Annotated in this window: 48 protein-coding genes and 1 pseudogene (1 of these 49 cut by a window edge); 30 read left to right on the forward strand and 19 right to left on the reverse strand. The window is 70.8% G+C overall.

From position 1 onward, the window contains the following. From FHW79_RS24630 to FHW79_RS24705, 16 genes are all read left to right on the forward strand, one after another. Positions 1-3048, forward strand: partial view of an ABC transporter substrate-binding protein gene (locus tag FHW79_RS24630; protein WP_183181334.1) — the 3' portion only. The gene continues 39 nt to the left of window position 1, outside the view; the window shows 3048 of its 3087 coding nt (coding positions 40-3087); its start codon lies off the left edge, out of view; it ends in the stop codon at positions 3046-3048. Between the two features lie 11 nt (positions 3049-3059). After that, positions 3060-3467: a hypothetical protein gene (locus FHW79_RS24635; RefSeq protein ID WP_183181387.1), complete on the forward strand. Its 408-nt coding sequence runs from the start codon at positions 3060-3062 to the stop codon at positions 3465-3467. Position 3468: 1 nt separating this feature from the next. Next, positions 3469-3933 carry a hypothetical protein gene (locus FHW79_RS24640; protein ID WP_183181335.1) on the forward strand — a complete coding sequence of 155 codons (465 nt, stop codon included), beginning with the start codon at positions 3469-3471 and terminating at the stop codon, positions 3931-3933. Beyond that, complete coding sequence (locus tag FHW79_RS24645; RefSeq protein ID WP_183181336.1) at positions 3930-4658, forward strand: hypothetical protein; 729 nt, start codon at positions 3930-3932, stop codon at positions 4656-4658. Before FHW79_RS24640 ends, FHW79_RS24645 begins: the two co-directional genes overlap by 4 nt. Next, a complete protein-coding gene (locus FHW79_RS24650) occupies positions 4646-7897 on the forward strand; it encodes a type VI secretion system protein (protein ID WP_247884588.1) in 3252 nt (1083 codons plus the stop codon). Before FHW79_RS24645 ends, FHW79_RS24650 begins: the two co-directional genes overlap by 13 nt. A 378-nt stretch (positions 7898-8275) precedes the next feature. Next, a complete protein-coding gene (locus tag FHW79_RS24655; RefSeq protein ID WP_183181337.1) occupies positions 8276-8791 on the forward strand; it encodes a DUF697 domain-containing protein in 516 nt (171 codons plus the stop codon). A gap of 42 nt (positions 8792-8833) precedes the next feature. Continuing rightward, complete coding sequence (locus FHW79_RS24660) at positions 8834-9004, forward strand: hypothetical protein (RefSeq protein WP_172428501.1); 171 nt, start codon at positions 8834-8836, stop codon at positions 9002-9004. Beyond that, positions 9001-9762, forward strand: coding sequence for a transporter substrate-binding domain-containing protein (locus tag FHW79_RS24665; protein ID WP_183181338.1), 762 nt, complete (start codon positions 9001-9003; stop codon positions 9760-9762). Before FHW79_RS24660 ends, FHW79_RS24665 begins: the two co-directional genes overlap by 4 nt. 9 nt (positions 9763-9771) lie before the next feature. Beyond that, positions 9772-11496, forward strand: coding sequence for an ATP-binding cassette domain-containing protein (locus FHW79_RS24670; protein ID WP_183181339.1), 1725 nt, complete (start codon positions 9772-9774; stop codon positions 11494-11496). 1 nt (position 11497) lies between these two features. Beyond that, positions 11498-12826 carry a prohibitin family protein gene (locus FHW79_RS24675; RefSeq protein WP_183181340.1) on the forward strand — a complete coding sequence of 443 codons (1329 nt, stop codon included), beginning with the start codon at positions 11498-11500 and terminating at the stop codon, positions 12824-12826. Between the two features lie 7 nt (positions 12827-12833). Continuing rightward, a complete protein-coding gene (locus tag FHW79_RS24680; protein WP_183181341.1) occupies positions 12834-14498 on the forward strand; it encodes an ATP-binding cassette domain-containing protein in 1665 nt (554 codons plus the stop codon). An 82-nt stretch (positions 14499-14580) separates the two neighbouring features. Further along, positions 14581-15747 carry an SDR family oxidoreductase gene (locus FHW79_RS24685; protein WP_183181342.1) on the forward strand — a complete coding sequence of 389 codons (1167 nt, stop codon included), beginning with the start codon at positions 14581-14583 and terminating at the stop codon, positions 15745-15747. Positions 15748-15767: 20 nt separating this feature from the next. After that, positions 15768-16181: an SET domain-containing protein gene (locus FHW79_RS24690; RefSeq protein WP_183181343.1), complete on the forward strand. Its 414-nt coding sequence runs from the start codon at positions 15768-15770 to the stop codon at positions 16179-16181. Then, positions 16178-16912, forward strand: coding sequence for a hypothetical protein (locus FHW79_RS24695; RefSeq protein ID WP_183181344.1), 735 nt, complete (start codon positions 16178-16180; stop codon positions 16910-16912). The genes FHW79_RS24690 and FHW79_RS24695 overlap by 4 nt, the downstream gene beginning before the upstream one ends. A 55-nt stretch (positions 16913-16967) precedes the next feature. After that, positions 16968-18140, forward strand: a complete 1173-nt coding sequence (locus FHW79_RS24700) for a porin (protein WP_183181345.1) — start codon at positions 16968-16970, stop codon at positions 18138-18140. A 140-nt stretch (positions 18141-18280) separates the two neighbouring features. Continuing rightward, positions 18281-18703 (forward strand): VOC family protein, encoded by a 423-nt coding sequence (locus FHW79_RS24705; protein WP_183181346.1) that lies wholly within the window; start codon positions 18281-18283, stop codon positions 18701-18703. 40 nt (positions 18704-18743) lie between these two features. On the opposite strand, the gene mnhG is transcribed toward FHW79_RS24705, so the two are convergent. From mnhG to FHW79_RS24750, 9 genes are all read right to left on the reverse strand, one after another. Further along, complete coding sequence (gene mnhG, locus FHW79_RS24710; protein WP_183181347.1) at positions 18744-19136, reverse strand: monovalent cation/H(+) antiporter subunit G; 393 nt, start codon at positions 19134-19136, stop codon at positions 18744-18746. Continuing rightward, positions 19133-19414, reverse strand: a complete 282-nt coding sequence (locus FHW79_RS24715) for a K+/H+ antiporter subunit F (protein WP_183181348.1) — start codon at positions 19412-19414, stop codon at positions 19133-19135. Before FHW79_RS24715 ends, mnhG begins: the two co-directional genes overlap by 4 nt. Beyond that, on the reverse strand, positions 19411-19899 hold the full coding sequence (locus FHW79_RS24720) for a Na+/H+ antiporter subunit E (RefSeq protein ID WP_183181349.1): 489 nt from the start codon (positions 19897-19899) through the stop codon (positions 19411-19413). Before FHW79_RS24720 ends, FHW79_RS24715 begins: the two co-directional genes overlap by 4 nt. Next, a complete protein-coding gene (locus FHW79_RS24725) occupies positions 19896-21515 on the reverse strand; it encodes a monovalent cation/H+ antiporter subunit D (protein ID WP_211108475.1) in 1620 nt (539 codons plus the stop codon). The genes FHW79_RS24720 and FHW79_RS24725 overlap by 4 nt, the downstream gene beginning before the upstream one ends. Before the next feature lie 23 nt (positions 21516-21538). Beyond that, the gene (locus FHW79_RS24730; RefSeq protein ID WP_145689519.1) at positions 21539-21883 is read right to left on the reverse strand and encodes a Na+/H+ antiporter subunit C; all 345 of its coding nucleotides are present in this window, start codon (positions 21881-21883) and stop codon (positions 21539-21541) included. Continuing rightward, positions 21883-24885: a monovalent cation/H+ antiporter subunit A gene (locus FHW79_RS24735; RefSeq protein ID WP_247884589.1), complete on the reverse strand. Its 3003-nt coding sequence runs from the start codon at positions 24883-24885 to the stop codon at positions 21883-21885. Before FHW79_RS24735 ends, FHW79_RS24730 begins: the two co-directional genes overlap by 1 nt. Before the next feature lie 103 nt (positions 24886-24988). Then, positions 24989-25477 carry a PTS sugar transporter subunit IIA gene (locus tag FHW79_RS24740; RefSeq protein ID WP_183181351.1) on the reverse strand — a complete coding sequence of 163 codons (489 nt, stop codon included), beginning with the start codon at positions 25475-25477 and terminating at the stop codon, positions 24989-24991. Positions 25478-25957: 480 nt separating this feature from the next. Continuing rightward, positions 25958-26902 carry a D-2-hydroxyacid dehydrogenase family protein gene (locus tag FHW79_RS24745; protein ID WP_183181352.1) on the reverse strand — a complete coding sequence of 315 codons (945 nt, stop codon included), beginning with the start codon at positions 26900-26902 and terminating at the stop codon, positions 25958-25960. Beyond that, positions 26902-27885, reverse strand: a complete 984-nt coding sequence (locus tag FHW79_RS24750) for a phosphoribosylaminoimidazolesuccinocarboxamide synthase (RefSeq protein WP_183181353.1) — start codon at positions 27883-27885, stop codon at positions 26902-26904. Before FHW79_RS24750 ends, FHW79_RS24745 begins: the two co-directional genes overlap by 1 nt. A gap of 96 nt (positions 27886-27981) precedes the next feature. Between FHW79_RS24750 and FHW79_RS24755 the strand changes: the two genes are divergently transcribed. Further along, positions 27982-28695 carry a 4'-phosphopantetheinyl transferase superfamily protein gene (locus FHW79_RS24755; protein WP_183181354.1) on the forward strand — a complete coding sequence of 238 codons (714 nt, stop codon included), beginning with the start codon at positions 27982-27984 and terminating at the stop codon, positions 28693-28695. Here FHW79_RS24755 and FHW79_RS24760 read toward each other — a convergent pair. Continuing rightward, positions 28685-30559: an FHA domain-containing protein gene (locus FHW79_RS24760; protein WP_183181355.1), complete on the reverse strand. Its 1875-nt coding sequence runs from the start codon at positions 30557-30559 to the stop codon at positions 28685-28687. The genes FHW79_RS24755 and FHW79_RS24760 overlap by 11 nt on opposite strands. 156 nt (positions 30560-30715) lie before the next feature. On the opposite strand from FHW79_RS24760, the gene dacB reads away from it, so the two are divergent. The 4 genes from dacB to FHW79_RS24780 all read left to right on the forward strand — a co-directional run bounded on the left by dacB (position 30716) and on the right by FHW79_RS24780 (position 34750). Then, positions 30716-32167 carry a D-alanyl-D-alanine carboxypeptidase/D-alanyl-D-alanine-endopeptidase gene (gene dacB, locus FHW79_RS24765; protein ID WP_183181356.1) on the forward strand — a complete coding sequence of 484 codons (1452 nt, stop codon included), beginning with the start codon at positions 30716-30718 and terminating at the stop codon, positions 32165-32167. A gap of 92 nt (positions 32168-32259) precedes the next feature. After that, on the forward strand, positions 32260-32892 hold the full coding sequence (locus FHW79_RS24770) for a chemotaxis protein (protein ID WP_183181357.1): 633 nt from the start codon (positions 32260-32262) through the stop codon (positions 32890-32892). A 5-nt stretch (positions 32893-32897) separates the two neighbouring features. Beyond that, positions 32898-33719 (forward strand): class I SAM-dependent methyltransferase, encoded by an 822-nt coding sequence (locus FHW79_RS24775; RefSeq protein ID WP_183181358.1) that lies wholly within the window; start codon positions 32898-32900, stop codon positions 33717-33719. After that, positions 33716-34750 carry an endonuclease/exonuclease/phosphatase family protein gene (locus FHW79_RS24780; RefSeq protein ID WP_183181359.1) on the forward strand — a complete coding sequence of 345 codons (1035 nt, stop codon included), beginning with the start codon at positions 33716-33718 and terminating at the stop codon, positions 34748-34750. Before FHW79_RS24775 ends, FHW79_RS24780 begins: the two co-directional genes overlap by 4 nt. Here the strand turns inward: FHW79_RS24780 and FHW79_RS24785 are convergent. The 3 genes and pseudogenes from FHW79_RS24785 to panD all read right to left on the reverse strand — a co-directional run. Continuing rightward, the gene (locus FHW79_RS24785; RefSeq protein WP_183181360.1) at positions 34705-35250 is read right to left on the reverse strand and encodes a hypothetical protein; all 546 of its coding nucleotides are present in this window, start codon (positions 35248-35250) and stop codon (positions 34705-34707) included. The genes FHW79_RS24780 and FHW79_RS24785 overlap by 46 nt on opposite strands. A gap of 70 nt (positions 35251-35320) precedes the next feature. Next, entirely contained in the window at positions 35321-35563 is a 243-nt protein-coding gene (locus FHW79_RS24790) for a hypothetical protein (protein ID WP_158282622.1), read from the reverse strand. Positions 35564-35816: 253 nt separating this feature from the next. Next, a pseudogene (panD, locus tag FHW79_RS24795) lies at positions 35817-36179 on the reverse strand (aspartate 1-decarboxylase); the annotation flags it as partial. Between the two features lie 320 nt (positions 36180-36499). On the opposite strand from panD, the gene FHW79_RS24800 reads away from it, so the two are divergent. The 8 genes from FHW79_RS24800 to FHW79_RS24835 all read left to right on the forward strand — a co-directional run bounded on the left by FHW79_RS24800 (position 36500) and on the right by FHW79_RS24835 (position 46695). Then, on the forward strand, positions 36500-37036 hold the full coding sequence (locus FHW79_RS24800; protein WP_348984266.1) for a chemotaxis protein CheW: 537 nt from the start codon (positions 36500-36502) through the stop codon (positions 37034-37036). Continuing rightward, positions 37033-38499, forward strand: a complete 1467-nt coding sequence (locus FHW79_RS33355) for a CheR family methyltransferase (protein ID WP_183181363.1) — start codon at positions 37033-37035, stop codon at positions 38497-38499. The genes FHW79_RS24800 and FHW79_RS33355 overlap by 4 nt, the downstream gene beginning before the upstream one ends. Next, entirely contained in the window at positions 38499-39125 is a 627-nt protein-coding gene (locus FHW79_RS24810; RefSeq protein WP_183181364.1) for a chemotaxis protein CheW, read from the forward strand. Before FHW79_RS33355 ends, FHW79_RS24810 begins: the two co-directional genes overlap by 1 nt. After that, on the forward strand, positions 39122-40798 hold the full coding sequence (locus FHW79_RS24815; protein WP_183181365.1) for a methyl-accepting chemotaxis protein: 1677 nt from the start codon (positions 39122-39124) through the stop codon (positions 40796-40798). Before FHW79_RS24810 ends, FHW79_RS24815 begins: the two co-directional genes overlap by 4 nt. Before the next feature lie 61 nt (positions 40799-40859). Further along, positions 40860-43115 (forward strand): response regulator, encoded by a 2256-nt coding sequence (locus FHW79_RS24820; RefSeq protein ID WP_183181366.1) that lies wholly within the window; start codon positions 40860-40862, stop codon positions 43113-43115. Beyond that, the gene (locus FHW79_RS24825; RefSeq protein ID WP_183181367.1) at positions 43112-44212 is read left to right on the forward strand and encodes a chemotaxis protein CheB; all 1101 of its coding nucleotides are present in this window, start codon (positions 43112-43114) and stop codon (positions 44210-44212) included. The genes FHW79_RS24820 and FHW79_RS24825 overlap by 4 nt, the downstream gene beginning before the upstream one ends. Beyond that, positions 44209-45009: a response regulator gene (locus FHW79_RS24830; RefSeq protein ID WP_183181368.1), complete on the forward strand. Its 801-nt coding sequence runs from the start codon at positions 44209-44211 to the stop codon at positions 45007-45009. Before FHW79_RS24825 ends, FHW79_RS24830 begins: the two co-directional genes overlap by 4 nt. A 90-nt stretch (positions 45010-45099) precedes the next feature. Beyond that, positions 45100-46695 (forward strand): ATP-binding protein, encoded by a 1596-nt coding sequence (locus FHW79_RS24835; protein ID WP_183181369.1) that lies wholly within the window; start codon positions 45100-45102, stop codon positions 46693-46695. Between the two features lie 33 nt (positions 46696-46728). On the opposite strand, the gene fdhD is transcribed toward FHW79_RS24835, so the two are convergent. The 4 genes from fdhD to fdnG form a co-directional block, all read right to left on the reverse strand. Further along, positions 46729-47547 carry a formate dehydrogenase accessory sulfurtransferase FdhD gene (gene fdhD / locus FHW79_RS24840; protein ID WP_183181370.1) on the reverse strand — a complete coding sequence of 273 codons (819 nt, stop codon included), beginning with the start codon at positions 47545-47547 and terminating at the stop codon, positions 46729-46731. Positions 47548-47613: 66 nt separating this feature from the next. Next, positions 47614-48246, reverse strand: a complete 633-nt coding sequence (locus FHW79_RS24845; RefSeq protein WP_145678824.1) for a formate dehydrogenase subunit gamma — start codon at positions 48244-48246, stop codon at positions 47614-47616. After that, positions 48243-49172, reverse strand: coding sequence for a formate dehydrogenase subunit beta (gene fdxH / locus FHW79_RS24850; RefSeq protein ID WP_183181371.1), 930 nt, complete (start codon positions 49170-49172; stop codon positions 48243-48245). Before fdxH ends, FHW79_RS24845 begins: the two co-directional genes overlap by 4 nt. 3 nt (positions 49173-49175) lie before the next feature. After that, positions 49176-52241 (reverse strand): formate dehydrogenase-N subunit alpha, encoded by a 3066-nt coding sequence (gene fdnG, locus FHW79_RS24855; RefSeq protein WP_183181384.1) that lies wholly within the window; start codon positions 52239-52241, stop codon positions 49176-49178. A 525-nt stretch (positions 52242-52766) separates the two neighbouring features. Here fdnG and fdhE point away from each other — a divergent pair. After that, entirely contained in the window at positions 52767-53666 is a 900-nt protein-coding gene (fdhE, locus tag FHW79_RS24860) for a formate dehydrogenase accessory protein FdhE (RefSeq protein WP_183181372.1), read from the forward strand. 21 nt (positions 53667-53687) lie between these two features. Here fdhE and FHW79_RS24865 read toward each other — a convergent pair whose 3' ends face one another. Continuing rightward, entirely contained in the window at positions 53688-55844 is a 2157-nt protein-coding gene (locus FHW79_RS24865; protein ID WP_348984269.1) for a cache domain-containing protein, read from the reverse strand. Further along, complete coding sequence (locus FHW79_RS24870; RefSeq protein ID WP_211108476.1) at positions 55841-57331, reverse strand: sigma-54 dependent transcriptional regulator; 1491 nt, start codon at positions 57329-57331, stop codon at positions 55841-55843. The genes FHW79_RS24865 and FHW79_RS24870 overlap by 4 nt, the downstream gene beginning before the upstream one ends. Positions 57332-57370: the final 39 nt, after the last annotated feature.

Genomic DNA, 57370 nt, shown 5'->3' on the forward strand with positions numbered 1-57370 from the left:
CGCTGGTCGCACCTGACCAAGAAGGCGCGCTTCGCGCTGATCCTGGCGGCGGCGATGCTCGTCACCGTGCTGGTCTCCCTGGTCGTCCGCGCCGGCTTCCTCGGCGACAGCGCGCGAGAGCCGCTGACCGTCGCCGTCGTCGGGCCGCTCAGCGGGCCGGACGCGGCGCTGGGGCTGGCCCTGCGCAAGGGGGCGGCGCTGCGCGCCGACACCATCAACGCGGCGGGCGGCATCGCCGGCCGTCCCGTGGTGGTCAAGCCCTTCGACGACGAGGGCGACAAGGGCAAGTCGCTGGAGATCGCCCGGCGCATCTCGAACGACCCGTCCGTCCTCGCGGTGATCGGCCACACGCCCGACGCCACCGACAGCGCGACGGCGATCTACGCCCAGCGGCAGATCCCGCTGATCGCCCCGCGCCCGCTGGTCCGCCCGGCCGACGCCGCGCCCAGCCCCTGGCTGTTCAGCATCACGCTGGACCGCACGCACGAGACGCGCTTCCTCGCCAACTACGTGCGCAACGTGGTCGGCGAACCGACCGTCGCCATCGTCCGCGAGGACAGCGAGCAGGCGGCTGGGCAGGCCGGCCAGTTCGACGCGATCCTCCAGCGCTTCGGCACCCGGCTGGTCGGCCAATGGACCTTCGCGCCGGGCCGCGGCGGTGCGTCCGCGCTGCCAGCGCTGGCCCAGGCGGTCAAGGAGAAGATGCCGACCGGCGCCATCATCGTCATCGGGTCAGCGGTGGACAGCGCGCGGGTGGTGGTGGCGCTGCGCGACGCCGGGGTGCGCAACCTGATCGCCGGCAGCTCGGAGATGGCCAGCTCGGCCTTCCGCACCGAGATCGTCGCCCAGACGCAGGCCAACCCCAAGGCGCTGACCCCGGAGGCCTACGGCCACGGTCTGCTGGTGTCCTCGCCCGTTCTGTTCGACACGGCGAACGAGCGGGCGCAGCGCTTCTACGGCCAGTATGTGAAGCGTTTCAACGCGGTGCCCGACTGGGCGGCGGCGCTGGGCGCCGACGGCGTGGACCTCATCGCCGGAGCCATCGCGAAGACGAACACCGCCACCGGCAAGCCGGACGGCGAAGCGCTGCGCCGCGCCATCGCCGACCACGACCGCGCCGAGACCGCCTTCCAGGGCACGGTCGGCACCTGGACCTTCGACGCGCACGGCCAGGCGACCCTGCCGGTGATGATGGCCTCCTACAACGGCCTGAACCCGGTGGCGGCGCTGACCCAGCTCCAGCCGATCCGCGAGGCCGGAGTCTCAAACTTCCTGGAGGAGGTCACCAAGGGCCGGGCGCTCTACGTCAACGACCGCTTCATGTACAAGACGGACGTCATCTACACCGGCGTCCAGCTCCATGAGATCCGCGACCTGAACCCGGACGCCAACGAGGCGACGCTGAACCTGACGATCTGGTTCCGCTACCGCGGCACCTTCAACCCGGCGGACGTCGTCTTCACCAACGCGGTCAAGCCGGTCGAGCTGGGCAAGCCCTACCGCGAGGAGCGCGGCGAGGTCACCACCTACGTCGCCTACCGGATCGAGGGGCGCTTCGCCCTGAACGTCTTCGACCAGCGCCCGCCCTACGGCAGCCAGACGGTCGGCGTCAGCTTCCGCCACCGGACGCAGAACCGCAACACGGTGATGTTCGTCACCGACGTGCTCGGCATGTCGCTGGTCGACACCAACGACTTCGTGGAGAAGCTGAAGGCGATGGCCGCGGCGGAGACCGCGTCCGCCGCCGATCCGGGCCTCGCCGACCGCTTCCGCCGCGCACTGGAGGGTGAGAGCGAAAGCTCCACACTGCTCGACCAGCTCCGCGCCAAGCGGGTGCTGGCGCCGTCGCCCGGCTGGCGGCTGGCGCGCGCCTGGATCTCGCAGGACGTCGCCTCGGTCGGCAGCGAGGGCGATCCGAACTATGTCGGTTTCGGGCGCCCGCAGCCGGACTTCTCGCGCGTCGACTTCGGCGTGGTCGCGGCACCAGACTCTCCGGCGGCGCGCGACTTCATCCACCGCGACTTCTTCGTCTACATCGCCATCTTCAGCGCCGTCCTGGCGGTCTTCGCCGCCGCCATGGACCGCCGCGACCGTGGCCAGTTCTGGAAGATCCAGACGCTGTTCATGCGCATCCTGTCCTGGCCGCTGCTGCTGATGTCCATCGGCAACATCGTGCTGGACCAGGCGGTGGCGACGTTGCCGCCGAGCGGGATCGCCATGGTGGTGAACGGCGTCAACGTGCTGTGGTGGATCGTGCCGGCCATCCTGGTCGACCGCACGCTGGAGCGCTTCGTCTGGACCCCGCTGGAGATCCGCACCCAGCGCAAGATTCCCGGCATCGTCCGCCGCTTCTCCACCCTGATCGTCTTCGGCTTCGCCGGCTGCGGCATCATCGCCTTCGTGCTGAAGCAGCCGATCACCAGCCTGCTCGCCGCCTCCGGCCTCGTCGGCATGGTCATCGGCCTCGCCATCCAGGCCAACATCGCCAACGTCTTCTCCGGCATCGTCCTGAACATCGAGCGGCCGTTCCAGATCGGCGACAGCATCCAGATCACCGATCTGGTGCGCGGTGTCGTGGTCGACATGACGTGGCGCACGGTGCGCATCCGCAACGTCGCCGGCTTCATCGTCGCCATGCCCAACGCCAAGGTGTCGGAGGCGACGGTCGTCAATTTCAGCGCGGTCGACCGGGTGTCGATGAAGCTCGAATACTACGCCGACGCCCGCCACGACCCCGGCCGGATGGGCGGCCTGCTGACCACCGCCCTGCAAAACGCTGACAAGGTCCTGCCCAGCGCCACCGGCGGTCCGCCCTTCGTCCGCTACGACGGCATCCGCGGCGTCAACGGCCAGTGGCTGTGCAAGTACAACCTGTTCTTCTGGGTCGAGGACTACGACGCCAGCTTCGTCGTGCCGGAGCTGGTCTGGCGGTCGGTCTACCGCACGCTGGCCGAGGCCGGCATCGAGCCGACCCCGCCCGACCTGATGGAGGCCGCCGGCCCCGCCGCGGTCGCCACCAACGCCCAGCGCAAGGCGATTCCGGCATGAGCAGGCCCGGCATGAGCAGGAAGACCCCGATGATGCGAACCCTGATTGCCGCGACGGCGCTGCTGCCGGTCCTGCTCGCCGGGACGGGCTGCGCGCCGCTCGGCAGCGACCGACCCGGCGCGATCCTGGAGAAGGTGGCCGACGGCGACTACGACGTCGGCATCCGCTACCCCGCCAAGCGGGCCCGCTACGTGATGATCGTCGAGGAGGACGAGGACGGCTTCGTCGTGACCAACCGCCCCGCCGGCGCCCGCGAGGCGGACGCCGCCCCGGCCCCGGTCTCAACCCCGGTGGTGGTGCAGCCGCAACGCAACGACCGCGTGCTCGCCCCCTGCGCCGAGGCGACCGGCAACTGGTACCGCCACACCCCGGCGGGCTACGTCTGTGCCGGCCAGTCGGCGCCCGGCAACGGGGGCTGACATGACGCGCCTCGCGATCATCCTCGCTCTGACGCTCGCCGGCTGCGCCGCAGGTGCCCCCACGCCCAATGCGGGGCGCGCCGACGCGCCGGTGCTGCGCATCGTCGCCGCGCCCGACGCCAACGGGCGGCGCCCGGTGGCGGTTGACGTGGTGCGGGTGGCCGACCCGGCGCTGGCCGGACGGCTGGCCGGGCTCGACGCTTCTGGCTGGTTCCGCGACCGTGAGGCGCTGAGCGCCGACGCCGGCAGCCGGATCGCCATCGCCTCCTGGGAGATGGTGCCGGGCCAGAGCGTGCTTCTGCACAGCCTGCCGCCCTTCGCCACCCCCCCGACCCAAACCCTCGTCTACGCGCTGTACGGCGCACCCGGCACCCATCGGCAGGCGCTGGACGGCGCCGGCGCCCTGGACGTGCGGCTGGGACGGGACAGCTTCACCGTGGCTCCGCTGACGGAGGGAACGCCGTGACCGCCCAACTCGCCCAGGCCCACCCCGCTGCGGCGCCGAAGATGCCGCCCACGGGGGCCAAGCCCGCGGGCACGCTGGCCCTGTTCCGCGCCTTCCAGGAGGATCTGCTCGCCGGCTGCGCCGACGCGCAGGCCCCGGCGGGGACGGTGGCCGACCGCCTGACCGCCACGCTCCACGGGATGAGCGGTGCCGCCGTCTCCCAGGGGCCGGGCGCGCACGGCACGGTGGTCAAGGCGGTCTTCGCCATGGCCATGCTGGCCGATCGCGCGCTGGCCCAGACACGGCCCGCCGACGCCGTGGTGTCCACGCGCCTGTTCGGCGCCAACGCCACCCTGCAAACCCTGTTCGTCCAGGCCGACGACCTGATCCGCCAGGGCGCCAAGGCCGACCGCGGGCTGGCCGCCGTCTATCTCGCGGCGCTGGCGCTGGGTTTTCCCGACGACGCCCAGGCGACCGCCCGCCGCCCCGCCCTGCACCGCATCGTCGTCGGCGAGCGCGCCGCGGCCAGTCATCCCAGCCCCCGCGCCTGCGATCCGCCGGAGGGCGCCGTACCCGGCTACCTCGCGCCGTCCGCGCGCCGCTGGTGGTGGGCGGTCGGCGGCACCGCCGTGCTGTTCCTCGTGGTCTCGCACCTGCTGTGGGCCGGCGCCGTCGGTGGCATCCAACGCGATCTGAGCGGCGCCCGCGCCGCGGTCGAGGACATGGGGCTGTCATGGTCCTACTGATGCTCACGCTGGAGCTGGTGCTCTCCGCCATCGTCTATTTGCTGTCCTTCGCCGTCACGCTGGCGCCCTACGCGCTGCTGGCGCTGCCGCTCTATATCTTCTACCGCCTCGGCCGGATGGTCTGGCCGAAGCTGCGCCGCTGGCGGCGCAAGCCCGCCGGCAAGGCCGCCGCCGGCCGGAAGGCGCCCGCGCGCCGCCCCGCCCCGCCGGCGCCGCTGCGCGTCCGCGCCGAGGCGCCGCCCCCCACGAAGGCCGCCGCCAACGCGCCGCCCAACGCCCGCGTCTATGGCGAGGGGCTGGACATCCTGACGCGGCAGATGCGCGGTCCCCTGCGCCGCGGCGACATCCCCTGGTTCCTCGCCTTCGGCGTCGGCGGCCCGGCCCTGCTCGCCACCGACCCGACCCATGTCCGCTGGCCCGAGGACGGCAACGGCGAGAACGGCTGCTGGTGGTTCTGCGAGGGTGCGGCGATCCTGCACGCCGGCGCCGATTCCGCCGACGGCTCCCGGTTGAACACGTCCTGGCCGGCGCTGGTCGCGGCGATGCGCAAGCGGCCGATGCGCCGCCCGCTGGACGGTATCCTTCTCATGGTCGGCGCCGACGAGCTGCGCGCCGCCGCCGAGCGCCCCGGACCGCGCGACGCGCTGGCCAAGCGGGGCGCCGCCCTGCGGGAGCGTCTGCGGACGCTGCGCGACGACCTCGGCGTGGTCGGGCCGGTGCATGTGGTCGTGGTCCGCGCCGAGTCCCTGGACGGTTTCACCGATCTCTGCGCCGCCATGCCCTCCGCCCTGCTGGACGGCGTTCTGGGCTGGACCAACCCTCAGGATTGGGCCAAGCCCTTCGAGCCGCGCCGCATCGACGAGGCGTTCGAGGCCATCGGCGCCGACATCGCCGTTCTGGAGGCCGACGCCTTCGCCGCCGGCACCGCCGGGGTGCGGCTGCCGCTGCTGCCGGCATCCCTGGACACGCTGCGCCACCCGTTGGCGCTGTTTCTCGACGGCGCCCTAGGAGGAGATGGGGGCGGCAACGACCAAGCCGAGCCCTTCCCGCTGCGCGGCATCGCCCTGACCGGCGCTTACGCCCCGGCCACCGGCGGGCGCCGCCCGGTCTTCGCCCGCAACCTGCTGCCGGGTCGGGCCTTCGCCGAGGCCGGCTACGGGCGGCCGTCCGACGCCGCCTACCAGCAGGCCCACAAGCGCCGCCGGATGGCCCAGGCCGCGCTCGCCGCCTCGGTCGCCGGCCTGTCGGTCGCCGCGTGGCAGGGCGTGTCCAGCGTGTCCGCCGGCAGCCCGCCGGTCGCCGCGGCCACCGCCGATTTGCGCCGGGCGCTGCTGGCCCGCGACACCGTCACCGACGGGGCTCTGGCCGGTCGGGTGATCGCCGCCACGGCGGTGATGGAGCGCAGCTCCCTCGCCACGCCGCTGCTGCCGACCTCGCTGTTCAGCGGCTTCGACGAGGACAAGAAGCGGCTCGCCTCGGTCACGCTGCGCCGCTCGGTGCTGCGGCCGATCCGCGACGCGCTGCTGCCCAGCGCCACCATGGCCGACCTGCCGCCGGTCGCCAACCCGCGGACGGTCGAGGACCTGCCCGCCTTCCGCCGGCTCGCCGAGCAGCTCGACCGCATCGGCGGGCGGCGCGACGCGCTGGAGCGCTATGACCGCTTCCGCCGCAACAGCGGCTTCGACGAGCTGAACGCGCTGGCCGAAAGCGTCTACGGCGCCGTTCCCCGATCGCCGATGACGGCGACCGACGGCTACATCACGCGCATCGCCGCGGGAGCCGACCTGCCCAACCTCGACGCCCGGACCATCGCCGCGGCGGTGCGCGCGGAATCGGTGCAGCTCGCCGCCCCGCTGGCCGAGGAGCTGTACGGCCGCAACCCGCTGCGCCAGCGCGCCGAGGCCCTGGCCGAACGGCTGCGCGGCCTGCCGGAGACACCGACCGCCGAGGATGTCGACGACGTCCGCCGCCTGACCGGGGCCGTGGCCGTGGCCGTCGCATGGCCCATCGCCGGCGCCCTGCAGGACCCTGCCCGCGGCCTGCCCGACGCGATCCGGGTGACGCTCCAGAAGGCGGCCATCGCCGACCTGCCGGGCCGCGACACCACCGACCGCATCACCGAGGCCCTGTCCACCGCCGCGACCGGCGCCCGCGCCGCCGTCCTGGCGCTGGACGCGCCGCAGACCGGCGCGCTGTTCGCGGTGGGTGACGGCGGAGCCCTGACCCTCAACCCGGCGGTGACCGCGCTGCCGGACGCCCTGGCCGCGGCCCTGCCCGAACCGGCTCCCGAGGCTCCGCCCGCCGAGGCCGCCAAGCCGGCGGAGCCAAAGCCGGAGCCACCAAAACCGGAGCTGCCGAAACCGGAGCCGGCCAAGCCGGTCGCGGCGGCCCCCCCGCCTCCCCCACGCCCGGCGCCACCGCCCGAGCCCGCGGCTCCCCCGCCCGCCGCCGTGGAGCAGCCGGCCGTCGTCGCGCATCTGCCAATCCTGCCGAAGATGCCGGTGGAGGCCCCGGTTCCGGACAGCGACGTCGCCCTGTCGAAGCTGTCCACCGCCTTCGCGCAGACCCTCGCCGGACGCTTCCCCTTCGTCGGTCCCGAACAGGCGCGCGGCGCGTCCGACGCCGATCCTCAGGACGTCCGCCGCTTCTTCCGGCAGCTCGATGAGCACCGGGCGGCGGTGATGCGGACCGCGACCCCCGAAGTCGCCGCCTTCATGGAGCGGATGGAGGCCGCCCGCCCCTTGCTGGAGGCCATCGCGCGCCCGGCGCCGGTCAGCGTCCGCCTCACCTACGGCGCCAACCGCGCGCAGGAGGTCGGGGCGGAGCACATCATCGACTGGTCGGTGCGCTCCGGCGCGAGCGCAGTGGGGGCGGCGGCCAACGGCGGCACACTCGCCTGGACGCCGGGCCAGCCGGTCCTGCTGACCGCCCGCTGGGCCGCCGGGTCGCCCTTCCGTCCGAAGGGTACGCCGGCGGGCGGAACCGCCGCGGCGACGGGCGACACCATCACCCTGGCCGAGCGCGGGCCGTGGGCGCTGATGCGCCTGCTGAAGGGCCAAGCCCCGTCATCGTCGCGGGACGGCCTGCTGCTGCGCGTCGCCCTGCCCACGCAGACCATCGACGGACAGCCGGTGCGCGACACCGTCCTGGTGCTGGGCGCGACGGTCGGCGCCGGGACGCGCAACGAACTGCCGGCGCGCGCCCTCGACCTGCCGACGCGCTTCCCGCAAAGGTGGTGAACGCCAATACACAAAGAAAAGCTCATGATGAACTTTGTTACAATTCGCAGAAAGATGACGCATCTTCCAACAAAAACCCCGACGGCGGTCATAGGCATTTAATGCGTTGTTAAGCACTGAAAATGTATCAAGTCGTTGGGACATATTGGATCGTTAGGCAGTCAATCTCCGCCTCGCGGCAGTCCCGAAGGACTTCGTCTTATTTACCAGCGACAATAGGGGCATTCATTTACCGATCGCTATAGCAGCGGTTGATTGGCGATGTTTTGTTTCTTTCGGAATGCCAAGCTTGCAACGCATAACATCCTAAAACGTGCGTTTCAAAACACCGTTTCCACCTGAAATCAACCTCACCTGACCCTCGAAAGGTTTCGGATCATGGTAGACCGTAAGAAGCGCGCCCAGGAACTGATCAAGTATCACAGCTACGCCTCGGGCGCCTTCGGACTCATCCCCGTTCCCGGCGCGGACGTCGCCGCGGTCAGCGTGGCCCAGCTCAACCTGATCCATAAGCTCGCCAAGCTCTATGAGATCGAGTTCGCGCAGGAGCGCACCCGCGCGATCATCGGCGCGCTGATGGGCGGCGTCATGCCGGGCGCGCTGAGCTCCAGCGTGCTCGGCTCCGCCGTGAAGGCCGTTCCGTTCATCGGCACCGCCCTCGGCGTCGCCGTCATGCCGGCGCTGTCGCTGGCCGCCACCCAGGCACTCGGCCGCGTGTTCGCGCAGCATTTCGAGACCGGCGGCACGCTGCTGGACTTCGACGTCGAGGCGATGCGCGAGCATTTCCGCAAGGAGTTCGAGGCCGCCCGCAATGAGGCCGCCAAGGACGAAGGCGGCGAGGCCCCCGCCGCGGCGCCGCAGATGGAAGAGCAGCCGGTCCAGAAGGCCGGCTAAGGGCACGACGCCGGGGCGCCGGGCAAAGAAGGAAGCATCGCCGTGTTCGAGCTGATCTACATCGGTCTCTGCCTGCTGGTCGGGTTTCTGGGGATCGGCCGCCGCGGCGGCTTCCTGCTTTACGCCTTCCTGGCGGTGGTCCTGACCCCGCCCGGCGCCCTTCTCGTGATGATCCTGCTGACCACCCGCAGCAAGAAGCGGGCGAAGGCATGACGGCGGCGACGGCGTCCCTCCTCCGCCCGGCCCTGCGGCTCCTTCTGCCGGTCCTGCTGGCGCTGCTCGCCGCGACCCTTCCGGCGCGCGCCGAATACTGGACCATCGCGTCGGAAGACCATTTCCCTCCCTACAACTACTCCTTCAACGGCACCCGCACGGGGATCGACACCGAGATCGTCGTCGCCCTGCTGAAGGAGCTGACCATCACCCCGGTCCACCGGCCGCTGTCCTGGACCGAGGTCGTCCGGTCGATGGACGAGAACACCGCCGACGTCGGGTTCCAGTTCATCGCCTCGCCCGCCCGTTTCGCGCAGTACAACATGATCGGCCCGTTCCGCACCGGCACGACCGTCTTTATGGTGCGCAAGGACTCCCCCATCGCCTTCGAGCGGCTGGAGGACCTGACCCCCTACCGCATCGGCGTGGTCGACGGCTTCGCCTACGCGCCGGACTTCGACGCCGCGACCTATCTGGAAAAGATTCCGTCGAGCAGCAACGTGGTCAACTTCCGCCGCCTGATCCTGGGCCGGGTGGACGTGATCGTCGGCGACCTGCATGTGCTGAACCACATGGCCAAGCAGGACGGGCGGCTGAAGGACGTGCGAGTCCTGCCCAAGCCGCTCGGCCTGATCCCCCGTTACATCGCCATGCCCAAGGCGCGCAAGGAGAAGGCGGAGCGGCTGCAGGCCGCCTTCGTCAAGCTGCGCGACAACGGCACGATCACCCGCATCCTCGACTCCTGGCTGGCGGAGTGAGGCGGACCGATGAGCAAAAGCAAGACAACCAAGCGTGTCGCGCCCAGCCGGCCCGTCTCGGCCCTGCTGCCCCTGATCGGGCTGGCCGACCGTGAGATCCTGACCCGGCTGGTGGTGACCGGCTGCGTCGCCGCCGCCGCCAACCTCATCAGCCTGATGAGCCTCAGCGCCGAGCTGAACGGCTGGATGCGCGGCGAGGTGCTGGACACCCCCTTCCTGATCTTCTGCCTGGCGCTTCTGGTCTCCTACAGCTTCAGCAAGCGCTTCGTCGGGCTGGTGCTGACCACCGGCTTCAGCGCGCTGGCCGGGGTGCGTCGGCGCTTCCTGCAGACCGTCACTCTGGGCAACCACGCCGACATCCTCGACATGCAGGCCCGGCGCTCCTTCGACCTCGGCAACCACCATCTGGAGCGCATCGCGGCGCTTCTGCCCAACCTGTCGATCGCCGCCAACATGATGCTGGTGGCGGTCGTGGCCTACCTCTACCTGTGGACGCTGACCACGGTGGGCGCCACGCTGCTTCTGGTGGCCGGCGCGATGATCGGCGGCTGGTACGTGCGCGAGGCGCAGCGGACCCGCGCCCTGCTGGGCCAAGCCAAGGAGTCCGAGGTGCGGATGCTCCAGGGCTTCTCCGAGATCGTCGGCGGCAACGCCGAGATCAAGCTGGGCAAGGCGCGGCGCGATGAGCTGGCCCAGGCGGTCGAGGCCGACGTCGCCCAATGGGAGGACCTGAAGCGGCGCCACGGGCGCAATCTGGGGGAGCTGTTCTCCTGGATCGCCACCATCGTCATCGGCTTCTCCGCGGTCTTCGTCTTCATCTTCCCGCGCATGGGCGCGCTGTCGGCGGCGGAGCTCCCGCTGGTGACCTCGGTCATCCTGTTCCTCGCCCGGCCGCTGTCGAAGTTCCTCAACGCCGTGCCCGACTACATCGCGGCGGAGGATGCGGCGAACCAGCTCACCACCCTGCTGGCCGCCATGCCGGCGGCGGAGTACGCGCCGTCGAAGCTGGCCCGCGCGCCGCGCCGCTTCTCCGCCATCGAGCTGCGCGGCGTGCGCTTCGCCTACCGCGCCGGGATGCGGCCCGAGCCCTTCGTGATCGGCCCCATCGACATGACCATCCCGGCGGGCAGCGTCGTCGGCATCGTCGGCGCCAACGGGTCGGGCAAGTCCACCCTGCTGCGCGTCATCCCGCTGCTGTTCCGCCCGGACGAGGGGCAGGTCCTGCTCGACGGGCAGGCGGTGGAGGGCGACCGGCTGGAGAGCTACCGCGACCTGTTCTGCGCGGTGTTCCAGGACCACCACCTGTTCACCCGCCTGCCGCAGGGGCCGACCTTCGACGCGGAGCTGTTCCGCGAGATGCTGGCCTATCTGAAGATCGACCATCTGGTTCCGGAGACCGGCGACGGCCTGCTGAACCGCGACCTCTCCAAGGGCCAGCGCCGCCGCGTCGCCCTGGCCGTCGCGGTCGCGGAGGGGCGTCCGATCATCATCCTCGACGAATGGACGTCCGACCAGGACGCCGAGTTCCGCACCCGCTTCGCCAACGAGATCATCGGCAAGCTGCGGGCGCTCGGCCGCACCGTGATCTTCGTGTCGCACGACGGCAACGCCGCGTCGGTCTGCGACGTGACCATCCACATGACCAACGGCCAAATGACAAACGGGCAGATGGACACGCCGGCCGACAAGGCCGCGTCCCGCCCCGCCACGGCTTTGCTCCAGGAGACCGCGTGACATGGCTGACCAGGCCTTCACCTACGACGACGCCGACGCGACGCCGCAGCCGAAGTCGCGCCTGCGCGCGCTGCTCGGCAACTGGTACGAGGAGCACCGCCGGTCGCTGCTGTGCACGCTGCTGGTCGGCATCCTGATCTTCCTCTACTTCGCGCCGTCGATCGTCGTCTTCATTCCCGCCGGCCACGGCGGCGTGCTGTGGAAGCGCTTCCACCAGGGCACCCAGATGGGTCCGGCCCTGGCCGAGGGCGTGCACGTCATCTTCCCCTGGGACAAGATCGAGGTCTACGACCTGCGCCTGCAGGAGGACACCCGCTCCTACTCGGCGATCGCCAACGACGGCCTGAACGTCAGCATCGAGATCACGGTGCGCTACCGCCCCTACGCGGAGATGCTGGCCGCCCTGCACAAGAACGTCGGGCCGAACTATCTGGAAGTGCTGCTGGTGCCGGAGGTCGGGTCGGTCTCGCGCGAGATCGTGTCGCGCTTCAAAGCCGACGAACTTTACGCCCACCGCCGCCTGCGCGTTCAGACCGAAACCTTCGAGCAGGTCGCCGACCGCGTGATGTACGCCCAGATCATCGGGGCCGAGGACACGCCGAAGCCCGACGGGCGGACCAAGACCGGTTACCTGCTGATTCAGGACATCCTGATCCGCAACGTCTCGCTGCCCGAAGCGATCATGGTGTCGATCGAGCGCAAGATCCAGCAGGACCAGGCCGCCCAGGAATACCAGTTCCGCCTCCAGCGCGAGCTGTTCGAGAGCCAGCGCAAGCAGCTCGAAGGACAGGGCATCCGCGCCTTCCAGGAGACGGTCCAGGCCAACCTGACCGAGAACTATCTGCGCTGGCGCGGCATCGAGGCGACGCTGGAGCTGGCCCATTCGCCCAACGCCAAGATCGTCGTCATCGGCAACGCCGCCAGCGGCGGGCTGCCGCTGATCCTCGACGCCGCCTCGGGCCAGGGCGCCACCCTCCCGATGCCGGGCGCCCCAGCCCCCGGCGCGCCGCACGCGGGTGCGCCGGGCACTGTGACCCTGCCGCAGACCAGCCTGCCGCCCAGCAGCCTGCCGGTCCCGCCCGTCTCGCAGCTCCCCTCGCTGAGCGGCGACGGCACGCCCGGACAGGTGCCGGTCGCCCAGATGCCCAGCCTGAACACCGCCGGGGCCGAACCCACCGCCCACCGCTCGCCGACCGCGCCGGTTCCCGGCGTCAAGCCCGAGCCGGCGGGGGCCGCCGGCGGACCGGCCAAGGACGGAAAGGCCGCAGCGGCCCCCATCCTGTCGACCATGTCGCCGTCCCGCCTGCTCGACCTCATCCAGTCCAAGTGAGCCGGCGATGGACCTCTGGCGCATCCTGAGACGCGACGCCCTGCGCAACATGCAGCCGCTGATGCTGCTGGCGGTGCTGGCGGCGGCCCTCAACCTCGCCCTGCTGACCTCGCTGAACAGCGCGCTGGTCATCATGGACGATCCGGAGGGGTTGCAGCGTCTGCTGTTCATCTTCCTGCTGTCCGCCTTCTCCTGGCGGTTCGCGCAGGGCTGGATGATGAGCGCGGCGTCCAAGCGGATGCAGGCGGCGCTGGCGATCCTGCGCGTCGACCTGCTGCGCCGCGCGGTGGCCGCCGACCTGCCCGACGCCATGGCGGTCGGCTCCCCCCGCCTCGCCCAGGTGGCCGGGCCGGAGCTTCAGCTCCTCGCCCAGGCGGTGCCGACGCTGGTCATCAGCTTCCAGTCGGTCGCGGCGATCGTCCTCTGCCTGCTCTACCTCGCCACCCTGTCGAACGCCGCGGTGCTGATCGTGCTGGCCTTCCTGACGGTCGGCGGCGTCCTGATCACCCGCTCCGTCCTGCGGCTGGAACGGCTCTCGGAGACGATCCACGAGGCGGAGGGCGCGCTGTCCGAACGGTCGGACCACATCCTGCAGACCCTGCGCGAGTGCAAGCTGAACCGCCGCCGCGCCGCCAACGCGCTGTCCGACGCCACCGCCTGCGCCGAGGCGCTGCGGACGGAGCGCCACCGCTTCGGCGCCGAGTACAGCCACTACTTCACGCTGAGCGAGCTGACCTATTACGCGGCGCTGGCCGGGATCATCTTCCTGCTGCCGGCGGTGTCCAGCACCGACATCACGACCGTCGTGCTGGCCGGCCACGCCGCCGCCTTCATCGCCTACCCGGTCATCACCATCGTCGCCTCCTACCCCTCCTACATCAGCGCCGAGACCGCCGCCCGTTCCTATCTGGCGGTGGAGGCGGAGCTGAAGGCCCCGCCCCGCCCCGCCCAGCGCCGGGCCAAGGATGCGCCGCCGACCGGCTTCGCCGACTTCGCCACCATCGCGCTCGACGGCGCGGCGTACCGCCACCCCGGGCGCGACGGCACCGGCTCCTTCACCGTCGGTCCCATCGACCTGACGGTGGAGCGCGGCGACGTCGTCTTCGTCACCGGCCACAACGGCGCCGGCAAGAGCACGCTGATCCACATGCTGCTCGGCCTCTACCCGGTGCTGCGCGGCAGCCTGACGGTGGACGGCGCGGTGGTGACGGCGGACACGCTGGGCTCCTACCGCGACCTGTTCTCCGTCGTCTTTTCCGACAACCACGTCACCCGCCAGCTCTACGGCGCGGTGTCGCTGGAGGGCGGCTTCGCCGACGAGCTGCTCGACCTGCTGGAGATGTCCGACAAAGTGGCGGTCGAGGACCGCGCCTTCACGACGGTGGACCTGTCGCAGGGGCAGAAGAAGCGCCTCGCGCTGGCCGCCGCCCTGCTGGAGCGCAAGCCCGTGCTGGTGCTCGACGAGTGGGCCGCGGACCAGTCCCCCTATTTCCGGCGGAAATTCTATCGCGAGATCATTCCCTGGATGAAGGCGCGCGGCATCACCGTGATCGCCGTGACCCACGACGACGCGTATTTCGACGCCGCCGACGTGCAGATCCAGGTGGAGCAGGGCGGTATCCGCCGGCTCGACACCCCCGCCCTTCCGGCTCCCGACCTGCTGCCCGCCTGATCCAGACCAGCGGATCGGGGCCAGTCGGTCGAAGCCACCAACCGAACCCTCCCCTCCCCCAGACGCGAGACCGAGGCACACCATGATCCTTCTCACCGGCGGCACCGGCTTTCTCGGTGGTTCCTTCTACCTCGACGCCGTCAAGAACGGGACCGCGGCGGATTGCCTGCTGCTGATCCGCGGCGCCGACGAGGCCGCCTGCCGCGCCCGTCTCGCCACCAACCTGATGCGTTGCGTCGACCGCGCCACGGCCCAGGCCTACGCCGATCTCTGCCAGATCATCCCGGGTGACCTGCAGTCGCTGGCGACCAGCGCCGACCCGCGGCTGGACGCGGTGACCCACATCGTCCACGTCGCCGCCGACACCTCCTTCGACAGCCGCCATTCGGTCTGGCAGATCAACGTCGACGGCACGCTGGCGCTGGCCGCCCGCGCCCGCCGCATGAAGCATCTCCAGCGCTTCCTGCACATCGGCACCGCCTTCTGCTGCGGCGAGACGCCGTGGCTGGAGATGGTCGAGGAGGCCCCGGCCCCCGGCCACGACACGCCGCACATCGTCGAGTACACCCGCAGCAAGGCCGCGGCGGAACGCGCCCTGGCCGCCGGCTTCCCCGACCTGCCGATCGTCGTCTGCCGCCCGTCCATCGTCGTCGGCCACACCGCGATGGGCGTCCGCCCGAGCGCCAGCATCTTCTGGTTCTTCCGGCTGGTCGACCGCACCGGCGTGCTGCCCTGCTCGCCGGACGGCTTCATCGACATCGTTCCGGTGGACTGGGCCTCGGCCCGGCTGCACGACCTGCTGCGCAAGCCCGACCTGAAGCACAACCTCTACCACATCTCCGCCGGCCTCGGCAGCCGCACCCTGTGGAGCGACTTCCAGGCCGCCTTCGCCGCGCACGGCCATGAGGGCACCCGCCCCTACAGCTTCTTCGACCCGAAGGGTCCGGAAGGCTGGAAGCCCTTCGACCGCGCCTTCCGCCTGGCCTTCCCGCAGCGCGACATCCTGCACCGGACGATGATGGCGGGCGGACGCAAGTACCACCGCTTCACCGCGCAGGACATCGCCTTCGACAACAGCCGCCTGCTCGCCGAGGGCTTCGCCCCGCCGCCGCGCTTCGCCGACTACATCGGCGTCTGCCTGACGAACCCCGGCACGACCATCGCCGAGCAGTTCGTCGACGACGCCGCCAGCTTCGAGTTCGACGAGTCGCTGGCGCCGGCCGGGTCGCCCGCCAACGCCGCCGCCTGAAGTCACCCCGGAAGGACGCCATGCCGCTCCTCATCCCCACCCGCGTCGCCTCCAGCCCGATCCACGGGCTGGGGCTCTTCGCCGAGGAGGCGGTCGCCGCCGGTACGCCGGTGTGGGCGTTCGACGCCCGCATCGACCGCCTGCTGGCGCCCGACGACGCCGTGCTGGCCGAGTTTCCGCAGGTCGCCCGGCTGCTCGACTTCCACGGCTGCGTGATCGAGGGGGTCGGCGTCCTTCTGCCGGGGGACGACGCCCGGTTTCTCAACCACGCCGACGGTCCGTCCATCGGGCGGGCCGATCCCGGCGACTGGCGGCGCTTCGTCGCTTGCCGCGCCATCGCCGCCGGGGAGGAGATCACCTGCAACTATGAGGACATCTGCGCCGACGTGCGCGAGGCCGGGGCGGCGCTCTACCTGACCGGGGCCGGGGGATGACCAGTTCTTCGTCCCGTCCTCCCCTGCGGACCAGCTTCGTCGAGCCGGCGGCCCTGACGCCGGAGCGGCGGGCGGCGATGTTCGCCCTGCTCAGCGTCTGGTTCGAAGGCTACGGCGAGGATTACTTCAACGAGGAGTTGGAAGACCTCGACCACTGCGTGGTGCAGGAGGACGCCGCAACCGGGGAGCTGGTCGGCTTCGCCACCGTCTACCGGCAGGTGACGGAGATCGGCGGCACCGCCGTCGGCGCCTTCCACACCGCCCATTGCATCCTGGAGCGCCGCTTCTGGGGGTCGAACGATCTGGTGCGCTCGATGGTCGCCGAGATGGTTGCCCGTGCCCGCGCCGACCGTTCGGGACGGCTGTGGTACTGGAGCTACAGCGCGGTCGGCTACCGCTCCTACCGCTACATGCCGATGCTGTTCGTCCGCCACACGCCGCATCCGGACCAGCCCCCCGACGCCCTCGACCGGGCGTTCCGCGACCACATCGGGCGGGAGTGCTTCGCCCACTACTACGACGCCGACACCGGCACCGTGGACTGGCAATGGCAGGGCTACGGCCTGACCGAGGAGGCCCGCGCCATCAGCGAGGCCAAGCTGGACAGCCCGGCGGTCGCCCAGTTCCGCCGCATCAACCCGCGCTGGGCCGACAGCGTGGAAATCCTCTGCCTCGCCCGGCTGCAGGACGACAACCTCACCGCCTTCGGCCGCCGCTGGTTTCCGGCCTGAAGCTCCTTTCCGTCACCCCGCTTTTGCAAGCCTCGACCCTGGAATGACGACGCCCATGAACACCTTGTCTCTTCGCGCCGCCGCTCTCGCCGGCACCGCCTTCGCCGCCCTGACGTCGGCTCCGGCCCTGGCCGAGCCGAGCTTCGACCTGATCCTCGGCGGCGACGCCTATTTCCAGGGCGCCTACATCCGCCAGCAGCAGGACGAGGGCCTGCGCTCGCGCGAGTTCGCCAACCGCTACCGTCTGGTCGTCACCCCGACGGCCACCGCGGACAACGGCCTGACCTACGGCGCGCGGCTGCGCATCGTGGCGGGCAACGGCGATCCGACCGTCTCGACCCGCAACATCGAGAACGACCGCGCCTTCCTCTTCGCCAACGGCGCCTTCGGCACGATCCAGGCCGGCGTCATCAACGGCCTGTCGGACGAATACGGGATGATCGGCCCGAACGTCGAGGGCGTGGCCGGCAGCCCGGACAGCAACGGCATCCTGTTCCTCAACGGCTCCTCGACCTTCGGCGCCCTGCCTCTGGCCGCCACCAGCCTGCGCACGCTGATCGCCTACGACACCGGGACCAAGCTGGTCTACATCACGCCGAGCTTCGGCGGCCTGTCGGCGGCGGTGTCCTACATGCCGCGCAGCGGCGACTCCAACACCTCGGTCAACCGCCGCACCACCGACGCGCTGGGTGACCTGCTGTCCTTCCGCGACGTGGTCGAGGCCGGCGCCGCATTCCAGACCGCGGTCGGCGACTTCAGCATCGAGGGCAGCGCCTTCTACGCGACCGGCAAGGCGGTGCGCCAGACCGACGGCGTCGTCAGCCAGTCCTTCGAGGACCTGAACTCCGTCCATGTCGGCGCCAACGTCGGCTACGGCCCGGTGAAGGTCGGCGCCAGCTACGCCTACAGCGGCGACAGCGGCTACGCCGAGGGCCTCGCCCAGACGCGGGCGCAGCAGAACTGGATCTTCGGCGCGCAATACACCGCTGGGCCGCTGCTGTTCGCCGCCAACTACCTGCGGGCGCTGGGCAACGACAGCGCGACCATGTCCACGCCGAGCAAGGCGGACATCTGGCAGGGCGGCGTCACCTGGACCGTCGCCCCCGGCTTCACCGCCGGGCTGGAGTACGACTACGTGCGGTCCACCCTGCAGGCGGGCCGCCCCGACGGCGGCGACCTGAAGGACCGGGCACACATCGTGATGCTGGACACCCGTCTGGCGTTCTGATCACGCTGACCGCTGCGGCCCTTGGAAAGCTCCAGGGGCCGCAGCGTTTTCGCGCCCTCGCGCTCCGCTGAATTCGTTTGTTGGCATTACGGAGCGCGGTCTACCCTGGCCGTCCGAATCAACGTCAAAAGGGTGCGCCGGTGTTCGCGTTCCATCTCGCCTTTCCCATCCGGGACATCGAGGAAACCCGCCGTTTCTACGTCGATGTCCTGGGCTGCCGCGAAGGGCGCTCCACCGAGCGGTGGATCGATTTCGACTTCTTCGGCAACCAGATCTCCGCCCACCGCTCGTCCGAGCCGCGCTCGACCGAGACCAGCATGGTCGACGGCAAGGCGGTGCCGCTGCACCATTTCGGAGCGGTGCTGCCGCGCCCCGTCTGGGACGCGCTGAGGGAGCGGCTGGAAGCCGCCGGCGCGACCTTCCTACTGGAGCCGCAGATCCGCTACCCCGGCAAGCCGTCGGAGCAGGGGACCTTCTTCGTCCTCGACCCCTCCGGCAACGGGCTGGAGTTCAAGAGCTTCACCGACGAATCCGGCATGTTCGCCCAGGTCGAGTCGACCTGATCGACAAAGGTCGAGGCGACCTGACGCGCTGAAGGACCGTCTACACCGGCGGGGCGGCGTCCGGGGCCGAGGGTGCCGTCGTTTGCGCCGGCGGCGCCGACGGCACGTCGTCGCTGCCCTCGCTGCGGTCGCGGTAGAGGGCGGCACGGGCGAGCAGCATCAGCGTGATCGGCGTGGTCACGATCATGAAGACGGCGATCAGGATTTCATGCAGCGCCGGCCGCGACTGCAGCACGGTGAAGCACAGCATCGAGGCCAGCAGCACGGAGCCGATGCCCATGGTGGTGCCCAGCGTCGGGGCGTGAACGCGTTCGTAGAAGCTGCGCAGCCGCACGAACCCGATGGACCCGATCAGCGCCAGCGAGGCGCCGAGCAGGAGGAGCAGCGCCACCGGGATCGCCGCCCAGACCGGCAGGTCGGCCAGATGCGTCATTCGATCACCTCTCCGCGCATGAGGAACTTCGCCAGAGCCGCCGTCGCGACGAAGCCGAGCAGCGCGATGATCAGCGCCGCCTCGAAATAGAGCGTGCTGCCGGTGCGGATGCCGAAGGTCAGCAGCAGCATCGTGGCGTTGACGTACAGCGTGTCGAGCCCGAGGACCCGATCCTGCGCCCGTGGCCCGCGCAGCACGCGGAAGGTCGCGCAGGCCATCGCGACGACCAGCAGGATCTGCGCCAGGAAGATCGACCAGAGCAGCAGCGTGGTGGTCATTCGAAGATCTCCATCAGGCGCCTCTCGTACCGTCCCTTGATGGTGTCGATCCAGGTGCTCTCGTCGACCAGATCGAGGATGTGGAGCAGGATGGTGTTGTTCGCGGAATTGTACTCCACCCAGATCGTCCCCGGCGTCGCTGTGATGATGCAGGCCAGGGTCGCCAGACCGTAGGGCGCGCGCATGTCGAGCGGGATGTGCAGAAAGCCGGACACCCGTTCCGTCTTCCGCGGGTTGAGGATGATCTTGACGACCGCGAGGTTGGAGCGGGCGATGTCGGCCATCACCAGCGCGGCCAGCGCGAAGGCGGCGCGCGGCCGCTTCAGCCGCCCGCCCGGCGGGTCGAGCGCCGCGAAGCCCCAGACCGCGACGGTCGCCAGGATGGCGCCCATCAGGATCGAGCCCAGCGCCACGCTCTCGGTCAGCAGCAGCCACATCGCCACCAGCGCGGCGGTCAGCAGCGGATACGGGAACCAGCGCTTCATGGCGCGGCCCCCTTGCCGGTCCCCGGCGCCGCGGTGGTCATCACCCCCTGGACGTAGCGTTCCGGCCCGTGAAGGGAGCGGGCGGTGTCTTCCATGTAACGCATCACCGGACCAGCCTGGACGGTCAGGGCCACGCAGAGCGCCAGGAGCATCATCACCGGACCGAGTTCGACGAGGCGCACGCGCGGCAGGTCGCCCGCAGGCGACGCCCAGAAGACGTCGATGCCGGTGCGGCTCATCGCGACCACGGTCGCCAGACCGGACAGGATCAGCGCCGCCATCAGCGCCCAGGTGGTGAAGGGAAGCCCCTCCGCCCCCTGCGCCAGCATCGGCGCCAGGATGGCGAACTTGGCGAGGAAGCCGGACAGCGGCGGCAGGCCGGCGAGCAGAAGCGCGCAGGCCATGAAGGCGATGCCGAGGATCGCCATGATCGCCGGGATCGACACGCCGATGGCGTCGTCGTCGTCCGATTCCTCGTCCTCGCCCTCGCCGAAGGCCTCGCGCGTCACCGCCAGCACGTCGGCGCCGACCATGCGGCCGCGCTCGACCAGCTCGATCAGCAGGAACAGCCCGGCGATCGCCAGGACGGAGCTGGTCATGTAGAACAGCGCGCCGCCGGTCACCGCCGCTTGGCCCGCGCCGACAGCGGCCAGCAGCGTGCCGGAGGAGACCAGAACGCTGGCCCCGGCCAGCCGCGCCAAATTCTGCGTCGCCAGCACCGCGATGGAGCCGAAGGCGATGGTCAGGACCCCGCCGATCAGCAGCCAGTGGCCGCCGAACCCCGCCGAGGTCCCGGCGCTCTCGCCGAAGACCAGCAGCCAGATCCGGATGATCGCGTAGATGCCGACCTTGCTGAGGATCGAGATGATCGCGGCGGACGGCGCCCCGACCGTGGTGTAGGTGTTCGGCAGCCAGAAGCCCAGCGGCCACATGCCCGCCTTGATCAGGAAGGCGACGCCGAGGATCGCCGCCCCGGCCTCCAGCAGCCCGCGGTCCTCGGGCGCCACCGCAGCGATGCGCACGGCCAGCTCGGCCATGTTCAGCGTGCCCGACACGCCGTAGATCATGCTCACCCCGATCAGGAAGAGCAGCGACGCCGCCAGGTTGATGGCGATGTAATGCAGCCCGGCGCGGACACGGGCGAGGCCGGAGCCGTGCAGCGCCAGCCCGTAGGAGGCGGCCAGCATGATCTCGAAGAAGACGAAGAGGTTGAACAGGTCGCCGGTCAGGAACGCGCCGTTCAGACCCATCAGCTGGAACTGGAACAGCGAATGGAAGTGCGCCCCCGCCTTCTGCCAGCGCGCCAGCGCGAAGACCAGGGCGGACAGCCCCAGGATGCCGGTCAGCACCAGCATCATCGCCGACAGCCGGTCAAGCACCAGGACGATGCCGAACAGCGACGGCCAGTCGCCCAGCCGGTAGACGCGCACGGTGGCGTCCGCCCCCGTGGCGGTGTGGTCCGTCAGATAGAGCAGCAGCACCGCCAGCGCCAGCAGCACCGACGCCGACGCCACCCCGAGCGCGGCCTTCAGTGCCCGCCGCCGCTCGTCGATCAGCATCAGCAGCGCGCCGACCACCAGCGGGATGATGATCGGCGCGATCACCAGATGATTCATCCAAGCGCTCATTGGCCACCCGTTCACCGGGACTTCTCCTTGCCGTCCACATGGTCGGTTCCCGTCAGGCCCCGCGCGGCGAGGAGCAGGACGAGGAACAGCGCCGTCGTCGCGAAGCTGATGACGATGGCCGTGAGGACCAGGGCCTGCGGCACCGGGTCGGCGTGGCTGGCGAGGCTGCCGGCCATGCCGCGCTCCAGCACCGGGGCCGCCCCGGTGCGCAGGCCGCCGGTCGAGAAAATGAAAAGGTTGACGGCGTAGGACAGCAGCGACAGGCCGATGATGACCTGGAAGGTGCGGGGACGCAGCAGCAGCCAGACGCCGGAGCCCGTCAGCACCCCGATCCCGAGGGCGAGGATAAGTTCCATCAATCGTCTCCGGTTGCGGCGGTCGGGGCGCCGGTCGGGGCAGTGGTGGGAGCACCGCCCAGGATCGGGCCGGGCACCGCGGGGGCGCTCGTCGCCGACACGCGCGGCGCGGCGGCGCGATGGCCGCGGACCGACTGGCGGGCCAGCGCGATCAGGGTCAGCATCGTGGCGCCGATGACCAGCGCGAACACGCCGATGTCGAACAGCAGCGCGCTGGCCGTGGGAATCTCCCCGATGAGCGGCAGGTCCGCGTAGGCGAAATAGGTGGTCAGGAAGGGCCGGCCGAACAGCAGGGCGCCCAGACCCGTGCCGGCGGCCAGCAGGAGCCCGAGCCCCATCCAGCGCAGAGGCAGCACGCGCAGCCGCGCCTCCACCCACTGCGTCCCGCCCAGCATGTATTGCAGGATCATCGCGATCGAGCCCATCAGCCCCGCGGCGAAGCCGCCGCCGGGCAGGTCGTGGCCGCGCAGCAACAGGAACAGCGCGACCATGCCGACCACCGGGAACAGCAGGCGCGCGATCACCGACGGGATCAGCAGCCAGTCGGCCACCGTGTCGCCCTCCCGCCGCTCCGGCCGCGCGATGTCGTAGGCGCTCTGGTCGCGCTGCTGCTCCGGCACGTCCACGCTGTCGGGGGCCGGACGGAAGCGGCGCAGCAGCGCGTAGGCGGTCAGCGCCACCACGCCCAGCACGGCGATCTCGCCCAGCGTGTCGAAGCCGCGGAAGTCGACCAGGATCACGTTGACGACGTTGGTGCCGCCGCCCTCGGTGTAGGCGCGCTCCAGGAAATGCTGCGCCAGGATCTCCGGCGGGAAGCGGGTCATCACGCCGAAGGCCAGCCCGGCCATGCCGAGGCCGGCGGTGATGGCGATGGCAAGGTCGCGCAGGCGGCGGCCCGTCCGCATCACTTCCGACGTGCCGGTGCTGGGAAGCCGCTTGGGCAGCCAGCGCAGGCCGAGCAGCAGCAGGATCGTGGTGACGATCTCGACCAGCAGCTGGGTCAGCGCGAGATCGGGGGCGGAGAACCAGACGAAGGTGACGCAGGTGACCAGCCCGGTGCCGCCGAGCAGGATCAGCGCGGCGAGGCGGTGGAACTTGGCCTGCCACGCGGCGCCCAGGGCGCAGGCCGCCCCGATCACCCAGATCAGGGCGAGCACCGGGTCGATGCCCTGCGGCACCAGATTGCCCGGGCCGAGCCCGCGCCGGTAGACCGCCCAGCCCGCGGCCAGGATGGCGACGCAGACGACCAGCCGGAGTTGGGGCTGCAGTCGCCGCGTCCCAAGCAGCCCTTCCAGCGTCCGGGCGAGGCGCCAGGACAGGAAGACCATGCTGCGCTCGAACATGCGGCGGCCTTCCAGGCGGCTGATGAAGGGCGGCCCCTCGATGTTCCGCCGGAACAGCGGCTGCAGCAGGAAGTAGAGCGTCACGCCGGCCGCCAGGGCGAGCAGGCTCATCACCAGCGGCGTGTTGAAGCCGTGCCAGACCGCCAGACTGTATTCCGGGGTCGCAGCGCCGAGCGCGGCGTGGGCCGCCATGTTCAGATACGGTCCCACGGTGGCCGCGGGCAGCAGGCCGATGATGATGCAGGCCAGCGCCAGGATCTCGACCGGCAGCCGCATCCAGGCCGGCGGCTCGTGCGGCAGATGCGGCAGGTCGACCGGGTCGGGACCGAAGAAGGCGCCGTGGATGAAGCGCAGCGAGTAGGCCACCGCGAAGGCGCTCGCCACCATCGCGGCGAAGGGCAGGATGTGGAGCAGGAGCGGCAGCGACGCCTGGGCCGTCAGCGTCTCGGCGAAGAACATCTCCTTCGAGATGAAGCCGTTCATCAGCGGCACGCCGGCCATGGCCGCCGCCGCCACCATCGCCAGCCGCGTCGTGAAGGGCATGAAGCGGTTGAGGCCGGACAGGCGCCGCAGGTCGCGGGTTCCCGTCTCATGGTCGATGATGCCGGCGGCCATGAACAGCGACGCCTTGAAGGCCGCATGGTTGAGGATGTGGAAGATCGCCGCGACCATGGCGAGTTCGCTGTTGAGCCCGAGCAGCAGCGTGATCAGCCCGAGATGGCTGATCGTCGAATAGGCCAGAAGTCCTTTCAGATCGTTCTGGAAGATCGCCACATAGGCGCCGACCAGCAGGGTGGCCAGACCGGCGCTGCCGACGATCCAGAACCACGCCTCCGTCCCCGCCAGCACCGGCCACAGCCGCGCCATCAGGAAGACGCCGGCCTTCACCAGCGTCGCCGAATGCAGGTAGGCCGAGACGGGAGTGGGCGCCGCCATGGCGTGCGGCAGCCAGAAATGGAACGGGAACTGCGCGCTCTTGGTCAGGGCGCCCATCAGGATGAGGACCAGCGCCGGCAGGTAGAGAGCGTGCTCGCGGATCTTGTCGCCCGAGGCCAGAACGACGTCGAGGTTGTAGCTGCCGGCGATGTGGCCGAGCAGCAGCACGCCCGCGAACAGGCACAGCCCGCCCGTCGCGGTGATGGTCAGCGCCATGCGCGCGCCGTCGCGCGCCGCCGCCGTGTGGTGCCAGTAGCCGATCAGCAGGAAGGAGAAGAGGCTGGTCAACTCCCAGAAGAAGGCGAGCTGGATCAGGTTGCCGGAGAGCACCACCCCCGTCATCGACCCCATGAAGGCCAGCAGGAACGCGAAGAAGCGCGGGACCGGATCATCGGCCGACATGTAATAGCGCGCGTACAGGACGACGAGCGCGCCGACCCCGAACACCAGCCCGGCGAACAGCCACGCGAAGCCGTCCATCCGCAGCGTGAGGTCGAGGCCGAGCGACGGCATCCAGGCCATCGAATGGCGGATCACCCCGCCCGCCGCCACCGTCGGATAGGCCGCCCACACCAACCCCAGGCCGATGATCGCGATCGCACCGGCCAGCCAGGCCGCGGTGTTGCGCGCGTGCGTCGGCAGCATCCCGGCGACGATCGCGCCGATGAACGGAAGGCCGGTGGCGGCCAGGAGCAGCAGGGCGTCGGACATGGTCTGTGACAATGGGGTCTCGGGCAATCGGAGGGGCCAAAATGCTGAGAACTGTCGGCTTTACGAATATAGGAAGGATGGAGGTCCCTCGCCGCGCCGGCCAGAAATCGCTCGGTCAGAAATCGTCGTCGTCAAGCTCCCGCTCGGCGTTGGGGGGAAGCGCCTGCCGGACGAGTTGCACCACCGCGTCGGGCGTCTCCGCCTGGCGCAGCTTGCGCAGGGATTGCGGATCGCGCAGGGCCTGGCAGATTTCGCCCATGACGGGCAGCAGGCCCTTGCGGGTCGCGGTCGGCCAGAGAACGAGGAAGAACAGGTCCACCGGCTCGTCGTCGCGGGCCTCGAAATCGATGGGTTTGCGGAGCCGCGCGAACAGCACCAGCGGGCTTTCGGTCCCGCGCAGTTCGGTGTGGGGAAGCGCCACGCCCTTGCCCAGCGCTGTGGAGCCGATGTGCTCCCGCGCCTGCAAGGCCTTGAGAATCTCTTCCTTGGGGGTTCCGATGCGGCCGGACGCCTCGCTGGCCAGAAGGTCGAGCAGCATCGCCTTGTCGGCCGGTCCCGCATCGAGGATGACGTTGTGTGCGGACAAGAGGTCCGAGAAGTTCATTCCTGTCTCCATGGGTGGCAAACCCTCCGTCTCCTGTCCCGACCGTCCGCGTTCCGAGCCGGGATGGCCATGAAACAACAGACTTCCAATCGCTTTCGGCACGCCACGTCCACGGCGCCAACCGCCGCCGGGACCGGTGGCCGGCCCACCCAACGGACGCGCGGCGCCAAGGCGGCCCGCGCATCGCAACAAACCTCGCCCCGTTCCGCCCTTGCCTCAGCCTCCCCACCCATTTTGGGAATGGAGTCGCGCCCCGCAAGTGGCAGGGGTCCCGTCCATCTACGTCTTGGCCGCGGCTGTAATCCCACGATCCGTGCTGCGGGGGCGAAAAAGCGGACAGGCGGGGCGAGACGGCGCTGCCGGGAAGGCCGATCCGGGAAAGGCACGGAGGCCTGAGAAGTATCAAGGGCTTGCGCCTGTTCGCACCGCCCCGCCCTCCCCCGCGCCACGGGGAAAAAGCGGGGCAGCGCCGTCCCGTCCTTACGCGAGCATCCGCACCGGCTCGCCGGCGTGCCAGGCGAGGATGTCGTCCAGCGCGTCGCGGTAGAAGACCTCGTAGTTCTCGCGGGTGACATAGCCCAGATGCGGCGTCAGCACCGTGTTCGGCGCCTCCAGCCAGGGGCTGTCCACCGGCAGCGGCTCCACCGGGAAGACGTCCAGCCCGGCGCCCGCGATGCGATGCTCGTGCAGGGCCGCCAGCAGGGCGTCCCCGTCGACCAGACCGGCGCGCGACGTGTTCACGAAGAAGGCGGAGGGCTTCATCGCGTCGATGTCCTCCGCCCCAACCACGCCGCGCGTCCGCTCGCCCAGCACCAGATGGACGCTGACGATGTCGGAGGTGGCGAACAGGTCGCGCTTGTCCAGCCGGGCGACGCCGGCCGCAGCGGCCCGCTCGTCGGTCAGGTTGGGGCTCCAGGCCGCGACCTCCATCCCGAAGGCTTGGCCGACCCGCGCCACCTGGGTGCCCAGCTTGCCCAGCCCGACGAGGCCGAGGCGCTTGCCGGCCAGCCCCTGCGTCAGGCCGGCCTGCCAGCGCCCGGCGCGCAGGCCGCGTTCCTCCTGCGGGATGCGCTTGACCAGCGCCAGGATCAGGCCCCAGGTCAGTTCCGCCGTCGGGGTGCCGACCATGCCGGTCCCGCAGACGGTGATGCCGCGGGCCTTGCAGGCCTCCAGATCGATGGCGTTGTTGCGCCCTCCGGTGGTGACGAGAAGCCGCAGGTTCGGCAGCGCGTCGATCAGCGACGCGGGGAATGGCGTGCGCTCCCGCATGATCACCAGGACGCTGTAGGGGGCGAGCGTCCCCGCCACCTCCGCCGCCGGGATCGGCCGTTCGAAGACCGTCAGCGCGCTGCCGTTGGGCAGGCGATGCCACTCCGCCAGATCGCGCGCGACGTTCTGGTAATCGTCGAGGATGGCGATCTTCATCACGGCTTCGCGAAGTACGGCGCCAGGTTGGCCCGGATGCGCTCCACCGCCGGCGTGACTTCCGTCGGAACCTGGAAGGTCTGGCTGGTGATGGTCTCGAACGCCTCGATGTAGATGCGGGCGGCCTCGAGCACGACCTCCGCCGGGATTTCCGGGATGGCGTCCTTGTAGGGGTCGCAGCGCTGGGTCACCCAGCTCCGCACGAAGTCCTTGTCGAAGCTCTCCGGGCGCTGCCCGGCCTCGTACCGCTCCGGATAGCTGGCGGCGAACCAGTAGCGGCTGCTGTCCGGCGTGTGGATCTCGTCGGCCAGGATGATGTTGCCGGCCTCGTCGAAGCCGAACTCGTACTTGGTGTCGACCAGGATCAGGCCGCGCGCCGCCGCGATCTCGCGCCCGCGGGCGAACAGGGCCAGCGCCTTCGCCGTCACCTCGTCCCACTGGGCCTGGGTCAGCAGCCCGCGCTCCACGATCTGGGCGGCGGTCAGCTCCTCGTCATGGCCGGCGTCGAAGGCCTTGGTCGTCGGGGTGATGATGGTGTCCGGCAGCTTCTGGTTCTCGCGCAGCCCGTCGGGGAAGACGTGGCCGTACATCTCCCGCCGGCCCTTCTTGTACATCGTCCACAGCGAGGTGCCGGTGGTGCCGGCCAGATAGTCGCGGACCACGATCTCCACCGGCATGATGGTCAGCCGCTTGGCGACCACGACGTTGGGGTCCGGGTATTCCAGGACGTGGTTCGGGCAGAGGTCCTTGGTCGCCTCGAACCAGTAGCGGGCGATCTGGGTCAGCACCTGCCCCTTGAAGGGGATGGCGGTCAGGATGATGTCGAAGGCCGACAGCCGGTCGGTGGCGATGATGACGCGCCGCCCGTCGGGAAGGTCGTAATTTTCGCGCACCTTGCCCCGGTAGTGGTTGGGCAGCTCGGGAATGGCGGCGTCCTTGACGACGTTGGACAGATGCGGAGCAAGCTGAGCGGTATCGACCATGATTCCAGATCCGGCAAAAGGGAGGCGCATGATAGCGCAATCGCCGCGCGGGGCCAGCGCGGTTATAGTCCCGAATCCGGGGAATGGGGACATCCGATGCGGGAAACGGGAGAAATTCAACTCTGTTATGCCGACCTGCGCGGGCTGGCGCATCGGCTGGAGGCGTTCCGCGCCCTGCTCTCCCCCGACGAGGCGGCGCGGGCCGCCCGTTTCGCGACGGAGGAGCTGCGCACCCGCTGCGTCCTGCGGCGCGGGCTGCTGCGCCATCGGCTCGGGCGGGTGACGGGCCGCGACCCGGCGAGTTTGGCCTTCGCCTACGGGCCGATGGGCAAGCCCTCCCTGCCCGGCGGTCCGGCCTTCAATCTCGCCGACTGCAAGGATCACGTGCTGATCGCCATCGCACCCGTCGAGACGGTGGAACTGGGCGTGGACGTCGAACGGCTGCGGTCCGTGCCGGACGCCGCCGGAATCGCCGAGCGCTTCTTCGCGCCGGAGGAGCGCGCCGCCTTCGCCGCCCTGCCCGACGCGTTGCGCGACGAGGCGTTCCTGAACGGCTGGACCCGCAAGGAGGCCTTCATCAAGGCGACCGGCCAGGGCCTGTCGACTCCGCTCGACCGCTTCGCGGTGGAATTGGTGCCGGGCCGTCCTGCCCGCCTGCTCGGCCTGGACGGCGCGCTGGGGGCCGGGAGTGCGACGGACTGGTCGCTGTTCGACCTGCGCCCGGCGCCGGGGCTGGTCGGCGCGCTGGCGGTGCGCGGCGACGGCTGGCGCCCCGTGTTCCGACCGCTGGATGAAACGCTCAGCGCTTGACGATTTCCCAGGCGATGCGCGCCGGCTCCTCGCCCAACTCCGTGGAGCCGATGACGATCTCGCCGCGCGGCGGCAGCGGCAGCGGTTCGCCCGGCGTCAGCCGCCGCGGCTCCGCCAGCCCCGGCACGGCGATCTGGGTGCCGTTGCGGCTGAGATCCTCCACCACGAAGACGCCGTCCTGCCGCGACACCGCGGCGTGCCGCCGCGAGGCCGAGGCGATGTCGAGGACGAACTGGCACTGCGACGACCGCCCGATGACGAGCTGGGTCCCGTCCTCCGGGATCGCCCGCGTCTGGCCGCGCCAGAACAGCACCAGCCGCTCCGTCGCCCGCGGGGCGTCGATCAGAATCGTCTCCTCGGTCGCCCGCGTCACGACCTCGACCGCCGGAGCGGCCAGCAGGGGGATGCCGAGCGACCGTTCGGCGTCCGGGATCGCGGCGATCCTGGCGATCAGCCCCTCGGCCAGCGCGCGGGGAATGCCGGCGGCGCGCAAGCGGCGGCCCAGGCCGCTGCGCACGTCGTCCGTGCTGACGCCGGGGGCGACCAGCTCGCGGGCCGAGGTGATGCTCTCGAACTCGCTGGCGACCTGCCGGATCAGGACGCTGAGCTTGTTGCGCCCGAAGGGGCTGGTGGCGAGGTCCAGCAGGTAGCCGATGCGCTGGGCCGGCGCCGGCAGGCGGGTGGCCAGACGCTGCACCGCCATGTCGAAGGACGCGTCCTGCCCGCCGTGGCTCCACACCGACTTGGCGCGCCGGGTCAGCGCCTCCGCCATGCCGGCGCCGCCCAGGAAGCCGTCGAAGTTGGTCAGCCGGTCGACGATGATGCCGAAGGCCTTGCCCTCCGCGGCGGAGCCGGTGCGGGTCAGCGGGGTCAGGCCGGCCAGACCGCCCTGGATGCGGCGCAGCAGCGCCCGGCGCGTCTCGTCGAAGCCGCCGCCGCCCAGCGCGTTGGACAGGGCCAGCAGCTCGTCGGTGTGGGGCAGCCGGTCGTCGAGGTCGCCGTGCACCGCCGCGATCAGGCTTTGCAGCGCCGCCCCCAGGTCGGGCGCGTAGCCGATCAGCGCGCGCACCGGCTCCCGCCCATCGACCGTTTCCGCCAGCATCTGGTCGAGCAGGCGGCGGTTCGCCTCCTCCTCCCCGTCCTCGCGGTGGAAGCGCAGCAGCGCCTTGACCTTGCCGGGCCAGTCGCGGCAGGGCTCCAGCACCGCGGCGAAGGCGTGGGTGACCAGCCGGTCGCGCTCCTCCGGCGGGCGCTCCGCCGCCGCCGCCAGCAGGCCGCCGACGCCGCCGCGGGCCAGCGCCGCGTCGAAGGGCGCCAGCGCGTCCGACGCCTGCGCCATCTCCTTCAGCCGCGCGAACATCCGCAGGAGCTGGTCGTGCCGGTCGAACGGCTTCACGCCCAGCAGCGGCGCCTGAAGGGTGGCGAGCCGGCTGACCGCCGGGTTGAACAGCAGTGCCTCCCGCTCGAAATAGCGCAGCGGGTAGTAGCGGTGAAGCTGCTCGGCCGGGATCACCGCCTGATCGTCCCAATAGCCGCGCAGCAGGCGCAGCAGCAGCATCCGGCTCTCGTAGGAGAAAAGCTGGAGCGCGTCGGTGCACAGGCTGGCGGGGCCGACGTCGGTCTCGTCGATGGAGGAGATGGTGGTCGGCTTCTCGCCGCCGGCGCTGGACTTCTGGAAGATGATCTCTTCCTTGCCCGCCTGGTTCACCTTTAAAATCCGGACAACCGGAAATTTCGCAAGACGAAGCAGATACGCCGCGCGTTCCCGGGCCGCGGCCTCGTCGGGAAAGACCCCGTCGATGTTGGGTTTTCCGCCCTGATCGACGACCACTTCGAACGTGAGGCTGCGGCGCCGTGACATCATGGGCTTTTCAGCTCTTTCCCCCGAGGCGTGGCGTCTTTTGCGACCTTCATCGTACGTTAAGCGGATAGTCGGCGCAGCAAGATTCCGGACCCGCCCGGGGACCCGGCCGACGATTGACGCGGATGCGGGCCGCCGTGTTGCGCTAGACTGCCCGCCATGCGGATTCCAACCTTTTCCATCCTGCTCCTGCTGGCCTGCGTTTCTGCGGTGTCGGCCTGCGCGTCCCCCACCGCCGCCATTGGTCCGGACGACCGCGAGGCGATCGCCCGCAACGGCTTTTCCGCCGATGACGTCGGCTATGTGCTGTTCGATCCGGACAGCGGCGCCGTGTTGGCGGAGCGTCAGCCGGCCAAGCCCTTCGCCCCGGCCTCGGTCGCCAAGCTGCCGGCGATGGCCGCCGCCCTGGCGGTGCTGGGACCGGACCACCGCTTCGAGACCACGCTGCACATCACCGGACGGCTGGGAAACGGGGTGCTCGACGGCGACCTGATCCTGAAGGGCGGCGGCGACCCGTCGCTGTCCAGCGAAGGGCTGGCGGAGCTGCTGCGCGACCTCGGCGCGCTGGGCGTCACGCGGGTGACCGGGCGCTTCCTCTACGACACCTCCGTCTTGCCCGAGATGGCGGAGATCGACGCCGGGCAGCCCTGGACCGCCGGCTACAACACCGGCGTCGGGGCGCTGTCGCTGAACTTCAACCGCTTCCGCTTCGATTGGGCGCGCCCCGCCGCCGCCGGCCAGTCTGTGCGGGTCAGCGCTTGGTCGGTGTCCGACGCCGGGCGGGTGCCGCTGGACAGCGTGACGGTGCAGCTTGGCGCCGGGGCGGGGGCCGCCTTCACCCCGCTCGTCGCCGCGGTCGGAGATCCAGAGGGCGAGCGCTGGCGCTTCGCCCCGCAGCCGGGCATGGCGGCCAGCCTGTGGCTTCCGGTCACCCGGCCCGGCCTGGCGGCGTCCCACGTCTTCCGCCGCCTGGCCGCGGAGGCGGGGATCGCCCTGCCCGCCCCGACCCCCGGCGCGGTGCCGCCGACCGCCACGCTCGCCGCCCTGCACCGCAGCGAGCCGCTGGAGATCCTGGCCCGGCAGGTCCTGCGCTACTCCAACAACCTGTCGGCGGAGCTGATCGGGCTGGCCGCCGCCCGGCGGCTGGACCCGGCGGTGCAGACGCTGCCGGAGTCGGCGGCGGTGCTGACCGCGCCGGCCATGATGGCGGCCCCGCGCACCGACTGGACGGGGCTGCGGCTGCTCAACCATTCGGGGCTCAGCGCCGCGTCGCGGATCACCCCGGCCCAGACCATGGCGCTGATCCAAGGCGCCGGCCCGGCGGTTCTGGCCCTTCTGCCCGGCGAGGACGAGGGCAAGGCCCTACCCCCCGGCGTGCGCGCCAAGTCGGGGACGCTGGCCTACGCCAAGGCGCTGGCCGGAACGCTGACGACGGCGAAGGGGCGGACGCTCGGCTTCGCCTTCTTCGTCACCGACGAGGCGCAGCGCGTCGCCATGGACCGGACGATGGACCGCCGCATCGCCGAGATCCCCCCGGAGGCCCGCGCCTGGCTGGCCCGCTCCCGCAAGCTCCAGGCCGACCTGCTGGCGTTGTGGATCGCCGGCTTGTAAGGGGCGTCGATTGCAGCGCCCGCAACCGCGACGCTTGGCGAAGGGCGACGGTCGGTTGTACACTGCGACCGAATGTCCCACCGAGGTCCTGGATGCCGATCAGCCCGCGCGCACGCCGACTCCAGCAGGGTTCCGACACGCCGGACATCGCGGCCAACCGCTACCACGACCGGCAATTGGGCGCCGAGGTGGTCAACATCGTGGTCGGCGGCTGCGTGGTCAGCGACGACCCGAACGTCGTCATCACCACCACGCTGGGCTCCTGCATCGCCGCCTGCCTGTTCGATCCCGTCGCGGCGATCGGCGGGATGAACCATTTCCTGCTGCCCGACCACAACGGCGACCGGCTGTCCATCTCCTCCCGCTACGGCAGTGCCGCCATGGAGCAGCTCATCAACCGGCTGCTGTCGGCGACGGGACGGCGCGACCGGCTGCGCGCCAAGATCTTCGGCGGGGCCAGCGTCAACGGCGCCCCGCGCAGTTCGGGCATCGGCCAGCGCAACGTCGAGTTCGTCATGGAGTATCTGGCGGCCGAAGGCATCCCGACGATGAGCTGGGACGTCGGCGGCACGGCGGCCCGCGCGGTGCGCTTCTATCCCACCTCGGGCCGCACCCAGCGCCGCCTGATCGCGGAGGAGACGGTGCGCGACATCGCGCGGTCCGAGACGTCCTTCATGGACCGGCTGCGCAAGACCGGGATCGATGGCGACGTGGAACTGTTCTGATCCCCATGCTCCATGGATTGTCCCGCCTGCTGCCCGCCATCGCGGACCAGAACCTCGACGAGGCCGCCGTCTATCGGCGGGAGTCGCTGTACGAGCGCCCGCGCTACGAGGGCGCCCGCGGGCTGATCCCCGCCGCCGGCCCGCTGCTCTGCCCGCTCTGCGGGCGGGAGGCGTCGCGCTTCCTCCCCTTCGGACTGGGCGGGCGGCGCAACGCCCGCTGCCCGGACTGCGGGTCGCTGGAGCGCCACCGCTTCCTGTGGAGCTTTTTGGCGGAGCGGACAGACGTGCTGCGCCGCTCGCTGCGCATCCTGCACACCGCCCCGGAACCCTGCCTGGAGCCGCTGCTGCGGGCGCGGCACGGCCGGCGCTACGTCACGCTGGACCGTTTCAACCCGGCCGCCGACGTGCAGGCCGACCTGACCGACCTGCCCTTCCCGGATGGCCGTTTCGACCTCGTGCTGTCCAGCCACGTGCTGGAGCATGTCCCCGACGACCGCGCCGCGCTGCGCGAGATCGCCCGCGTCCTGAAACCCTCGGGCCGCGCCGTCCTGCTGTTCCCCTACGACCCCAAGGGGCCGACGCGGGAGGACCCGGCGATGGACACCCCGGCCAAGCGGCTGGCCGCCTTCGGCCATCCCTATCACTACCGGATTTATGGTACGGATACCCCCCTGCGCATGGCCGAGGCCGGGTTGGACGCCACGCTCGTCGCCTCCACGGCGATGCTGAGCGCGCACCGGCGGCGGCGGCGGCGCATCAACCGCAACCACCTGTTCCTGGCGCGCCCACGCGCCGCAGCGGGTCGGGCGTCCGGGGAGGGGTCATGAGCCGCAGCACCAGCAGCAGCATCCGCATCGCCACCTTCAACCTGGAAAGCCTGGACGACGCCGGCGACCTGTCCTTCGAGGAGCGCGCCGCCGTGCTGCGCCCGCAGCTGGAGCGGCTGGACGCCGACATCCTGTGCCTTCAGGAGGTCAACGGCCAGCGCGACGCGAAGGGGGAGCCGCGGACCCTGCGCGCGCTGAACCGGCTGCTGGAGGGCGGCCCCTACGCCGATTTCCACCGGACCTCCGGCGGCGAGGGGACCAAGCTGGCCGACCGCCACAACCTCGTGCTGGTCAGCCGCTGGCCGATCCTGGCGGCGCGGCAGTACCGGCACGATCTGGTGCCGTCCCCGCAGGTCCGCATGGTCACCGCCGACCCGGCCCAGCCCGGCGGCGACGCCGTGACCTGGGACCGCCCGGTGCTGCACGGCGAGATCGAATTGCCCGGCGGGCGGCGGCTGCACGTCTTCAACCTGCATCTGCGCGCGCCCATCGCCGCGCCGGTGCCGGGGCAGAAGAAGAACGCCTCCACCTGGAAAAGCGTCGGCGGCTGGGCGGAGGGCTTCTATCTGGCCTCGATCAAGCGGGCCGGGCAGGCGCTGGAGGCCCGGCTGGCGGTGGAGCGGGTGTTCGACGCCGACCCGCAGGCGCTGATCCTGGTGGCCGGCGACCTCAACGCCGAGATCGAGCAGACCCCCGTCCGCATCATCCGCGCCGACTTGGACGAGACCGGAAACGGCCATCTCGCCGGGCGGTCGCTGGTGCCGCTGGAATGCTCCGTCCCGGAGGAGCGGCGCTTCACGGTGCTGCACGGCGGCGACGCGGTGATGCTCGACCATCTGCTGGTGTCGCGCGCCCTGCTGGGCTGGTTCCGCTCCGCCGAAATCCACAACGAGGCGCTGGGCGACGAGCTGGTCGCCCACGCCACGGTCAGCCATTCCCCGGAAAGCTACCACGCGCCGCTGGTCGCCCGCTTCGAGCTGCCGGATCAGACGGTGACGGAGACGATGGCGCCCGGCGAACCGGCGCCGTAGGACGCCCCCCCGGGAGCGGGCGCGGCGGAAACGGCGGCGGGGATGCTTCCCGTCGTCCCGCGTCCTGCGACGGACGGCGCCTCGCCGGACGCGGTGCCGGTCGGCACGGTGCCGCCGACGCCCGACGCCGCCGTGCCCTTGCCCGTGGCATGGCCGTGCCCCGCCGAATCGGTCGCGACGCCCAGGCGGCTGGCGGTACGGCGGTATTCCTCCACCACCTGTTGCGCCGGGATCTGGTTCTGGGTCTCGCCGGAGGACCGGTCGCGGAAATAGATGACGGCCAGCCGGGCGCCCTGGTCGTAGCGCAGGACCGGACTGATGTAGCCGCCCGCCACCACCACCGGGTCGGACGGAGACGCCGCCGAAGCGGATTGGTCCGCAACGCTGGACGCGGTTTGGGAGGTCTGTGCCGCGGCATCGGCCACGGATTGCGGCGTCGGGACCGCCGATGCCGGAGTCGGCCGGTTCGCCTGGATGCCGGAGACGCTTCGGATGTCCATGGCTGGCCGCCTTTCCCCTGCGGGCCCGGCCCCGGACCAGCCGGGCGGGCCCCGATTGGACGACGCGCGATCAGACCGTGATGTTGAGGTTCTGTCCGCGGGTCGGGGTGGTGTTGCCGCCCGACGACAGAGCCTGCTGGCTCTGCTGCGCCTGTTGATCCTGGGCCTGGATCTGCTGACGGCGATCCTCTTCGGCCTTCTGGGCCTGCTGGTTCGCGTCGGTTCCCCGTGTCTGCTGCAGGGCCGCCGGCCCGCTGCTCAACGGGGTCGTGAAAGGCTGCTGCTGATAGCCCCCTATGCCGCTGACGCCCATGACACGCACTCCTCGCTGTCCGCACTCCCACCCAGGTAGAGTAGGCAAAAATTGCCGCGCGTTCAAGTGGGACTCACCGCCTATTCCTCGCAAGGCACGCGCAAGTCGCCGCAGTGCTCGCTTTGCGCGTGGATTCGCTCAAGGCCGCTTCTTTTTTTTGCGGGGGTTCGGAAACGCCGGGTCAGGCCGGTTCCGGTTCCAGGAAGGTCCCCTCGCGAATCGCAAAGTCGAACCGCCCGCCGTCCAGCGCGGTCACGTCGTAGGTCAGCGACCGGTCGATGCTGTTGTCGGCGTTGAAGGTCAGCACCCGCGGCCGCAGCGTCGCCAGTTCGGTCGGCTGGCAGTACCAGGAGGCGGCGATGATGACCTCGTCCCCCGGCTGGCAACTCCGCGCCGCCGAGCCGTTCAGCACGCAGCAGCGCGAGCCGCGCTCGCCATAGATCACGTAGGTGCTGATCCGCGCGCCGGAGTTCTTGTTCCAGATCTCCACGAACTCCAGCGGGTAGATCCCGACCGCCTCGCAATGCTCCGGATCGAGCGTGATCGACCCCTGATAGTTCAGGTTGGCGTCGGTGACGCGCAGGCAGTGCAGTTTCGCGCGGACAACCTTGATCATGATCCCCTCCGGTCGGTGCGGCTGGTTGGCCGTTGGGAGGATGTTTGTAACCGCAACTGCGAAAACAGCAAGCGTTCCGGCACCCACGGTATGACCGGCGTCATACCGCCACCTTGGGCTGAGGCTTTTGCCTTTGGTGGTATTTCCATCCCGGGTGCGATGCGGCATGTTCTGCGCCGGTTTCAAGCCCCCCGGCGCCACCCGATAATAGGCTCCAGGGCCCGGCTGCGCTTCTCGGACCCGACAACGGGCATAGGCCGACAACTGAATTGGGAAGGTGTGCGCACGCGATGGCTGCGACGGCATCCGCGACACGGTACGTGATCTTTTCCGTCTCCGGCAGGACCCTGGCCCTGCCGGCGGACGCCGTGCGCCGGTTCCTGCCGCTGCCCCGGCTCGACCGTCCGCCGGCCGCCCCCGCCGTGGTCGCCGGGCTGTTCCGCTACCAGGGGCGCGCCGTCCCGGTCCTGCGGCTCGACCTTCTGTTCGGCTTCGAGGCCGCGCCGCCGGAGCTGTACGCCCCGCTGTTCCTGACCGACTGGGACGGCCGTCCGCTGGCCCTGCTGGCCGACCTGGTGTTCAACATCCTGCCGATCCCCGACGCGGAGCTGACGGCGGCCGACCCCAGCCTGACCTTCAACGGCTGCGCCGTGGCGACCATTCCCCACCGTGGCCCCCACGGCGGCCCCCATGATGGCGGAACGGCCACCGTGATCGACCCGTCCCGCCTGCTGACCGAGGCCGAGGGCCGGCTGCTCGCCGCCTTCCAGGCCATGGCCGACGAGCGCCTGGCCCGGCTTGGCGCCCCCGAGACGGCGGACGAACCGGCAGAGGGCACCGAAGGGACGGCCCGATGAACCGCATCGACGCCATCCTGCGCGACCCCGTCTTTCCCCGGATCAAGGCCGCCGTCATCGGGGCGACCGGGCTCGCCTACTACGCCGACAAGGACGCCGCCCTGGCGGAGCGCATCAACCGCCGCCTGTCGGACAAGCCGACCCTCGGCCTCGCCGCCTATCTGGCGCAGCTCGCCGGGGAGGGGCCGACCGGGCCGGAGTATCAGGCGCTCATCAACGAGCTGACGGTCGGCGAAACCTTCTTCTTCCGCTACGCCGAACAGTTCGAGGCGCTGTGCGCCGTCGCCATCCCGGAATGCCTGCGTCGCAACCGGGAGAGCCGCCTGCTGCGCATCTGGAGCGCCGGCTGCTCGATCGGGCCGGAGGCCTACACGCTGGAAATCCTGCTGAAGCGGCATTTCGCCGAGCAGCTCCGCGACTGGCAGGTCAGCATCGTCGGCACCGACCTGAACGCCAGCTTCATCGAAACGGCGCGGCGCGGCGTCTACGGGAACTGGGCGGTGCGCGGGCTCGATCCGGCGGTCCTGGCGGAATGCTTCGACCGGCAGGGCGACCAGTGGGCGGTCAAGCCGCGCTTTCGCGAATGGACGAACTTCTCCGTCTTCAACCTCGTGGAGGGGCCGCTGCCCAACTACCCGCGGGGCCTGGGCGCGCTGGACGTCGTGCTGTGCCGCAACGTCATGATCTATTTCGACGAGCCGACGCGCACCCGTCTGTTGGACAACCTGCACGAGGTGCTGGTGCCCAACGGCTGGCTGGTGGTCGGCCATGCCGAGACGGGGCAGCAGGTCAACAGCCTGTTCACCCCCGTGCCGGTGCCGGGGGCCACCATCTACCGCAAGCCGCGCCCCGGCTGTGCCCCCGCGGCGGCCCTGCCGGCGGCGCCTCCCGTCTTCACGCCCGCCATTCCTGCCGAGCCGAAGCCTGCCGAGCCGAAGCCTGCCGAGCCGAGGCCCGCGGCGCCGAAACCCACGAAGACGCACAGCGCGCCGACGGACCCCACGGCGCGGCGGCGCGCCACCGCGGCGAAGCCGGCCCTCACCCCGCTGCCCGCGCCGCAGCCGCAGGCTTCATCCCCGGCCACTCCCCCATCCGTCGCCGCTTCGGACGGCGACCGGGCGGCGGCGCTGGACGCCTGCATCGCGCTGGCCGAGCGCAACCGCCTCGACCCCTTGGTCCATTTCCGGCTGGGCCTGCTGGAGGAGGAGCTGGGCGTCGGCGACCCGATCGCCGCCTTCAAGCGGGCGCTCTATCTGGATTCCGACTTTGCGCTGGCCGACTACCATTTGGCCCTGGCCTATTGGCGGCGTGGCAAGCTGGCCCCGGCGCAACGCCATTTCCGCAACGCCCGCGCCACCGTCGCCACTCATGACGCGACGGAGCTGGTGGCCGAGGGTGGCGGCCTGACCGTGGCCGAGTTGCGCAGCATGATCGATCTCTGGTTCTCGGGTGAGGAGCCGTGATGGACGACCGGACCGGAACCGGAGAGGCAGCGGATGTCCAAGGCGGCATCGACTGGACCGCCGTCCGCACCCGCCTAGCCCGCCAGGGCCGGGAGGCGGAGGAAGCCGCCGCGCCGGGCGGTGCCTGGGCCGACGCGCTGCTGCTGCGCCGTGCCGAGGACTTGGCGCGCGTCCCCTCCGCCGACGAGGCAAACGTCGCGGCGGATGCGGAGGCGCCGGTCACCCTGCTGGTCGGGCGCGGCGCGGACGGGTCTTACGGGCTGGACCTGCGCCACCTGTCCCGCATCGTGCCGCTGCCGCGGGTGGCGCGCGTGCCCCACGCGCCCCCGGAACTGCTGGGGCTGATCGCCATCGACGGGCGGGTGATGCGCCTGTTCGACGTGGACCGGCTGTGCGGGCGCAACGCCGTTCCCGCCGGCGGCGGCTTCGCCGTCGTGCTGCGCGGCGGGGAGCGGCCGGTGGCGCTGCGCCTGCGCACCGTGGACACGGTGACGGAACTGGATGGAACCGACAGGAAGGCGCCGCCGGAAGCCGGGTCCTTCGTCACCGCCATCACCCGGGGCCGCGTCGCCGTGCTGGACGTGCCGGCGATCCTGGAGACGCTGAGGAGCATGAAAGAAGAATGAAACTGAAGGTCAAGCACAAGCTGATGCTCAGCTTCGGGGTCGTCTGCCTGCTGACCGGGCTGCTGGCGGCGTTCCAGATGATGCGGTTCGCGGACGGCATGAAGGTCATGATGGGCATCGCCACCTACGACATCCAGGTGTCGGAGGCGGTGCGCGAGATCGAGGTGACCGAGAGCAATCTGCGCAGCTTCCGCGAGGCGGCGACCCATGCCGCGGCGCTGGCCCAGGTTCAGGGCGGTCTGCCGGACATCACGCAACTGCGCCAGCGCTACCGCGACGGCTCGATGGTGATGTTCGATCAGGTCGCCAAGCTGAAGCGGATCGCCGGCGAGCGGGCCGAGGAAGGCACCACGGAGGACCGCCGCCGCATCTGGGGCGAGCTGGTCGCCCAGATCAACAGCTTCGAGCAGTATTCGCGCCGCATGCTGGAGGAGGCCAACGTGCTGATGGAGCGTGTGGCCGCCGGAGCCGAACCGGAAGCGCTGGCGCAGCTGACCCGGGTGGAGGAAATGCGGGTGGCCATGGCGGGCCAGCTCGCCAGCCTGCACAGCGACATCAGCCGCCTGTCGGAGGCCGGGCGCCAGAACGTCCGGTCCCTCTACGACGATGCGGTGCGCTCCTCGATCCTGGCGCTGGTCATCGTGGTGGCGCTCGCCGTCGCCATCGCCATCCTGATCGGCAGCTCGGTCACCAAGCGGCTCGGCACCGCCATCGGCTACGTCACCCAGGTGGGCAAGGGCGACCTGACCAAGACGGTGGTGGTGCCCGGCGACGACGAGCTGGCCGAACTGGGCACCCACCTCAACGAGATGACCGGCAACCTGCGCAGCATGGCCAAGACCACCCGCGCCACGGCGGAAAGCATGCACGCCGCGACCGCGCAGATCCGCGCCTCGACCCAGCAGCAGGCGGCCAGCGTCGCCCAGCAGCTTGCCGCCGTCGAGGAGACGACGGCGACGCTCAGCGAGATCACCGAATCCGGCGCGCAGATCAACCGCCGCGCCCAGGACGTCGCGCAGAACGCCCAGGTCGCCGCCTCCAACTCCGAGACCGGCCTGAAGGCGGTGGAGGACACCAACCAGGCGATGGACGCCATCCGCGAGCAGGCGGAGGCGGTCGCCGAGAACATCGTCATCCTGTCGGAGCGCACCCAGGCGATCGGCGAGATCATCCTGACCGTCAACGACATCGCCGAGCGCTGCCACCTGCTGGCGCTCAACGCCGCCATCGAAGCCGCCGCCGCCGGCGAGCACGGCCGGACCTTCGCCGTGGTGGCGAGCGAGATCAAGAGCCTCGCCGACCAGTCGAAGGAGGCCACCGCCCAGGTCCGTTCCAACCTCAGCGAGATCCAGCACGGCATCAACGCCTCGGTCATGCTGACGGAGGAGGCGGTGAAGCGCGTCGGCGCCGGCAAGCGCCAGACCGACGCCACCCAGTCGACCATCCGCGACCTCGCCGAGAGCGTGCAGGAGAGCGTGCTCGCCTTCCAGCAGATCGTCGCCGGCACCAACCAGCAGCAGATCGGCCTGGAGCAGGTGATCCAGGCGCTCCAGAACATCCGCGAGGCGAGCAGCCAGACCGCCGCCGGCACCCGCCAGCTCGAAGGGGCCGCCACCAACCTCAACGATCTCGGCCAGGGTCTGGTCGAGGCCGTGCGGAACTACCGCGTGTGACCATGACGACGGCAGGCGCGGGCCAGGACAGGGACGAGGGCGGGCGGAAGGTGCGGGCGGCATGAACGACATCCGCACGCGCCTGCTCGCCGCCTTCGACCTGGAGCACAAGGAGCACCTCGCGGCCATCCGCGAGGCCCTGCGCGCGGTCGAGAAGGACCCGGCGCACCACCCCGATCTGGTGGAGATCCACCGCCGCGCCCACAGCCTGAAAGGTGCGGCCCGCGCCGTGGACCTGCCGGAGGTCGAGCGGCTGTCCCACTGGCTGGAGGCCGCCTTCATCGCCATCCAGCGCGGCGCCGTGCCCTTCGACGCGGCGGCCCGCGACGTGGTGCGCCGCGCGCTCGACGCCATCGAGGACGTGGTGGCCTGGGCGACCCGCGGCGGCGGCGAGGTGGACATCGCCGAGGTGCTGGCCGAACTGACCCGCATGGGCGGCGAGGGCGGCGGGCCGGAACCCGTCCAGCGCCGCCCCGCCGCGGCGGAGGCGGGGGGCGCCCCGGTCACCCCTCAGGCCGCCGCGCCGCGGTCGGCCCGCGCCGTCGACGCCTCGCAGAGCGCCGCCCTGGTCCGCATCCGCAGCGCCGGGCTGGAGCGGCTGTTCACCGCCGCCGCCGGCCTCCTGCCCGAGATCGAGAACCAGTCCGCCCTGGTCGCCGAGCTGCGCGAGTTGCGCGGCGAATGGCGCGCCCTGGAGCGGAGCTGGCACGCCATGCGGCCCCGCCTGCTCCGCGGCGGCTCCCACGACGCCACGGGGGCCGCCGGCATCAGCTTCGCGGGCGACGAGACGGCCCTGCGCCTGTCTTCCTTCGAGCGGCGCTTCCGCGCGCTCGGCGCCTCGCTGGACGCGGCGCACCGCGCCCACGACCGCCATCTCTGGTCGTTGCGCCGCTGGGGCAGCGGCTTCCAGGACGAGGTGCGGCAACTGCGCATGCTGCCGGCGGAGTCGCAGTTCAGCAACCTCGGCCGGATGATCCGCGACATCAGCCGCGCCCAGGGCAAGGAGGTCGAGGCGGACATCCGCGGGCTGGAGACCCAGGCCGACCGGGTGGTCCTGCAACGGCTGAAGGACCCGGTGCTGCACATCGCGCGCAACGCCGTCAGCCACGGCGTCGAAACCCCGCAGGAGCGGGTGGCGGCGGGCAAGCGCGCGGCCGCGACCGTCCGCTTCGAGGCCTCGGTGGTCGGGCGCCGCCTCGTCCTGCGGGTCGAGGACGACGGGCGCGGCCCGAACCGCGAGGCCATCGCCCGCCACGCCGTGGAGCGCGGCCTGCTGGGCGCCGACGAGGCGGACTCGGCGCCGGAGGAACGACTGCTCGACCTGATCTTCGAGCCGGGCTTCTCCACCGCCCCCACCGCGAACGAATACGCCGGGCGCGGCATGGGCCTCGCCATCGTGCGGCGCGAGGTCACCCGGCTCCAGGGCTCGGTGACCCTGGCCGCGCGCGAGGGCGGCGGGACCGTCGTCACGGTGGAGGTGCCGCTCAGCCTGCTCAGCCAGCGGCTGGTCTTCGTGGCGGTCCAGGACGACATCCTGGCGATCCCCAGCAACGACGTGGCGCGCGTGCTGCGCGTCCCGGCGGCCACGCTGTTCACCGACCTCGCCGCCCCGACCATCCGGCTGGACGGGGAGGACGTTCCGGTGACGCCACTGGCCGCCTTGCTCGGCTACGACGGCGCCATGCCGCAGGGCAACGAGGCTCCGCTGGCCCTGGTCGTCCTGCGCTCCGCCGGTCGGCGGGTCGCGCTGGTCGTGGACGCGCTGATGGCCACCCGCGACTCGGTGGTCACCCCGGCGGAGGAGGTGGGAATTGACGCCGCCCGCTTCCTCGGCACCGTGCTGATGGACGACGGATCGCCGGCCCTGGTGCTGAATCCAGCCGCCCTGTCGCCGCGCCCCGGCATGGCCCTGCCGCCGCTGCTCCGCCCGGTGGATGAGTCGGCACGGCGGCGCTCGCACATTTTGGTTGTGGACGACTCCATCACCACGCGAACCCTGGAAAAGAGCATCCTGGAGGCCCATGGTTACCGGGTCACGCTGTGCGTGGACGGGCGCGAGGCGGTCGAAACGCTCGGCGAGCTGGAGGACGTGGACCTGATCATCAGCGACGTGGAGATGCCGAGGATGGACGGGTTCGCCCTGCTCCAGGCCGTCAAGGGCAACCCCATGACCTCCGATCTGCCGGTGATCCTGGTCACCTCGCGCGCCAGCGACGAGGATCGCGAGCGCGGGCTGGACCTCGGCGCCGACGCCTACATCGTCAAGACCCGTTTCGACCAGAACGAGCTTCTGGCCGGCATCCGGCGGCTGCTGTGAGCGGCGCCCGCAAGATCCGCGTCCTGGTGGTCGAGGACTCCCCGGTCGTCCAGCAACTCCTCGCCCACGTCATCGGCGAGGACCCGCGGCTGGAACTGGCCGGGATCGCCGCCTCGGGCGAGCAGGCGCTGCGCATGGTCGACTCGCTGCGGCCGGACGTGGTCTCGCTGGACATCCGCCTGCCGGGGATCGACGGCTTCGCGGTGACCCAGCGGCTGATGCGCGACCATCCCGTGCCCATCGTCGTCGTCGCCTCCGACGTGCGCGACCTGGACATCCCGATGCGGGCGCTGCAGGCCGGGGCGCTGGCGGTTGTGGAGAAGCCGGGCAGCATGGCCCGCGCCGACTATCAGACCGTCGCCCGGCATCTCTGCACCCAGCTCACCATCATGAGCCAGGTGAAGGTGATCCGGCAGCGCGGGCGTCCGCGCAACGGCGATGAGGAGCCCGTCGGCACCGCCGGCCGCCACAAGCGCGCCGCCGTCCCGCCGCCGCCGCCCCTGCCGCCGTCCGTGGTGAAGCGGCAGTTCCGCGCCCTGGGGATCACCGCCTCGACGGGCGGGCCGGCGGCGCTGGTGAAGCTGCTGCGCGGGCTGCCGACCAATTTCCCCGTGCCCGTCTTCGTCGTGCAGCACATCGGCGCCCCCTTCGTGGCCGGCTTCGCCTCCTGGCTGGGGTCGGTCACGCCGCTGCCGGTGGCGCTGGCCTCCGACGCGCCGCACCGGCCCGGCCACGTCTATGTCGCCCCCGGCGAGTGTCATCTCACCGCCGAACCCGGCGGGATGCGGCTGGTCCACGGCGATCCGGTCTGCGGCCAGAGGCCGTCCGGGGATGTGCTGTTCTCCTCCCTGGCCTCGGCCTTCGGCGCCGCCGCCATCGGCGTGCTGCTGACCGGCATGGGCGAGGACGGGGCGCGCGGCCTCACCGACATGCACCGGGCGGGCGCCTACACCATCGCGGAGCATGCCTCCACCGCGGTCATCCACAGCATGCCGGGGACCGCGGTCCGGCTGGGAGGCGTTACCGAGGAGCTGCCCATCGACAAGGTGGCGGCCCGTTTGCTGGAACTGGTTTCGACGGGAGTTGAGCCCTCATGAGTGGACCCAGGGCGCTGATTGTCATCGCCTCGCAGACGCAGGGACTTCTCCTGAAGCTGATGCTGGAGGAGCAGGGCATCGAGGCGAGCTGCGTCGAAACGGTGGAACCCGCCATCGCGGAACTGGCGCGCCGCCCCTTCGACCTGCTGATGGTGGAGGCCGACGGCGAGGCTGCCCGCACCCTGACGGAGCTGCGGCGGCGCTGCCCGGCTCCCGCCCTGCTGCTGGGTTCGGCGGAGCGGGCGGCGGAGACCGGCGCCGCCGCCGACGTGCAGTGGGCGGACCCCGCCGATTCCCAGGGCGTGGTTCAGCAGGCCATGGCGCTGCTCGACCGGCGCAACGCGCCACCGACCGTGTCCGACATCCTGCGGCGGGCGCGCATCCTGGTGGTGGACGACAGCGCGACCTACCGCGAGTTCCTGCGCGCCGAGCTGGAGGAGGACGGCTGCCACGTCGTCGCCGCGCGCAACGCCGACGAGGCGGTGGCGGCGCTGGAGGACGGCGGGCTGGACTGCGTGATCCTCGACCTCGTGATGCCCGGCACCAGCGGCACCCAGCTCTGCGAGCGGTTCGACCGTTTCCGCCGGCGGCGCGGCCTGTTCTTCCAGATCGTCATCCTGACCAGCCAGGAGGGCGACGATCGGCTGACCGCCAGCCTGACCGCCGGCGCCGACGACTTCGTCGGCAAGTCGCAGCCGATGGACATCCTGAAGATCCGCCTGATGGCCTTGCTCCGCCGGAAATACATGGTGGAGGACCATCTGGCCCGCCTGTCCCCCCCAATGCCTTCCGCATAGAGGGTGGATAGGGCTTTCAGGCGCTTTCATCCCCGGCGCACCAAAGGTTAAGGTGCTACACCTTCAGCTCCAGCGGTTAGAGAGACCGACGTGACGCCTCGGCACAGCAACAGGACCAGCCTCGATGCCGCGCCAGCGGAGACGGAGTGCGTTGAGAACGCGCTGCGCATCTGCCGCGCCGCCGCGCTGCCCGCCTTCGTGCTGACCGGGCCACCGCACGCCGCCACCCTCTTCGCCAACGACGCGCTCTGCGCGCTGCTTGGCAAGGAGCCGGCGGCGGACGGGCTGCCGGCCCCGGCTTGGTTCGGGCCGGTCTGGCCGGCGGTGCTGGGCACCGTCGATCCGCTGTTTTCGGGCGACACCGAGGAGCCGGTCGGCATCGAGCTTCTGCCGGTGGGCGACGCCGACCCCGCGGCGTTCCAGGGCGTGCCGCTGACCCAGGACGGGCAGACGGTCGGCGTGCTGGCCCTGTCCAGCCGGGCGGCCCCGGACGACCGGGTCGTCGCCCGCATGGAGCGGGAAATGCGCGCGGAGATCGAACGGACGACCGCCGCCCGCTCCCGCTTCCTGGCCTCGGCGAGCCACGACCTGCGCCAGCCGTTCCAGGCGATGCGCCTGTTCCTCGACGCGCTGTGCAGCCAGATCAGCGACGAGAAGGCGCTCAGCACGGCGGAGATGCTGGGCAACGCCATGACGGCGGGCGAGCGGCTGCTGAACGCGCTGCTCGACATCTCCACGCTGGACGCCGGTACGGTGACTCCGGACCCGCAGCCGGTCGCCCTGGACGAGCTTTTGGGGCAGCTCGTGGAGGAGTTCCGGCCGCAGAGCGAGGAGAAGGGCCTGCGCCTGCGCGCCCGCCTGTGCCCCGGCGCGGTGGAGACCGACCCGGTGCTGTTCGGGCGGGTGATGCGCAACCTGCTGACCAACGCCATCCGTTACACCCGGCACGGCGGCCTGCTGCTCGCGATGCGACGGCGCGGCAACCGCTGGCGAATCGATGTGTGGGACACCGGCTTCGGCATCCCCGAGGAGCAGTTGACCGCCATCTTCGACGAGTTTCACCAGCTCCAGAACCCCAACCGCGATCCCACCCGCGGGCTGGGCCTCGGCCTCGCCATCGTCCGCCGTCTGGCCGAGCTTCTCGGACTCCAGGTCGAGGTGCGGTCGCGCATCGGGCGTGGCACCGTCTTCTCCGTCTCGCTGGAAGCGGCGAGCCCGCTGGCCGCACCGCCGCCCAGCCACACCGCCGTTCCCACCACCACCGCCGCAGCCCCGCCGCTGACCGGGATGACCGTGCTGGCCGTGGACGACGAGGCCATGGTCCTGACCGGACTTCAGATGATCCTGGAAAGCTGGGGCTGCACCGTCGCCGCGGCGAGCGACATGCGGGAGGTCTTCGCGGTGCTGGACGGGTTGCCGGACGCGCCGTCGGTCATCCTGACCGATCTGCGGCTGCCTGGGAAGGTGTCCGGCTTCGATGTGATCGACCGGGTGCGCCGCCTCTATGGCCGCGAGATCCCCGCCGTGGTCCTCAGCGGCGAGACGGCCCAGAGCGCGCTTCTGGAAGGCCAGCGCCGCGGCTGCTCCTTCCTGCACAAGCCCCTCCACCCCGGCGATCTGCGGCAGGTCCTGGAGCGGCTGCGCGAGGGTGAGGGGGATGGTGGGGAAAAGGGCGAGGTGGCGTAAGCCGGCCTTTCCCGATATCCGTCGCGGAGCCGCCTAAACCCAGCGGTCGCCGTGGCTGTAGACGACCAGCCGGTTGCCGCGGGCGAAGCCGGCCAGCGACACGCCGCAGCTCTCCGCCATGCGCACCGCCAGCCCGGTGGGGGCGGAGATGGCGACCAGCCCGCTGATGCCCAGCCGGGCGGCCTTCTGAACCAGCTCGTAGCTGGCCCGGCTGGAGGTCAGGACGAAGCCGCCCCGCCGGTCCACGCCCGTGCGCACCAGCCAGCCGATCAGCTTGTCCAGCGCGTTGTGGCGGCCGACATCCTCGCGCACCGCCAGGATGTCCCCCGCCGCGTCCACCCAGGCGACGCCGTGGGCCGCCCCGGTGGCGCGGTGCAGGGTCTGGCGTTCGGCGAAGCGGGGCAGCGCCCGCTCCACCGCGCCGACCGACAGCCGCCCGCCCGAGGGCACGGGCTGGCCGGACCGGGCGATGGCCTGGAGGCTCTCCACCCCGCAGACGCCGCAACCCGACCGCCCGGCGATGCTGCGCCGCTTGCCCTTCAGCGCCATGAAGCGCTCCATCGGGATTTCCATGCGGACCTCGATGCCGTCGCAGCCCTCCACCACCCGCAGGCTCTCCAGCTCCTCCGCGTCGGCGACGATCCCCTCCGTCAGGGAGAAGCCGAGGCCGAACTCCTCCAGGTCGTCGGGGGTCGCCAGCATCACCGCATGGACGATGCCGTTGTAGGCGATGGCGACGGGCACCTCCTCCACCACCGCGTCATCGCAGAGCTGGGCGGCGTCCGGACCCAGCCGCAGGACGGTCATCCGGTGGGTGTTGGGCGGCGCTGCGACGTCGATGGCGAGGCTCATGGCGGTATCCTTCTTAGGAATTCCCCTCTCCACTCCGGGGAGAGGGCTATAAGCGCCCTCAAGCGATCAATGCCCGGTTTCCTTGCCGGTCACCTGGCGGAACCAGCGCGGATGGTGCTTGCGCGCCCAGGCGTGGGTGACCACCCCCTCGACCATCGCGCGGATCGTGCCCTGCACCCACAGCGCCGCGTAGACATGGACGATGATGCTGGCGATCAGCACCAGCGCGCTGGCGGCGTGGACCAGCAGCGCCACGCGGATGATCGGGATCGGGAAGTAGCCCGCGAAATAGGGCCGCCATGCGATCACGCCCGACACCAGCAGCAGGATCATGCACAGCACCATGACCCAGAACATGCCCTTCTGGCCGCCGTTGTAACGGCCGATGTCGCCGACCTCGTTGCCCTTCATCACCTCCTTCACCGACATCATCCATGTCACATCCTCCTTGTTGATGAGGTTGTGGTGGGCGTAGCGGAAGAACTGGCGGGCGAAGGCGAGGAACATCACCACCCCGACGAAGGGATGGACGATGCGGGCGAGCTGCGGCGTGCCGAACACGCCGGTCAGCCAGAAGAAGGCCGGGTAGAAGAAGGCCAGCCCGGAGATGGCCAGCAGCACGAAGCAGACCGCCACGATCCAGTGGTTGATGCGCTCCGCGGCGCAGTAGCGTTGGATCAGCTTTTCCGACGTCTTCACAGCGCGTTCTCCCGTTCCTTATGCTTGGTTCCTTGGGCGGGCGGAGCCGGCGGCGTGCCGTGATCCGCCTCGTCCTCGTCATCGGCGCGGTTCGGGCCGACCGTGATGTAATGGAAGAAGCCGAACAGGCCGGCGGCGGCGACGCCCAGCGTCGCCAGCGGCTTCAGCATGCCCTTCCACACCCCGACGACGGCGCTGATCGACGGGTTGTCCGGCAGGCCGGAGTAGAGCGCCGGCTTGTCGGCGTGGTGCAGCACGTACATGACGTGGGTGCCGCCCACCCCGGCGGGGTCGTAGAGGCCCGCCTGGTCGTAGCCGCGCGACTGGAGGTCGGTGATGCGGGTCTGGGCGACCTCGATCATGTCCTCCTTGCTGCCGAACTGGATGGCCCCGGTCGGGCAGGTCTTGACGCAGGCCGGCTCCTGCCCCACCGCCACGCGGTCGGAGCAGAGGTTGCACTTGTAGGCCTTGCTGTCGGCCGGGCTGAGGCGGGGCACGTTGAACGGGCAGCCGGAGATGCAATAGCCGCAGCCGATGCAGTTCTCCTGGTGGAAGTCGACGATGCCGTTCTTGAACTGCACGATGGCGCCCGGCGACGGGCAGGCCTTCAGGCAGCCGGGGTCAGCGCAGTGCATGCAGCCGTCCTTGCGGATCAGCCACTCCAGCTTGCCCTTCTCCTCCACCTCGTTGAAGCGCATGACCGTCCAGGCCTGCGATGACAGGTCGGTCGGGTTGTCGTAGACGCCGACGCAGGTGCCGACCTCGGCGCGCAGCTCGTTCCATTCCGAGCAGGCGACCTGGCAGGCCTTGCAGCCGATGCAGACCGTGGTGTCGATCAGCTTCGCCACCTCCTGCGGGTTGCGGGCCTGGGGGGTCGGCGTCGGGGTGGCGGACCGGCGCAGGATATCGAGGGATTGCAGTGCCATGACTTACGCCACTCCGATCTTCTCGACGTTCACGAGGAACGCCTTGTATTCCGGGGTCTGGGTGTTGCAGTCGCCGACGGCGGGCGGCAGCGTGTTGGACAGGAAGCCCTTCTTGGCCACCGTCTCCCAGCCCCAGTGCAGGGGGATGCCGATCTGGTGGACGGTGCGGCCCGCCACCTTCAGGGCCTTGATGCGCTTGGTCACCACCGCCTTGGCCTTGATGTGGCCGCGCTTGGAGGAGACCTGGACCCAGTCGCCGGCCTGGATGCCCTTCTCCGCCGCCAGCGTCTCGCCGATCTCCACGAACTGCTCCGGCTGGGCGATGGCGTTCAGCCGCACGCTCTTGGTCCAGAACTGGAAATGCTCGGTCAGGCGGTAGGTGGTGCCGACGTAGGGGAACTGGTCATGGGTGCCCAGCCGCTCGCGGTCGGCCTTGAAGATGCGCACCGCCGGGCTGCTGACCACCTTCGGGTGCAGCGGGTTGGTGCCGAGCGGGCTTTCCATCGGCTCGTAATGCTCGGGGAAGGGGCCGTCCACCAGCTTGTCGGTGCAGAACAGCCGCCCGACGCCCTCCGGGTTCATGATGAAGGGATTCATCCCGTCGACCGGCGGCGAGTCCACCTTGAAGTCCGGCACGTCGGCGCCCGCCCAGGCGGTGCCGTTCCAGGAAATCAGGGTGCGCTTGGGGTCCCAGGGCTTGCCCGACGGGTCGCAGGAGGCGCGGTTGTAGATGATGCGGCGGTTGGCCGGCCACGCCCAGGCCCAACCCGGCGTGTTGCCGAGGCCCGCGTCGGTGTTGTCGCGCCGGGCCATCTGGTTGCCCGCCTGCGTCCAACAGCCGGCGAAGATCCAGCAGGCGCTCATCGTCGTGCCGTCGTCGCGCAGCAGGGCGAAGTTCGGGATCTGCTCCCCCTTGCGGGCCAGGAACTTCGCCGGGTCCTTGGGGTCGGGGATGTCGGCCAGCGCGCGGCCGTTCAGCTCCTTCGCCAGCTCCTCCGGCGTCGGCTCCAGCGGGTTCTTGTAGGGCCAGGAGAGGTTGAGGATCGGCTCCGGCGCGGTGCCGCCCTCCTTGGCGTAGAGGGTGCGGACAGCCATGAACAGCTCGGCCAGGATTTCCTGGTCGGTCTTCGCCTCGCCCGGCGGGTTGGCGCCCTTCCAGTGCCACTGCAGCCAGCGCGAGGAGTTGACGATGGCGCCGTCCTCCTCGGCGAAGCAGGTCGAGGGCAGGCGGAACACCTCGGTCTTGATCGACGCGGTGTCGACCTCGTTGACCTCGCCGTGGTTCTGCCAGAAGGAGGCGGTCTCCGTGGCGATCGGGTCGATCACCACCATGTATTTCAGCTTGGCGAAGTCCGCCGCCGTCTTGCGCGCGTCGGGGAAGGAGGTCAGCGGGTTGAAGCCCTGGACGATGAAGCCGTTGACCTTGCCGTTGTGCATCAGGTCCATGACCTGGAGCACGTCGTACATCTTGTCCCACTTGGGCAGCCAGTCGTAGCCCCAGTTGTTCTCCGCCGTCGCCTTGTCGCCCCAGAACCACTTCAGCAGGCTGACGAAGAATTTCGGCGTGTTGGCCCAGAAATTGAGCTGGCCCGGCGCCTGCGCCTTCGGCGCGGTCTTGGCGATGTAGTCGGCAAAGGTCGGGTGCGCCTTCTCCGACGGCAGGGTCAGGTAGCCCGGCAGGTTGGTGGACAGCAGGCCGAGGTCGGACAGGCCCTGGATGTTGGAGTGGCCGCGCAGGGCGTTCACGCCGCCGCCCGGCATGCCGATGTTGCCCAGCAGAAGCTGGATCATCGCCATGGTGCGAATGTTCTGGGCGCCCACCGTGTGCTGCGTCCAGCCCAGCGCGTAGAGGATCGTGCCGACCCGGTCGCGCACCGCCGTGGAGCCGAGATGCTGGCAGACGCGCAGGAAGGCGTCCTTCGGCGTGCCGGTCAGGTCGGTCACCAGCTCCGGCGTGTAGCGCGCGTAGTGGGCCTTCATCAGGTTCCACACGCAGCGCGGATGCTGGAGCGTCGGGTCGGTCTTCGCCGTGACGCCGTCCGCCTCGACCTCGTAGTTCCAGCTGGAGCGGTCGTACTGGCCCTTGGCCGCGTCGTAGCCGCTGAACAGCCCGTCCTCGAACCCGTAGCCCTCCTTCACGATGTAGGCGGCGTTGGTGTAGGCGCGGACATACTCCCACTGGATCTTGTCGTTGGCGACCAGCCAGTTGATGACGCCGCCCAGGAACACGATGTCGGAGCCGGCGCGGATCGGCATGTATTCGTCGGCCACCGCGGCGGAGCGGTTGTAGCGCGGGTCGACGACGACGATGCGCGCGCCGCGCTTCTTCGCCTCGACCGCCCACTTGAAGCCGACCGGGTGCGCTTCCGCCGGGTTGCCGCCCATGATCAGGATGAAGTCGGCGTTGGAGATGTCCACCCAGGTGTTGGTCATCGCCCCGCGCCCGAAGGTCGAGGCCAGCGCCGACACGGTCGGACCGTGGCAGACGCGAGCCTGCGCGTCGGTGCCGACAATGCCCAGCGAGCGCATGACCTTCTGCGTCAGGATGCCCGTCTCGTTGGACGAGGCCGAGGCGGTCAGCATGGCGGTGGACAGCCAGCGGTTCACCGTCACGCCGTCGGCGGTCTTGGTGACGAAGTTGGCGTCGCGGTCGTCCTTGATGTGGCGGGCGATGCGCTCGATCGCCTCATGCCAGGAGATGCGCTTCCAGCTGTTCGACCCGGCCTCGCGGACCTCCGGGTACTTCAGCCGGTTCGGGCTGTGGATGAAGTCCAGCAGGCCGGCGCCCTTCGGGCAGAGCGAGCCGCGGCTGACCGGATGGTCGGGGTCGCCCTCGATGTGGATGATCTCGGCCTTGGCGTTCTTGGCGCCGTCGCCCAGGCTGTACATCAGCAGGCCGCAGCCGACCGAACAGTAGGGACAGGTGTTGCGGATCTCCTTGGCGCGGGCGAGGCGGAACTGGCGCACCTCGGCCAGCGCCTCAGACGGCAGGAAGCCCAGAACTCCCATGCTGGAGGCGGCGAGACCGCCCGCCGTGACCTTCAAGAACTGCCGCCGTGATACCTGCATGGGTGTGATGGGCATGAAACCTCCCTGGTGTCGGCCCTGAAGTCAGGATGTGCCGGCCCGGCGCTTGAGCGCCTGGAGCCGGGGCGCCGCACCGTCCGGGGTGACCCGGCCGAAGCGGCGCATCCCCCAAAGGGCAGATTCCGTGCCAGCCGGGGCTTATGGCGGAATGCGGTGCGTTTGCTGGGGCGGACGGACGGACCGGCCATGCCCGCACTGCTCTGAAGGACATTTTGTCCAGCCGGCGATGGACAAAATGTCCATAACCTTTGTGTGGAGGACAATCTGTCGGGGGGTGGAAGCGTTCATACCCCTCTCCCGTCCCGGGAGAGGGAGGACCCGCCGCACAGCGGCGGGAGGGTGAGGGTCCCGCAACGGGCCGGCGCGTCGTTTCTCGTGGAACCCTCACCCGGCCCTCCGGGCCACCCTCTCCCGGGGCGGGAGAGGGAACACAGGTCCCCCCTGGCACCGTTCTTGCGCTGTGCTATCCCTTCCGACTGTTCGTGATCCGTGACCGGGAAAGCCACCATGACCGCCTCTTCCTCCGACGCCCCGATTTCCGAAGCGGCGATGTCCGAAGCGACCGCCGCAGCCATGGCCGCCGCCGGTCTGGTGCCGGGCCAGTCGCCGTCCCCGCTGCGCCTGCCCGACGCGGCGATCTTCGCCCGGCGGGCGGCGCGCCTGCGCGCGTTGGCGGAGGGGCACGCCATGGGCGACTGGCTGCGCTTCGTCGCCACGCTGGCCGACGCCCAGGCGGCGGTGGCCGCCACCCCCGCCACGCTGCCGCCGGAGGAGCAGTGGGCCGCCGACCTGCGCGCCCTGGCCGCCCGGCTCGACACCCTGCCCGGCGGCGCGCGCGAGGCCCTGGCCGCGCTCGCCGCGTCCGATGCCGACACTTTGGAGGCGCTGGCCGGACGCTGGGCCGGCGACGCGCTGGAGGACGGCGACCTCGCCGCCGCGCCCTTCCTGGCCGCGGCCTTCCAGACCGCCTGGACCCGCCACGCCGCGGCGCTCGACCCGGCGTCGGTGACCACCCACGCCACCGCCACCGCCTGCCCGGTCTGCGGCGGCGCGCCGGTCGCCGGCGTGTTGCAGGTCGGCATGGAGAGCGGCGGCCTGCGCTATCTCCATTGCGGGATCTGCCACACCGCCTGGCACCATGTGCGCTCGTCCTGCGTGGCCTGCGGCGACGGCAAGGACGTGTCCCAGCGCTTCGTCGAGGGGACGGACGGCACGGAGGCCAACGGCGCGGTGCGGGCGGAGACCTGCGACGCGTGCCACAGCTATCTGAAGCTGCTGTTCCTGGAGAAGGCGCCGGACCTCGACCCGGTGGCCGACGACCTCGCCACCCTGGCGCTCGACCTGCTGCTGGGCGAGGAGGATTACCGGCGCATCGGCGTCAACCCGTTCCTGGCGGTTGCGGGGTAAAGAGACGCCGGGTAAGGGGGATCAGCCCCCCGCGGTGATCCGCTGGGCGGCGAAGAAGGGCGCGGTCGGCTGGTCGGAATAGACGGCCTGCCGCCGCAGCCACAGGGTGAAGCGGGTGCCGCGCCCCGGATCGCTCTCCACCGTGATCCGCCCGCCGTAGCGCTGGACGATGGCGTAGCTGATCGACAGGCCGAGCCCCGTCCCGGTCTGCTTCTTGGTGGTGAAGAAGGGGTCGAAGATGCGGGCCAGATCGCCCGCCGCGATGCCGTGGCCGGTGTCCTCGACCCCCACCAGCACCCCCTCGAAGGGCTCCGCCCCGGGCAGGCGCTCGTCCGGACCGATGTCGCGGCTGTCCAGAGTCAGGCGGCCGCCCTCCGGCATCGCCTGCATGGCGTTGACGATCAGGTTGATCAGCACCTGCTGAAGCTCGCCGCGGTTCATCTCCACCGGGCCGCCCGCCTCGGCCTTCAGAGTCACCGTGACCCGCGCCCGGTTCAGGTTGTGCCGGGTCAGCACCAGACAGTCGGACAGCACGCCGTTCACGTCGGTCGGTTCGGCGTAGCCGGCGAAATCGCCGGGCCGGGCGAATTGCAGCAGCTTCGTCACGATGGCGTGGATGCGCCGGGTCTGCTCGTCGATCAGCCGGACCTCCTGGCGCACCGGCTCGATCCCGTCGCCCAGCACCTCGCGCAGCAGGTCGAGGTTGCCCTGGATCACCGCGACCGGGTTGTTGATCTCGTGCGCCACCCCCGCGGTCAGCTCGCCGATGGCGGTCAGCTTCTCGTTCATCACCAGCTGCTGCTGGGCGCGGCGCAGGGTGGCGTTGGCCTCCTCCAGCGCGGCGGTGCGCAGCGCCACCTTGCGGTCCAGCTCCTCGGCGGAGCGCTGAAGCTCCCACCGCCGCGCCGCCACGGAATCCAGAAGATGGTCGAAGGCGCGGGCCAGCCGCCCCAGCTCGTCCCGGCTGGCGGTGGGGCCGATGCGCGCGGAATCCTCGCCCCCCTCGATGCGGGCGATGACGCCGGCCATGCGCTCCAGCGGGCGGAAGATGGCCCGCGCGCCGCGCAGACCCACCAGCGTCCCCAGCCCCGACACCAGCAGGAACAGCAGGAACAGCCCGGCCAAAGCCTTGTAGAGCGTGTCGCGCAGCGGTGATTCCAGGAACCCGACATAGAGCATGCCGATCCGCCGCCCGGCGGTGTCGGCCAGCGGCTGGTAGCCCGACACATAGGTGTCGTTGACCACGAAGGCGGAGCCCAGCCACGGCTCGCCGCGGTCCAGGACCTTCTCCGCCACCGCCTGCGACGCCCGGGTGCCCAGCGCCCGCTGCCCTTCGAACAGCCGGACGTTGGTGGCGATGCGGGTGTCGCCCAGGAACAGCGTGGCGGTGCCCTGGCTGCCCAGCGGCAGCGAGGCGTCCTGATAGACGATGGTGTTCAGCCGGTCGACGATGCCCTGGTTGCCGTTCAGCAGCACCCCGCCTTCCAGCACGCCGAGCAACCGCCCGTCCGGCCCGTCGAAGGGAATGGCGACCTGGATCACCAGCCCGCGGTCCTCGGCCCCATGATTTTCGACATTGCGCGGATCGGGCCGGGCGGCGCGGGTCGGCACCAGCGGCGTGTGGGCGGCCCGGCGCAGCGCCGGGTTCAGCGCCTCCAGCTCCGCCGGGGCGAAGACCTCCAGCCCGTGCTGGGCGTAGCCGTGCAGCGCCTCGCGCACCACCGACCAGCCGCTGCGGTCCGCCGGGACGGCGAAGGACCCGCCCGCCCGCACCATGCCCCCGGCGTCGAGCAGCAGCAGATAGTCCAGCCCGTGCTCCTCCGCCTCCTCGTCCAGCAGCCGACGCAGGTCGGTCGATGCGCCGCGCTCCAGAACCAGGGCCAGCCGGTGCGAGGTCGCCACCCCCTCCAGCCCGTTGCGCAGCGACATCTGCACCCGGTCGAAGAATTGTCGCGCCGTCCCCAGGTCGGAGCTGACCTTGTTGACCAGAAGCTGGTCGTAGCCCTGCGTCCCCCAGGCCCAGACGATCATCAACAGAACCGGCGCGCCGACCAGCAGCGGCGCCAGCACCAGCGCCAGCAGCTTCAGCCGCACCGACTCCGCGTAGGCCGCCGCCAACCGCTTCATCGGGTTGGGCCGGGGCGGATTGGAGCGGGGCGTCGGAGATTGGGGCGTCACACCCCCCATTCCACGCATTTCCGGTCCAGCGTCTTGCGCGACACCCCCAGCAGATCGGCGGCGCGCGCCTTGCTGCCGTCGCAGCGCGCCAGCACGGTCAGGATGTGGCGCTTCTCCACCTCGGCCAGCGGCAGCACGTCGCTGTCGCCGTCCATGCGGACGTGGCGGACCGGACAGGGGGCGCAGGGCGGGTTGCCGGCCACCGCGGCGGCGCACAGGCTGGGGTCCGCGGCCAGACCCACCTCCACCGCCGCAGCGTTGGCGGTGTCCAGATCGTCGAGCGGAAATTCGCCGAGCAGCAGCGACCGCTCCACGAAGTTGCGCAGTTCGCGCACGTTGCCGGGCCAGGAATGGCACATCAGCGCCCGCGTCACCTCCGGCGTCAGGGTCAGCGGCGGCACGGCCAGCCGCGCCGGCAGGAAGCGCATGAACAGCGCGGCCAGCTCCGGCACGTCCACCGCGCGCTGGCGCAGCGGCGGAATGGTCAGCGTCATCACCTCCAGCCGGTAGAACAGGTCCGGGCGGAAGCGCCCCGCCGCGGCCTCCGCCTTCAAATCGCGGTTGGTGGCCGTCACCACGCGGACGTCCACCGGCACCTCCTGCTCGCTGCCGACCGGACGGATGCGCCGCTCCTCCAGCACGCGCAGCAGCTTGGATTGCAGGGTCAGCGACAGCTCGCCGATCTCGTCCAGGAACAGCGTGCCGCCGTGGGCGTAGTAGAACAGCCCTTTGCGCGCGTCCTTGGCCCCGGTGAAAGCGCCGCGGGCGTGGCCGAACAGCTCCGCCTCGATCAGGTCGGCGGAGATCGCCGCGCAGTTCACCGCCACGAAGGGACGGTCGGCGCGCGGCGACAGGTCGTGCAGCGCGCGGGCGACCAGCTCCTTGCCGACGCCGGACTCGCCCTGGATCAGCACGGTGGACGGGGTCGGCGCTACCCGCTGCACCAGCGAGCGCAACCGCATCATGGCGTCCGACCGCCCGACGATCTCGTCGCGCCCGTTGTCCTTCTTCGACAGTTGCCGGCGCAGCACATAGTTCTCACGGGTCAGCCGGGTGCGCTCGACGCAGCGATCGATGGAGTTCAGGATCTGCTCGACCCGGAAGGGCTTCAGCACGAAATCCGCTGCACCGGAGCGCAGGGCGTCGATCGCCGTGTCCATGTCGGCGAAGGCGGTGACCAGGATCACTTCGCCGGCATAGCCGCCGGCCATCAGCTCCTTCAGCCAGTCCAGCCCCGAGCGGCCCGGCAGGGCGACGTCGAGGATGATCACCTCGGCGTGGATGCGCTCCAGCTTCTGGGCGCCCTCCTCGGCGCTGCCGGCCACCTCGACCCGCCAGCCGCGCCGTTCCAGCGCGCGCGATAGAAAGCTGCAAATCCCCTCCTCGTCGTCCACCACGAGGATGGAGGGCTTCGCCTGATCCTCCATTCGGCCCCCTTCCGGCGCGCTGCGGTCGGACGGGGTGGAGACTGGCGCGGTCATGGTCATCGCTGTGCACTCGGCGGCGGAAAGCCCTGCATTCTAAGA

Origin of the sequence: Azospirillum sp. OGB3, from assembly GCF_014192915.1 — a bacterium.
Classification (GTDB): Bacteria; Pseudomonadota; Alphaproteobacteria; order Azospirillales; family Azospirillaceae; genus Azospirillum.

Coding starts and splice junctions, on each gene's coding strand:
- FHW79_RS24635 (WP_183181387.1), top strand. CDS start 3,060: ATGAGCAGGAAGACCCCGATGATGCGAACCCTGATTGCCGCGACGGCG.
- FHW79_RS24640 (WP_183181335.1), top strand. CDS start 3,469: ATGACGCGCCTCGCGATCATCCTCGCTCTGACGCTCGCCGGCTGCGCC.
- FHW79_RS24650 (WP_247884588.1), top strand. CDS start 4,646: ATGGTCCTACTGATGCTCACGCTGGAGCTGGTGCTCTCCGCCATCGTC.
- FHW79_RS24655 (WP_183181337.1), top strand. CDS start 8,276: ATGGTAGACCGTAAGAAGCGCGCCCAGGAACTGATCAAGTATCACAGC.
- FHW79_RS24665 (WP_183181338.1), top strand. CDS start 9,001: ATGACGGCGGCGACGGCGTCCCTCCTCCGCCCGGCCCTGCGGCTCCTT.
- FHW79_RS24670 (WP_183181339.1), top strand. CDS start 9,772: ATGAGCAAAAGCAAGACAACCAAGCGTGTCGCGCCCAGCCGGCCCGTC.
- FHW79_RS24675 (WP_183181340.1), top strand. CDS start 11,498: ATGGCTGACCAGGCCTTCACCTACGACGACGCCGACGCGACGCCGCAG.
- FHW79_RS24680 (WP_183181341.1), top strand. CDS start 12,834: ATGGACCTCTGGCGCATCCTGAGACGCGACGCCCTGCGCAACATGCAG.
- FHW79_RS24685 (WP_183181342.1), top strand. CDS start 14,581: ATGATCCTTCTCACCGGCGGCACCGGCTTTCTCGGTGGTTCCTTCTAC.
- FHW79_RS24690 (WP_183181343.1), top strand. CDS start 15,768: ATGCCGCTCCTCATCCCCACCCGCGTCGCCTCCAGCCCGATCCACGGG.
- FHW79_RS24695 (WP_183181344.1), top strand. CDS start 16,178: ATGACCAGTTCTTCGTCCCGTCCTCCCCTGCGGACCAGCTTCGTCGAG.
- FHW79_RS24700 (WP_183181345.1), top strand. CDS start 16,968: ATGAACACCTTGTCTCTTCGCGCCGCCGCTCTCGCCGGCACCGCCTTC.
- mnhG (WP_183181347.1), bottom strand. CDS start 19,136: ATGACGCATCTGGCCGACCTGCCGGTCTGGGCGGCGATCCCGGTGGCG.
- FHW79_RS24715 (WP_183181348.1), bottom strand. CDS start 19,414: ATGACCACCACGCTGCTGCTCTGGTCGATCTTCCTGGCGCAGATCCTG.
- FHW79_RS24720 (WP_183181349.1), bottom strand. CDS start 19,899: ATGAAGCGCTGGTTCCCGTATCCGCTGCTGACCGCCGCGCTGGTGGCG.
- FHW79_RS24725 (WP_211108475.1), bottom strand. CDS start 21,515: ATGAATCATCTGGTGATCGCGCCGATCATCATCCCGCTGGTGGTCGGC.
- FHW79_RS24730 (WP_145689519.1), bottom strand. CDS start 21,883: ATGGAACTTATCCTCGCCCTCGGGATCGGGGTGCTGACGGGCTCCGGC.
- FHW79_RS24740 (WP_183181351.1), bottom strand. CDS start 25,477: ATGAACTTCTCGGACCTCTTGTCCGCACACAACGTCATCCTCGATGCG.
- FHW79_RS24745 (WP_183181352.1), bottom strand. CDS start 26,902: ATGAAGATCGCCATCCTCGACGATTACCAGAACGTCGCGCGCGATCTG.
- FHW79_RS24750 (WP_183181353.1), bottom strand. CDS start 27,885: ATGGTCGATACCGCTCAGCTTGCTCCGCATCTGTCCAACGTCGTCAAG.
- FHW79_RS24755 (WP_183181354.1), top strand. CDS start 27,982: ATGCGGGAAACGGGAGAAATTCAACTCTGTTATGCCGACCTGCGCGGG.
- FHW79_RS24760 (WP_183181355.1), bottom strand. CDS start 30,559: ATGATGTCACGGCGCCGCAGCCTCACGTTCGAAGTGGTCGTCGATCAG.
- dacB (WP_183181356.1), top strand. CDS start 30,716: ATGCGGATTCCAACCTTTTCCATCCTGCTCCTGCTGGCCTGCGTTTCT.
- FHW79_RS24770 (WP_183181357.1), top strand. CDS start 32,260: ATGCCGATCAGCCCGCGCGCACGCCGACTCCAGCAGGGTTCCGACACG.
- FHW79_RS24775 (WP_183181358.1), top strand. CDS start 32,898: ATGCTCCATGGATTGTCCCGCCTGCTGCCCGCCATCGCGGACCAGAAC.
- FHW79_RS24780 (WP_183181359.1), top strand. CDS start 33,716: ATGAGCCGCAGCACCAGCAGCAGCATCCGCATCGCCACCTTCAACCTG.
- FHW79_RS24785 (WP_183181360.1), bottom strand. CDS start 35,250: ATGGACATCCGAAGCGTCTCCGGCATCCAGGCGAACCGGCCGACTCCG.
- FHW79_RS24790 (WP_158282622.1), bottom strand. CDS start 35,563: ATGGGCGTCAGCGGCATAGGGGGCTATCAGCAGCAGCCTTTCACGACC.
- FHW79_RS33355 (WP_183181363.1), top strand. CDS start 37,033: ATGAACCGCATCGACGCCATCCTGCGCGACCCCGTCTTTCCCCGGATC.
- FHW79_RS24810 (WP_183181364.1), top strand. CDS start 38,499: ATGGACGACCGGACCGGAACCGGAGAGGCAGCGGATGTCCAAGGCGGC.
- FHW79_RS24815 (WP_183181365.1), top strand. CDS start 39,122: ATGAAACTGAAGGTCAAGCACAAGCTGATGCTCAGCTTCGGGGTCGTC.
- FHW79_RS24820 (WP_183181366.1), top strand. CDS start 40,860: ATGAACGACATCCGCACGCGCCTGCTCGCCGCCTTCGACCTGGAGCAC.
- FHW79_RS24830 (WP_183181368.1), top strand. CDS start 44,209: ATGAGTGGACCCAGGGCGCTGATTGTCATCGCCTCGCAGACGCAGGGA.
- fdhD (WP_183181370.1), bottom strand. CDS start 47,547: ATGAGCCTCGCCATCGACGTCGCAGCGCCGCCCAACACCCACCGGATG.
- fdxH (WP_183181371.1), bottom strand. CDS start 49,172: ATGGCACTGCAATCCCTCGATATCCTGCGCCGGTCCGCCACCCCGACG.
- fdnG (WP_183181384.1), bottom strand. CDS start 52,241: ATGCAGGTATCACGGCGGCAGTTCTTGAAGGTCACGGCGGGCGGTCTC.
- fdhE (WP_183181372.1), top strand. CDS start 52,767: ATGACCGCCTCTTCCTCCGACGCCCCGATTTCCGAAGCGGCGATGTCC.
- FHW79_RS24870 (WP_211108476.1), bottom strand. CDS start 57,331: ATGACCATGACCGCGCCAGTCTCCACCCCGTCCGACCGCAGCGCGCCG.